The sequence below is a fragment of the Vibrio intestinalis genome (assembly GCF_025195085.2).
Classification (GTDB): domain Bacteria; phylum Pseudomonadota; class Gammaproteobacteria; order Enterobacterales; family Vibrionaceae; genus Vibrio; species Vibrio intestinalis.
Window position 1 is genome coordinate 57,672 of the sequence record NZ_JANAVY020000010.1, and the last position, 57,671, is coordinate 115,342.

Sequence of the window (57,671 nt, forward strand, 5' to 3'; positions counted from 1 at the left end):
TGGTTAAACCTACTCACCCATTGCTCACCTCCGTACCACTTGCCACCAGCATGCTAACGGCTCTAGGTGATATTCAACTGTTATCGCGAGTTATTGCCCGCATTGACGAGGGTAAATCAGTACCGGTATTGCTACGTCAGTACTTAGCACTCAATGGCAAGTTAGTTTGCTTTAACGTAGATCCTGCTTTTAATGATGCACTCGATGGCCTGATCGTGGTCGACTTGCGTCAAATTGAATTGAAAACGCTCGCTAGATATATGACTAACCCCCATGCAGAGCACTATCTTAGTTATCATCAGAAATAGTGTAAAACGGCAAAGTCGCAAGGCTTTGCCGTGACCAAACCAGCAGTAATCAAATTACGATCATTTACTAGTCCAATAGTACCTTCCACTTTAAATTTCATCCCTTTTACTCATATACATAGTTTCGCTGCTGGATCTTGGCTTGTGGAAAGCCATTTGTTCTATTTCCAGCTTGGAAGTAATACTCCTCCAGACTTGACGCAAGCACGTAGGCCAAGAAACCTAGCTAAGAACGTAAAGTCATAACAGGAAGTTATAACAATGAATAAGTGGATAAAACACACACTCGCAAGCCTTGCTGGGATATCCCTAGTGTTAGGTTCATTCTCAGCCCTCGCCCAAGAGAAAGTCTACCGTCTAAAACTCGCTGAAACTTGGGGGCCAAACACACCAATTCTCGGTGACGCTTCAAAGAACATGGCGAAACTCGCCGAAGAGATGTCTAACGGCCGACTGCAAATTCGCATCGATTCTGCCAACAAGCATAAAGCGCCTTTAGGTATTTTCGATATGGTTAAATCCGGTCAATACGACCTTGGCCACTCTTCGTCTTACTACTGGAAAGGTAAAGTGCCAAACACACTGTACTTCTCTGCAATGCCTTTTGGCATGATGTCGACTGAGCAATACGCTTGGTTCTACCGTGGAGGTGGCTTAGAGCTGATGCAAGAGGTCTATGCACCACACAACTTACTCTCTTTCCCCGGCGGTAACTCTGATATTCAGATGGGTGGGTGGTTTAAAAAAGAGATCAACACGATTGATGATCTAAAAGGTCTGAAAATGCGTATCCCGGGTTTCGCCGGTGAAGTGATGGCTCGCGTAGGCGCAAAGCCAACCAACATCGCACCGGGTGAGCTTTATACCTCATTAGAACGAGGCACGATTGATGCGCTTGAATGGGCAGGCCCTGCCTTTGACCTACGTATGGGATTTCACAAAATTGCCTCTTACTACTACACCGCTTGGCATGAGCCAGGTTCGGAGACTCAATTCTTAGTCAATAAGAAGACTTGGGACAAGTTACCTGCCGATCTACAAGTAATTTTGGAAACCGCCTTCCGAGTTGCCGCGTTTGATATGTACACGCAAGCCATTGATGCCAATGCAAACAGCTGGGCGTCAATGAGTGAGCAATACCCAGATATCAAAGTGCTCGACTTCCCACCAGAAGTATTGAATCACCTCAATAAAGAAAAACAGCAGTTGTTAGAAGAGTTGGCAGCGTCAGACCCACTGGCGCAGCGCATTATCGACTCACAAGTGAAATATCTATCCAAAGTGCGTGCTTGGACAGACATTTCAACCAAGGCTTATTTGAACACCAAACCTTAAGCTCTCTGTAGCGAGCAGACAATAAAAGGGCTGCGCTGGCAGCCCTTGTGTACTTAAGATTGAGTCAGGTAATCAATCTGAACCAACCACTGTTTGGCTAGCTCTTTATATTGCGTCCCTTCTAAGCGCTTAAATGCTTGCCGAGCTTGTGGCCAGCGTTTCATCTCAAACTCACTGATCGCCACAAGTAAAAACCAGTAGTGGTTACTCTTTTTCTTAGCATCTAGTCGACTAAACATCTCTACCGCTTGCTGCCATTGGCCTTGCTGATAAGCAAGAAGGCCGCGTGTGGTATAGCTATTCTTCTTGTTTGACTTCGCTAGCCACTGCGCCGCTTTCTGTTTATCCCTCGCTAACAAGTAGCTTTGAGTGAGTAATGCCGCATAATGATTATGCTTGGCTAACTCTGGGTGCGCTTCCAACACTTTTACGGCACGAATCGCCGCTTCATGGCGCAGCAATAACTGGCTATAAAGTAGAATAGATCGTTCCGGTAACCGCTTGGCTTTATAAGCACTACCTAGCACCGCCAACGCTTTCTTATCGTTATCCAATTTCAAAAAAGAGTAAGCGTATTTCTCCCAGTACTCTGATTTACCTGAATAACGCTCGACCATCTTACTCAACACCGAGTTCACTTTACGCCAGTTTTTTAACTGTTGATAGCTGCCTAACAGAAAGCGATAACGCTGCTCAGTTGCTTGATAACGAACCCCTTCCTCCATAGCGTTCGCCGCAGATTTAAACTGCTCACGATTATAAAGGCTGTATGCTTTTAGCGAATAAAGCTCGGCGTAATCCGCCACTTTCGGCTTATCTTTCGCTTCATACTTGTAGCTAAGCCATTGATCCGCCCTTTTAATTACGGTTGTGTAATCTTGAGTTTGGTAATGAAGCTGCGCTGACAAACGGGCCAGTTGCTGCTTTTTATCCGCCTGTTCAGTGAGATGAAGTAAACGCTCGACTGAACTTGCTGCGCACTGATAACGGTTCAATGCGATACAAGCTTGCACATGCAGATACGCAGCCATCTGCTGTGATGACTTATCAGCTGATGCGACTTGCTTTTCAAACAATTCAACGGCTTGCAATGTCGCTAGAGGATCTTTTTGTAACTGAGCTTGCAAGCGCTGATAAGTTTGGTAGTAGCGAGCTTCGTTTGCCGATACTGCACTCGCAAACAAAACCAGTACGAGCAGCAGGCTATTTTTCCAGTTCATAACGTATGGTTATCCTCTGCCATTGAGTGGTTTCAGGAGCAGCAAAACGCCAACGAATCACGGCACGTTTTGCAGAGCGTGCAAAAACACCTTTTGGCTGCTCATCCAACACTTGAATGTCCTCTGCTCGGCCATCTGTTGCGACTTTAATTTTCAAGGTGACATAACCTTCAATCGCATTCTGCTTCGCTTTTGTTGGGTATTGTGGCGGTACTTGAAACACTGGCTTAGCTTGTGCCAACGCACTGCTCATCACGCTACCTTCAGCTTTGCCTTTCGGGCTAAAGGTCAAACTCACTAGATTTAAGTCTGGCTTTGATTTATCTATCGGCACCTTAATATCTGGAATAGCCACTGTGGTATCCATATTAAGCGTCGAGAGATTTAACACCGTAGGAGGCGGAGGCATTGAAGTATTTTGTGGCGCTTGGCTTACCTCAAAAATCTGCTCAATTTCAGGTTCAGGCGCATCTGCTTGGCGTGGCTGAAAAACCGCAGCCAGGCTGACAGTCTTTCTTGCCTCAACTTTATGTTTGCCGATCGTCAGCCAATACATCAAGCTAACAAGGACTATATTCACAATCAGTGCAGACAACCAAAATAGAGCCTGTTTAGACAAGCTCAATCGTGCGTTAGGATTCGGTAGCAACAGCGACATTGTTCACTCCCGCAATTCTCACTTTATCGATCACTTGGATCAAACGACCGCTGTCTACCGACTTATCGACATCAATCACTACTGAAACATTGTTCGCTTGAGAAGCTTTTTGCTTCACCCGTGCAGTTAGCATCGACACTTCGACATTCTGATTGTCTAACCAGACTTGGCCTTGATCATCAATCGTCACCATCACCGACACACTCGAAATGGCGTCAGTCACTTGGCTATTTGGTCGCTCGACTTTAATTTGATTCTGCTGCTGAAAAGATGCCGACAAAATAAAGAAGATCAATAAGATAAACACCACATCAATCAGCGGGGTCATATCAACATTGGCTTGTTCACCACCATCACCACTATGACGATAACGCATGGTTCACCTCCAATTGAGCACGCAGTTGAGCCAAATGACGCAACTTACGCTGATTCAAGTTATGCACGAAATATAGACCCGATAAAGCAGTAACTAAGCCACACAAAGTTGTCAGCAATGCTTGAGAAATACCTCCAGACAGCTGACGCTGAATGTCTAGCTGATCTAACTGACGAAAGCTGTCAATCATGCCATCTACAGTTCCTAGCAAGCCAAGTAACGGAAGAATTTTTACCATCACCGAGATCCAAACTAAACCTTGATTTAACTGTTGATCGGCTTGGTTTAGCCATGTTGTGCAAACTTGCTGGTAAGCTTTATGGGATAAATTCGCGGCACACTGTTTGTACTGACCTACAGCAAGATCAAACTGCTGGCGGCTATGATTTTGATTGGCGTAGGAGCGAACGATCAACCACCACATGATGGTAGACAAACCAATAATGCCCCAAACCAAAGGACCCGCTCGTAAAATAAAATCGAACATTACGAGTCCTTTTGAGCCTGTTGTTGACGCAGTACGATAAGACCAGCACTTTGCTGTTCAAGCACTTCAATCAACTGGTTGCTTTGCGCTTTCAAACCGCAATGCAGCAGCAGAAGCGGTACTGCAACCATCAGACCGAGCTCGGTAGTCAATAGTGCCTGAGAAATACCACCAGATAGCAACTGGCTGTCAGCGCTGCCATGCTCGGTGATCACGCGGAATGTTTCAATCATGCCGCCTACAGTACCCAGTAGACCAAGCAGTGGCGGGATGCTCGCAAACACAGCTAAACTACCAACGCCAAACTTTAACTTCGGCACTTCTTTGAGGACAGCTTCATCAATCACCGCATCAAGCTGCTCTAAAGAGCTCTTTTCGGTTGCAAGAATCACTCGACCTAAAGCGTTATCGTCACTAGCTTCTCTCTGATTCATTTGCTGCTTAATGGCCTGTTTTTCTTTACGTAATACAAGGCCACGCCCTAGCGCAATCACAACACCAGTAAGGCCAACTAAACCAATAAGAATGCCAACAACACCTGCCGGTGCTAGACGTTCAAACCAAGTGGGAGCAACCGCTTCTTGTGCCAATAAAGCGCCAAAGCTTGGGTCAATTACACTCTGCTGTGAAGAAATTTCACGGCTTGGCTGCGGGGTCATTTGCGCCCACATCTGCTCACTCGGTAAATACGTTAGCCATTGATATTGATCCGAAGTTGTAGAGTAAGCGGTAAAAGGGCCAAATTGAGTAACGTTTGATTGCTGTGGTAAACCATCAGGTAATACAACCGTTTGTTCACTTTGCAGCACTTTACCCGACAGGACAATTTGCTCAGTTAGTGCCAACCAAAGCGACTTAATTTGAGCAATATCCACGGATTGTTCATCAAGGGTTTTAAATCCGGACTGGTCATGTTGCCAAAGGCCGTGGGGCATAGTGCGCTGCAACATCAAATCGCCATGTTCCACCACATGTTTAAATACGCTAGCCATCGCATCACGCTGAGTTTGATACTGGCTACGGCGCTGTTTGAGCTTTTCCTGCAAGGCCAAGATCTTATCTTCCAAGGCAATATTGGCTTGGTTAGTGGCTGCCAATTTTTGCGTGGCTTGTTTGAGGTCTTTTTCTACTTGCTTAAGTTCAACGCGAGCATGATTAACAGCCTGCTGCGCCTGTTGCTTTTCAATCACACTACCCTGTCGCACTTGCTGAAGCACTTGCTCCATAGACGAGTTTGCAATAGCAAATTGACTGCTCACTAAAGTAAGGGCTAATACTGTAATACGCTTCATTATTTCGCCTCCACGATAGGTTGAGACATCATTGGAGGAAGGATAAGAACTTGAGGCAAGGCTTTACCCATAGCCATTGAGCTGGCTTGTTCTAGATGAGGAATCCAATCCGCTGATAGCGCTTGCCATTGACCTTGCAGCCCCTCTTGACTCGCTTGCCACTGAGCCGCTTGTTGACCATCTGTCGTAACGTAGTAAAAACCTAAACGTCCAATACGAACATAATTGACCAATCGCTGGTCTAGCTTTCCCTGCCAGCTTTCTGTGGTGTAACCGTAGCTAAGCTCAACTTGGTAAGCGTCCAAAATAGCGAGCATTTTATCGCCTTCGGTCAAACTTGAATCCGCCACCAAATGATGAAGGTTTTCCAAGCGTGCTTTTCGCTCATCAACTAAAAATGGCGCGTCGGCAGAGAGGATGTTTTCTAGTGCAGCAACCATATCCTCCATTAAAGGCGCTAGTGTCATACGAGTATTACGCAGCTGTGCTTGCTTCGATTCAATATCAAGCAAAGCACTTTCTAACGAAGCCACTTGCTTCATCAGTAATTGATTATATTTTTCGGCTAACTGCTGCTCTCGAAGAGTTTGACGATATTGCGCAATTAATGCCTGAGTTTTGTCATCCAATGACTCAATTTTAATTTGTGCAGACTGACTCGCATTTACGCCTTTCGTATCTTCACTCAATACTGAATTTAATTTTTGCGCAAACGTTTCACTAGAAAATATGAGTAAAACAGACAGGCTTAATAACAGAGCAGAATATCCAGCCCTATTTTTATAGGTTAAAAACAAAATGTAATCTCCGACATCACTATTATTCAATACATACAATTAACAACTAAAGTCGATTATTTTTAACCAATTTACCCAGTCTATTGTTCTGTATATTTAATTCTATGAATTTTATCATTTAGTCGAAATGATAACAATTGCCATTAAGATTTACATTATGATATCGTGCCGCGAAATAGTGGATAGACCTATAAAAAGCCACCCAATCAGAACATAAGTTAACTATTACAAACATAGACAGAATGATATGAAACAAGCAATAGCTCTCCTGTTAGGCTTGTTCAGTACAGTAAACAGTTATGCTGAACAACCTAATGAACAAGAAGTGGTGGTGAAAGATAAAGTTGAAGCCCCTCTCACAAATAAACAAACTCTTAACTCAGACGATATAAATAAACGCCCTACGGGTGATGGCAACATCACCGACTTATTGAAAACTAATCCAGGCGTGCAATTTTCTAATAGCGCAAACAATGGCATGACTCAGGGCGAAATTAAGCCCGGTGATATTTCCATTCACGGCTCTACTTCGTACCAAAACTCTTTTACCTTGGATGGTATGAGCATCAATAACGATATTGATCCAGCAGACAATAAATTAGGCGTCACTAACAGCAACCTGTCATCTGATGAACAAGGTTTTTATTTAGATAGTCGCTTGATCGATAGCGTGACGGTTTATGACGCAAACATCCCAGCTGAATTTGGCGGTTTTACCGGCGGTGTTGTCGAAACGAAAAGCCGCAGTTGGCAAGGCGGTACATCAGCGAACGTTTACTACCGACAAACAGATTCTGATTGGAATAAAACTCACGTAGACGACAAGCTTGAGTTTGATACTAAAAACAATGACATGAGCAACCCTGCTCGCTTCCAACCGGACTACATAAAACGCAGCTATGGCGTAAGCTTTGAAACCGGTATTACCGATGACCTTGGCTTGGTCGCATCTATCTCCCGCAGAACATCCTCTATACCGATGGCGCGAGTAGGAGGTAAGAGTGTGGTATTGGAAGGAACCAAACTCACTGGGTTTGAATATCAAGACTCTGTCGAAGATCAGACTCGCGTCTCTGATAACTTCTTCACTAAACTGACGTGGTACGCGACGCCAAGAACAACAGCAAATCTAAGTGTTGCTATTTCTCAGTATGAGTCAGAGCTATTTATGAATGGCGTTGCGAATTCAGATTACATCGATGAGCACGATGGCATTTCGACTAATCTACAAATCGCACATATGTTTGATTCAGGTACTTTAGATATCAATCTTGGCCATCAAGATATGCGTGACAAACGTACCAGCGAACAAAATTACTTCGTACAGCTAGAAGATTTCACTGATTGGCAAAATCCAGTCACTTACGCTTCTGGCGGTCCTGGTAACTTGCTTACAGAACAGGCGAACTCTACCTTTAAAGGCAAATTTGCATTCAACCCTATCGCTTTAGGTGAAGTGACAAATCAAATCAATATCGGCGGAGAAGTAACCCATACAAAAGCGAGTTTCATTCGAGATGAGACTTACTTCCGCAATGGCTATCGTGGTATGTGGGATATGATGGATTACATCAACTATGCCGACCAAGTTGATGCATTCTTCGCGGGTACTTACACCACTAAATACACTAATACCTCGCTGTTTGCTGAAGACATCATTAAGTATCAAAACTTAACCTTACGACCAGGTATCCGTATCGATCGCGACGACTTCGTTAGAAATACCAATATAGCCCCTCGAATGACGGCAAGCTTAGATATCAACAACGATGGCGCAACGGTTGTGACTGCGGGCATGAACCGTTACTACGGTCGTTCAATGCTGACTTACGCTTTGTATGAAGGGCAAAACGCTGGCTTAAAACACTGTTATATGATGTGTAACCCTAATAGTGAAGAGCAAGATGCTTGGATTGCTACGCAAGACTACGAAGGCATGGATCAACTTGATACACCATACAATGACGAATTCACCATCGGTCTTCAACAAATGTGGCGCAATAGTATTTGGTCGTTGAATTACGTATACCGTGAAGGTCACGATGAAGTGCGCAGCCGTCCTAAATACCCAGGTACGACTGATGGTGATCTAGCACGAATCAAAACGTTTGATAACGGCGGCGAAACCGTTCACAACAGCGTATCCCTTACTGTACGCAACCGTCTACCAGTCGAAATCATCCAAACTCAGAATACACTAAGTGCCTCTTTAGTTTGGCAAGATACGCAAAGTAATACACCAAGTGATATGGGTTATGCCGCTTATGATCCAAACATTAACCTTGATTACGACAAAGTAATGTATGACGGCAATATTATCAGTGCTGCCGATCTGCCAAGTACCGATTTCAATGCCCCTTGGCGTGCAAACTTCGAGTTGATTACTCAACTTCCTCAATATGGCATGACCGTTTACAACCTTTGGCAATGGCAAGAAGGTAGAGACCAAGCCACACGTCACGACAATGACTACGCGATTGATCCTTCAACGGGTAAGCAGGTTCGCGAATACCAAAAAGTTGAGTTCTCAGACACCTTCCGTTGGGACTTAAAAGCCGAATGGAAACCTAGCTTTGCCAAGGGAGCAGCTGTCTCTGCTGAGATCACTAACTTACTCAATAACAAGAACGCGACTGACTCATTCGTTTCCGGTGGTGAAGTGTACCGTACCTACGAAGCGGGTCGTCAGTTCTGGTTACAGGCAAGCTACGACTACTAAACTAAACAATCCTTAGATGGGCAGGATCTCCTGCCCTTTCCTGATCGTGGTGTTGGCATAACTCACTACGTTCAAACAACACTGAAGCAATAATAACTATGAAGCAACTCTCCCAATACTGGCGACTCGTAAAGCCATTTTGGCTTTCAAAGCAACGCTTGTCCTCGCTCGGATTACTTATCGTCATTATTAGTATGACTTTTGGCTCAGTTTGGTTAAGCGTACAGTTCAACCAATGGAATGGTGATTTTTATAATGCCTTACAGCAATTAGACGGCAGCAAGATCTACGCTCTACTGGGGCAATTTGCCATATTGATCAGTGCCATGATCCTCGTTTCGGTATACAGCAGCTTTTTACAGAAAAAGTTATTAATTGACTGGCGCACATGGATGACCGAGCAACTTGCAAGTCACTGGCTATCGGATCAACAGCACCACTATCACCTAAAGCTTGCTCAACAAGAGCCAGACAACCCAGATCAGCGTATTGCCGAAGATATCTATCTACTGATCGACCTTTCTTTGGATCTATTGCTGTCATTCTTACGTTCCATTCTGACTCTTGGCTCATTCATAGCCATTCTATGGAGCTTGTCTGGTGAAATGACATTCAATATTGGCGGGGAAGAATGGCATATTCCGGGCTACATGGTTTGGACTTGTATTGGCTACACCATTCTTGGTACGGCAATTACACACTGGATCGGTAAGCCACTACAGCGACTCAACTTTAATCAACAAAAACGCGAAGCTGATTTCCGCTCCGCATTGATTGAACGACGTGAACACAGTGAAATGATCGCTGGCCAAAAGGGTGAATCCGTAGAACGAACAGAGTTAAGCAACAGCTTCACCCATGTTGCTCACAACTGGTACAAGCTAATGGTCAAAGAGAGAAACCTAGGTTTCTTCACCGTTGGTTATTCACAAATTTCAGGAATTGCGCCGATCTTCTTTGCCTTGCCTCAGTTCCTGTCCGGAGCGATTCAGCTTGGCGGTCTAATGCAAATCAGAATGGCCTTTAGACAAGTCTCTGGATCGCTAAGTTGGTTTATTTACTCATACCGTGATCTTGCCAAGCTCAGTGCTACTGTCGAACGTTTGACAACCTTTATCGATAAACTTGAGCAGATTTCTCCTTCTGACGTACCTCAAAAGCCAACGGAAAATCTAGCGGTAAACGCCAACTTAAGTTTGCTACAGCGTGATCTAACACCACTGTTTACTCTGGGTAACTTTGAGGTGAACCAAGGCGAATTTACGTTGATTAAAGGACGCTCAGGGTTAGGTAAATCGACATTATTAAGAACACTTAGTGGCTTTTGGCCTCACTACCAAGGTGAATATCAGCGTATCGATAGTTTATGGATTCCGCAGAAACTGTACCTGACCACTGCAAGCCTAAAATCACTTCTTTGCTACCCACAATCAGCAGACAAGTTCAGTGATGAACAGTGCCTAAACGTACTTGAACAAGTTGGTTTAGACCAATTAAGTCCTCAACTTGATGCTAGCGAACCATGGTCAACTCGCCTTTCTGGTGGCGAACAACAACGCCTGATGATCGCACGAGTGATGTTAAATCGCCCTAGCTTAGTGATGCTTGATGAGACCACCTCATCACTTGATAAAGATGCCTCGATTTCTTTAGTGAAGACACTGCGTCAAACACTACCTAACACAGCCATCGTAATGGTAAGCCACCAAAGTGAACTTTGGCCGCTTGCAGATCAATTGATCGACCTTGATCAACCTAGTCATGCATTAACGCCAAATTCTATGGAAGCCTAATTATGAAGATTCTAAAACCGACTTTAATCACTATTGCTATCGCAGCAACTATCGGCTTAGTTGGATGCCAAACCACATCAGCACCCACAGCTAACACGGCACAATCAACCCAATATCAGCCACTACCAGTAAGACAAGACATCTTCCAATATTGGTTAGACAATGGCATGCAAGTCATCCTTCAACCGAGGAAAATTCCAGGCGTAGAAATGCGTCTATTGGTGCACTCTGGCTCTCTTCAAGAAACCGACCAGCAGCGTGGCCTCGCCCACTTTGTTGAGCATATGGCATTCAAAGGCACGACCAACTTCCCAAATAGCCAAAGCTTTAAAACGCTAGAAGCACAAGGGATTAACCTAGGTTCGCATGTGAATGCGGTGACAAGTTACAACAGCACTACCTACAAATTATCTCTGCCCCATTCAAACCCAAAAACCACTCACCTTGGATTGAACATTTTGTCTGATTGGGCAAGTGAGATTAGCTTCAACCCTGAAGATTTTAACCGTGAGCGTGAAGTCATCGTTGAAGAGTGGCGCTTGAGACAAGGTGTTGGTGCTCGCATTAACGAACAACTAGAGTCACTACGTTATGAAGGCAGTCGACTGGCTGAGCGTAACGCCATCGGTACGATAGACGTAATTCGCAATGCACCTGTTGAAGAAGCTGTGGCTTACTACAAAAAATGGTACCAGCCACAACGTATGACTTTAGTTGTATCTGGCATGTTCGACAACTTCGAGGTTCGTCGTTCAATTGAAACTCTTTTTGCCAATAAAGCCAGAGGTGATACACCTGTAGATCCACTGCAATGGCAAGAGTTCACCTCTCACTCACAGCTAAAAACGGCAACCGTATTTGACCCAGAAAATAGCCGTCGTTTCATGCAGCTTATCCTGCAAAGAGATATAGACGTACCACTGAACACGGTTGAAGGACAATGGCAAGAAACCCTTGATACGCTTTGGTTATCAGTGCTTAACCAGCGCTTAGCGATTCTGGTTGCCAACGGGAAATTAAAGTCAGCACAGGCAATTAAGCAAAGCCATCTACTAAGCAAAACTCGCCTGCAATACTTGATCGTTGCTCATCCATTTAATGATCAATACCAAGCAACATTCGAACAAGTATCGACTGAACTACAGCGATTAGCTAAGCAACCCATCAGCTCTGAGGAGTTGGCGACGGCTAAAGAGCAAATGCACGGCAAAATTGAGCAACAAGCGAAATATCACACTCGTTATGGCAATCAATATCTAGCAGACCAATTAGTACAAGCAGACAACTATGGTCTACCAATGATGGATAAGCCGCAGCAATTGGCACTGACAGAGGCCTTCTTGGCGTCGCTGACTACGCAAGATATACAACAAGCGGTAGCGACAAGAATCAACGTCGCTTCACCAAAACTGGCCTTGGTAGGCCCAGATAGTGATGCTAAATCTGTCGATATCAATCAGTTCATCACAAAGTGGCAAGAGATCCGTCATTCAGCGCCACCAGCTTTCACGCTCACTGAACCAAAAATCTCAATTGATATTAAGCCTGCGGTAAAAGGAAAAATCGTTTCTAGTGCTTCAATTGATTCATCTAGCGAGCAAGACATTAACGAGTATCAGCTTTCTAACGGCATGAAAGTCGTGGTGATGAGCCAACAAGGATTAAAAGGCGGTACTCAAATAAACCTAAGACTAAAAGGCGGTCGCTCACTCGAACCGAATAACGAATTGGGTGTAGTGGATTGGGCAGGTAAACTCGCTCAACAGTGTGGCTATGGTGATCTCACCTCGCATCAAGTGAACCAATGGAGCAAGCAGCATCAAGTGTTTGCCTCTCCATACAGTGAGTTACTCCACCATGGATTCACGGCATCAGCGGAAGCCGAACAATTTGATCAAGCACTAAGCTTATTGTATTTCAAACTCACTCAAGCGAATGCCTGCCAAGACAAATTAGCTGAAATGAAGAAAGCCACTTTGCAAGGGCTAACCAAAGTGCCTGCGGAACGTATTTTCATGGATCAAATCAGCCAATCAGCTTTTGAGCACAGCGAGCGTTTAATTGCAGACAAAAACGGCCCATGGCAGCAGTTCACCGTTGAGCAACTCACTCAGTGGCGCGAGCGTTTATATAGCGACCCATCACAAATGATCACCACCATTGTGACCAACAGCGATAGTAAGACACTGCTACCAAGTATTGAGAAATGGTTGGGTGGTATTGAGCCTAACGTACAACCTCAACTGAAAGCGGTGGATCGTGGCGTTCGCCCAGTAGCGAAACAAGAAACTAAACGGTTTGATATTGGATCAAGTAATAAAGCCATGGTGCAAATTCAATACAGTAATAGCCACGACTGGTCGCTAGAAGATCAAAGTGCACTACAGTTATTAGAGCAAATTACCAACATGAGACTACGTGAAACGGTGCGCGTTAAAGCATCTGGCGTTTACGTGATTAATATGTCGCAGATGCTTGCTCGTGATCCTGCCCCTTACTACTTAGCAAGGTTGAACTTTACAACCGCTCCGCAACGGGCTGAAGGTTTAGTGAAACTCGCCAATGCAGTTGTGCAGCATGTTCGTACAAACGGAGTTACACAGCAAGAGTTAAACCAAGCGAAAAAAGCGTGGCTAGTGAATCAAGAACAGCAGGAGATATACAGTGACTATTGGTCTGCTTCTCTTAGCCAAGATAGCTTTAGTGAGCAGCCGTATAAAAATACCTTAGAAGCGAAAGCCTATATTGAAGATGTAGAACTTAGCCATGTAAACCAACTGGCTGCATCTTTGTTAGGACAGAATCAAAAAACCTACCTACTGATGCCGAAAAAATAAAAGCGAGCGTAGAAAGCGCGGTAATCACTGTTGCAGCGCTTTCTACCACTTTCGTACTACATAATTATTATGAACTGGCAAGACAAAAAGTGTCTTAAAACTACAAAACAAACCGAAAATCGACACAGATCACATCAACACCGATACCACCGACAACACCAAGTGAGACTCAGATCACCTTTACTGATAATTCGAAGATCAAATTAAGCCATAGAGAGATCTAGATCACTTAACTGATGCATTTCAAATTAAGCAAAATAAGATCTTGATCGACAAATAATTATTGACTTTTAGCTATTGAAGGATTTGTTATTAAATTACACGCCATATTAGTGAAGAAGATCACGAAGAATTGAACAAATAGGATGAATTTTTTGGCGTTGGTCACGAAAAACCCGTCGTCAGTTCTAAACTGAATTTGTGTGGTAAATTGATTGGGTACTAAGCAATCACGGTTTTGGCGAACCGTTACTCAACACATAACAGCAGAACATCGAACGGGGAATCCTTATGATATCACCAGATGCTAAGATCAAGATACAAAATTTTGGTCGCTTCCTATCCAATATGGTTATGCCCAACATTGGCGCGTTTATCGCGTGGGGCTTTATTACCGCACTATTTATTCCAACTGGCTGGCTTCCGAATGAAACGCTAGCTTCTATGGTTGGCCCAATGATTACCTACTTGCTGCCACTGCTAATCGGTTACACTGGTGGTAAATTAGTTGGCGGCGATCGCGGCGCAGTCGTTGGTGCTATCACAACAATGGGTGTAATTGTCGGCACAGATATCCCGATGTTCATGGGGGCGATGATGGTGGGCCCTATGGGTGGCTGGGCAATTAAAAAATTCGACAACTACATTGATGGCAAAGTGAAAAGCGGCTTTGAGATGTTGGTAAACAACTTCTCTGCGGGCATCATCGGTATGCTTTGTGCAATTCTAGCTTTCTTCTTTATTGGCCCTTTTGTCAAAGTGCTATCCGGTGGTTTAGCCGCAGGCGTGAACTTCCTAGTTTCCGCACACCTACTACCTTTAACCTCTATTTTCGTTGAACCTGCGAAAATCCTATTCCTAAATAACGCGATTAACCACGGTATCTTCTCACCACTGGGGATTCAGCAAGCCTCTGAAATGGGCCAATCAATCTTCTTCTTGATTGAAGCGAACCCTGGTCCGGGTTTAGGTATTTTGCTTGCATACATGGTGTTTGGTAAAGGCACTGCACGTCAAACAGCAGGCGGCGCTTCAATCATCCACTTCTTTGGTGGTATCCATGAAATTTACTTCCCTTACATTCTAATGAACCCACGTCTAATTCTTGCCGCTATTGCTGGTGGTATGACAGGCGTATTCGTTCTTACCGTGTTTGATGCAGGCATCGTTTCACCAGCATCTCCAGGCTCTATCTTTGCCATTCTATTAATGACGCAGAAAGGCTCGATTGTTGGCGTACTAGCATCAATTTTAGCTGCGACAGGTGTCTCTTTCACCGTAGCTGCGCTACTTATGAAAACTCAATCTTCAACAGAAGAAGATGGCGACGAAGCTGCACTAGACAAAGCAAGTGAAAAAATGCGCGACATGAAAACAGGCGCAAAAGGCGGAGCAACCGTTACAGCAAAAGATAAAAGCGACATCAACATGGCCGACGTAAATACAATTATCGTCGCATGTGATGCAGGCATGGGATCTAGCGCTATGGGCGCAAGCATGCTGCGCAAAAAGGTACAAGACGCAGGTCTTGCTATCTCTGTAACTAACTTAGCTATTAACAACTTGCCTGAGAGTGTAGATATCGTGATTACTCATAAAGATCTTACGGATCGTGCTCGCAAGCATGCTCCAAACGCACACCACATTTCATTGACTAATTTCCTAGACAGCGAAATGTACAACCAACTTGTCACCAAACTAATTGCCGCTCAAAACCAAACAGCAGCCAATGACGATAACCTAGTAAAAGTATCGGTTCTTGCTGCCAACGATGATAGCTATGAGCCACAGCAACCAGCAGTATTCCAAATTCAACCTGAAAACATTCACGTTGGTTTACAAGCAAACAGCAAAGAAGAAGCTATTCGTTTTGCGGGTGAACAACTTGTCGCAATGGGCTACGCAGAACCAGAGTATGTTGATGCTATGTTTGAACGCGAAAAGTTAGTACCTACTTATCTGGGCGAGTCTATCGCTGTGCCACATGGCACTATTGAAGCAAAAGACAAGGTTAAGAAAACAGGCATTGTTATCTGCCAGTACCCAGCAGGCGTTCAATTTACTGAAGACAACGACGACATCGCGAAGTTGGTGATTGGTATTGCCGCTAAAAACGATGAACACATTCAAGTTATTACCACTATTACTAACGCACTTGATGAGCCAAACGCCATCGAAACGCTGACTAACACCCAAGATGTTAATCAAATCTTAAACATCTTATCGGGAACCAAAGCAGCGTAATCACAAAGCGATATAACTACCAAGCAACATAGTTATATAGCACTTGTGCTTCTGAGATTAGAGGCCAACTGTCACCCCCTATGCGGTTGGCCTCACCCAAACTTGTCGTTAGAAAATTTTAAGTAGGTAAGATTATGAAAAATGCAGTTCATTTTGGTGCAGGTAATATCGGTCGTGGTTTTATTGGCAAATTATTAGCCGACGCAAATGTCGCGGTCACTTTTGCAGATGTTGATGAGCCTTTGGTTGACCAAATTAGTCATAAACAAGAATACAAAGTAAAAGTGGTAGGCTCTGAATGCAGCGTTGATACCGTGACTCACGTGACCGCTGTTAACTCAGCGAGTCCGGCAGTGATTGAGCAAATCATCAAAACAGACTTAGTCACCACAGCAGTCGGCCCAAATGTTCTCGATATCATTGCAAAAACCATTGCACAAGGCATCGAGAAGCGCTTTGAAGCCGGTAACTTGAAACCACTTAATATCATCGCGTGTGAAAACATGGTACGTGGTACAACTCACCTAAAAGGTGAAGTCTACAAATACCTAAATCAAAAGCTTCACAACCAAGCGGATATGCTAATCGGATTCGTAGACTCAGCGGTAGACCGTATTGTGCCACCAGCCGAAGCGGCCAACGATGACCCATTAGAAGTCACTGTAGAAAGCTTCAGTGAATGGATTGTTGATGAGCAACAATTCAAAGGTGAAATTCCGCAAATTAGCGGCATGGAAAAAACAGATAACTTGATGGCATTTGTGGAGCGTAAACTATTTACCCTTAACACTGGTCACTGCATTACCGCATACCTTGGTAACCTTAAAGGCCATCAAACCATTCGTGAAGCGATTGAAGACCCTGAAATTCGCGCTGAAGTAAAACAAGCGATGAATGAAAGTGGTGAGGTTCTGATTCGTCGTTATGGCTTTGATAAAGAGTTCCACGCCGCCTACATTGAAAAGATTTTAGGTCGCTTCGCTAACCCATTCCTTGTCGATGAAGTGGATCGCGTTGGCCGCCAACCAATCCGCAAACTGGGACAAAATGATAGATTAATCAAACCATTACTCGGTACAATTGAGTATGGCGTAGAAAATAAGACTTTATTGAAAGGTATCGCAGCTGCATTGAAATACACCAATGACTCCGATCCTCAAGCAGTAGAGCTACAGCAATCTATCCAACAACAAGGGATTGCACCAACGCTAGCGCATTACACAGGCTTAGCCGCCGACAGTGCTGAAGTAAAACAAATTGAAGCGCTATTTAACCAACTATAACAACATTGGGGAGCCAAGCTCCCCACTTTTTAGATCAGTATATGGCAGACAAACTTAACGAAACCGAGATTATTGAACGACTAAACAGCGCCAGTTCTGTGCGAGGTTTCTTTGTGACCGCCGTCGATGTATTTAATGATTCCATCGATGCGTTGATGCAAAGAATCTTTCGCAAAGATAACTTCGCCGTTCAATCGGTAGTAGGCCCACTACTACAAGATTCTGGTCCTCTCGGTGACCTATCGGTAAGGTTAAAACTGCTATATGGGCTGGGTGTTATCCCCGACGATATCTATCACGATATTGAAAGCATCATTCACATCAAACATATGCTAAACAGCGGAGACTCTGAATTTAAGTTTACTGACCCTGACGTTCTTCAACCGATTAATCAGCTTAATTTGGTGAAGAAAATGAGTATGGTGCAACTTGAAGTGACAGAGCCCGATGATGATGTCGATATAGAGTTTTACCATCTTCAACTTCAAAGACAGCAACAAGTCATTCGTTCAGGGCTTTCTCTGGCTATTGTCGAAATCTGCAATACACTCGACAAAGAGAGCCCTTTCTAGCCTTAACAAGGTAGCGACTCATGATTCAAGCCGTACTATTTGACATGGACGGTCTAATATTCGACACGGAATCCATCTATAAGCGCAGTTGGCAATATGCCGCAGCAGAGCAACAGCTCAGTATCAGCGATGATTTTTATCAGCAATTCATCGGTGTTCAAGATAAAGAATGTGAGCGCTTACTAGCAGAAAAATACCAACAACGCATCGATATGGCTCAGTTCATAGCCCAAAGAGATGCTCACTTTCATCAGCAAAGACAACAAAGTATTCAGCTTAAGTCAGGCTTCGACGTACTGTTTTCAATTATAAATTCAAAAGGCCTTAAAACCGCTTTGGTAACGTCATCTCATTTAGATGACGTAGTATTTAACTTTGCGCCAACGCCCTACTTTTCACAGTTCGACGTTGTAATAACCGCCGAAGATGTAATTCACAGTAAACCTGCGCCTGATGGTTATTTGCTGGCGTGCCATGTACTAAATCTCCAACCCCATCAATGCATGGTATTAGAGGATTCGAACCAAGGTATTCGCTCTGCATTAGCAGCAGGTTGCCAAGCCGTGATGATCCCTGACCTGTTACCTCCTGACGAAAACCTGATAGGCAAGATTACCGTTAAGCCAGACCTAAATCAGGTTATTGAGCTTTTATAACCGCCAATAAAAAACCGAGGCAATTTGCCTCGGTTTTTTTGTTCTTACTTAGAGCGACTTACTCAACTGTCACCGCTTTGGCTAAGTTACGCGGTTGGTCTACGTCAGTCCCTTTGATAAGGGCTACGTAATAAGAGAGGAGCTGCATTGGCACTGTGTAGTAGATAGGCGCAGTCACTTCACTCACATGTGGCATAGTAATGATTTTCATCGTCTCATCCGCTTCAAAGTCTGCATCTGCATCGGCAAATACATACAGTAGGCCGCCACGAGCGCGTACTTCTTCAATGTTTGATTTCAGCTTCTCTAGCAAGTCATTACTTGGCGCTACCACCACTACTGGCATATCAGCATCAATTAAGGCTAATGGCCCATGTTTAAGCTCACCTGCCGCATACGCTTCCGCGTGGATGTAAGAAATTTCTTTTAACTTAAGAGACGCTTCCATCGCAATTGGATAGAACTCACCACGGCCTAGGAATAACGTATGGTGCTTATCCGCAAAATCTTCTGCTAATGCTTCAATCTCTTTTTCAAATGACAGTGCTTGGTTGATCTGGTTTGGCAATGCATGCAGCGCTTCGACAATTTGCTTTTCTTTGTCTTGGCTAATGCGGTTTTGCTGTTTACCTAGAGCAGTCACCAGCATCAGCAATGCAGAAAGCTGTGTAGTGAACGCTTTGGTTGAAGCCACGCCAATTTCTACCCCTGCACGAGTCATAAAGGCGAAATCAGATTCACGAACGAGCGAAGATCCCGCCACATTACAGATGGTCATCGCTGCCATGTAACCTTTCTCTTTTGCTAAGCGAAGAGCGGCTAACGTATCGGCGGTTTCACCCGATTGAGAAAGAGTAATCAACAAGCTATTAGGGCGAGTTACAAACTTGCGGTAACGGAATTCCGACGCGATTTCGACATCGCAGCTAACACCAGCAATATCTTCGAACCAATAACGCGCGGTCATACCGGCGTTGTAAGACGTACCACACGCTACAATCTGTACGTGTTCAACTTTGCTAAGAATTTCTGCGGCGTTAACACCAATCGCTTCAGTCACTACTGAATCTGCAGTAAGTCGACCTTCCATCGTGTTAATTAACGCGGTTGGCTGCTCATAAATTTCTTTTTGCATAAAGTGACGGTAGTTGCCTTTGTCGCCAGCATCATGTTCTGCGTTTGATTCAGCAATCTCACGCTCTACACGCTCACCCGTTACGTCATAAACCGTCACATCGCGGCGAGTAATTTCCGCCACATCACCTTCTTCTAGGTACATGAAGCGACGAGTCACATTTAATAGCGCCAATTGGTCTGATGCTAGGAAGTTTTCACCCACACCAAAGCCAATCACAATAGGACTGCCAGAGCGAGCAACTACAACGCGAGAAGGGTCATTTCGATCCATCACTACCGTACCGTAAGCGCCTTCTAGTTGCTTGGCCGTTTTCTGCAGTGCTTCTAGAAGTGAAGCGGATGTGCGCAGTTCCCAAGCCACTAAGTGAGCGATCACTTCGGTGTCGGTCTCTGATTCAAAGACATAACCACGTTCGCGCAGCGTTTCACGCAGTTCTTTATGGTTTTCGATAATACCGTTGTGTACAACCGTAATGTCACCGGAGATGTGTGGATGGGCATTCGCCTCCGATGGTTCACCGTGGGTTGCCCAACGCGTATGAGCAATACCAGTACCACCTTCAACTTGAGCGCTATCAACCGCATCTGCTAACTCTTGAACTTTACCAAGACGACGGATTCGAGTCAGATTCGACTGACTATCTACTACGGCAACCCCCGCCGAATCGTAACCTCGATACTCAAGGCGACGCAGCCCTTCTACCAAAATTTCAGCCACGTCACGCTGTGCTACGGCACCAACGATTCCACACATAATTCTCTCCAAATTGTAATTCCAGTGGGCAGCAAGCAAAGGCCCATTAAAGGAAGGTTTTAAGCTAACACCACCTTGATACCGTTCGATTCTATTTGTTGACGGTATTCTGGTGATAAATCTTTGTTCGTAACTAAAATGTCGATGGCTTCCCAGCTCAGCTCTAAATTAGGTATTTTGCGAGCGACTTTTTCTGATTCGACCATAACGATCACCTCACGGGATACTTCAGCCATCACTTTGCTCAATCCAACTAATTCATTGAATGTTGTCGTGCCGCGATCTAAATCGACACCATCAGCGCCAATAAACAATTGATCAAAGTCGTAAGAGCGCAATACCGTTTCAGCGACTTGGCCTTGGAATGACTCTGAATGCGCATCCCATGTACCACCCGTCATTAATAAATGCGGTTCGTTTTCTAGTTCATTAAGCGCATTGGCTACGTTCAATGAGTTGGTCATGACCACTAAACCACGCTTTGTATTAAGTTGCTGGATCAGCGCTGCTGTCGTGCTGCCGCTATCAACCACAATGCGGTTGTGGTCTCTAATTAATTTTGCCGCAGCTTCTGCCAGCTCAACCTTACGAATCGAAACTTCTCCGTTAATTTCTTCACTGGTAACTTCAGAAGGAAGTGCAATTGCTCCGCCATATCGGCGTAATAATTGACCATTTTTCTCTAATGAAGCGAGATCCTTTCTAATCGTTACTTCTGAAGTCTCAAACTGTTGCGAGAGTTCTTCGACACTGACTTCACCTTGTTGGTTAACAAGGTTAGATATTGCGTGTCTTCGTAGTTGAGTGTTTCGTTTCGACATTTAAATTTCAGCTTTAAGTTTCGATGTGAAACTTATTATAGTCAAGTCGAAACTTTTAAGTCCATTTATTTCGATCCAAAAAATTAATATTTAGCGATAAAACCTTGTCCTAAGACAATTCTTAAGCAGTGATATTGAACTCATTCAGTGGTAGAATTCGCAGCCGAAAAGAAAATAAATTACAGAAAAGACCGTTATTTTTTTGCAACCTTTGGCGTCTAAAGTGGCATTTGTCACATAAACACCGACGTAAAGGGCGTCAAAATGGTCATAAAATGACTAAATTTGGCAACAGACTTTCAGAACTGGAGCAGACCGAAAGGCATGACTACACTGATAGATTGCAGGCACAAAATGCATAATCATCAGTAAACGCTTCAGAAACAGAAATCATGGCTAAACATCAGCCAAGGTTTCTGAAAATAAACCGAGTTTCAAATTGTAACTATATTTACCGGAGAGTATCTTCCATGAAAAAGACCAAAATCGTATGTACGATTGGCCCTAAAACTGAATCTGTAGAGAAGCTAACTGAACTAGTAAACGCAGGCATGAACGTAATGCGTCTTAACTTCTCTCACGGTGACTACGAAGAGCACGGCACTCGTATCGCGAACTTCCGTCAAGTAATGGACAAAGTAGGCAAGCAACTTGCAATCCTTCTTGATACTAAAGGTCCAGAAATCCGCACTATTAAACTAGAAAACGGCGACGACGTTGATCTAGTAGCTGGTCAAGAATTCACTTTCACTACTGACACTTCAGTAGTTGGTAACAAAGAAACTGTAGCGGTAACTTACGCTGGTTTCGCTCAAGACCTAGCAGCTGGTAACACTATCCTAGTAGACGATGGTCTAATCGAGATGGAAGTTATCTCTACAACTGAAACTGAAGTTAAGTGTAAAGTTCTTAACAACGGTGCACTAGGCGAAAACAAAGGTGTTAACCTTCCTGGCGTTTCTGTTCAACTTCCAGCTCTATCTGAAAAAGATAAGAACGACCTTAAGTTTGGTTGTGAGCAAGGCGTTGACTTCGTTGCTGCTTCTTTCATCCGTAAAGCATCTGACGTTAAAGAAATCCGTGAAATCCTAGACGCAAACGGCGGTAGCGACATTCACATCATCTCTAAGATCGAAAACCAAGAAGGTGTTGATAACTTCGACGAGATCCTAGAGCTTTCTGACGGCATCATGGTTGCTCGTGGTGACCTAGGTGTTGAAATCCCAGCTGAAGAAGTAATCTTCGCTCAGAAGATGATGATCGAGAAGTGTAACCGTGCACGTAAGATGGTTATCACAGCAACTCAAATGCTTGATTCTATGATCAACAACCCTCGTCCAACTCGTGCAGAAGCGGGTGACGTTGCGAACGCAATCATGGACGGTACTGATGCTGTAATGCTTTCTGGTGAAACTGCGAAAGGTAAATACCCAGTTGAAGCTGTAACTATCATGGCTCAAATCGCTAACCGTACAGACGGCGCTCTTAAAGCTGAACTAGGTTCTCGCCTAGACAGCCCACGCCTACGCATCACTGAAGCAGTATGTAAAGGTGCAGTAGACACAGCTGAGAAGCTAGCTGCTCCACTAATCATCGTTGCTACAGACGGTGGTAAATCTGCACGTTCAGTACGTAAGTACTTCCCAACTGCAAACATCATTGCTCTAACAACTAACAAGAAAACGGCTGCACAACTAGTTCTAACTAAAGGTGTTCGCCCTGTTCTTGTTGAATCAATCGACAGCACTGATTCATTCTACCAAATGGGTAAAGAGTACGCTCTAAACGCTAACTTTGGTAAGAAAGGTGACATCGTAGTTATGGTTTCTGGCGCTCTAGTTGCTTCAGGTACTACTAACACTGCATCTGTACACGTTCTATAAGATTCGATGTTATAAATCGAATATATAAAAAAGAGGGCTTCGGCCCTCTTTTTTTATATATCCACTCTTGCCTCACTATTCAGTACGCTGTATTATCCACCACATAGTATTACGTACCGTTAAAGTTTGAATGGTTTTGACCAATTCAAACCACAAAATGAGGAAGCAGCAGTGTCTAGCCCAACTTTGACAGATAAAGTCGCATTAATGATTCGCAAGGACATTCTGACTGGTGAACTTCTGCCGGGTCAAAAACTGGTAGTCGCAGAACTTAAGGATAAATACAACGTCGGTGCGTCCCCTATTCGTGAAGCTCTTGTCCAACTGTCTTGGAGCAAGTACGTTTCTCTAGAGCCACAGAAAGGGTGCTGGGTAGCGCCGGTTTGTATCGAAGAATTATCTGATCTTTATGAGAGCCTACGTGTAGTCGCGAATGTACTACTGAAAAAGGCCATCAATTCAGGTGATGAAAGCTGGGAGTTAGATGTGCTGACTTCTTTCCATAAACTATCACGCATGAAAGTGATCGATGGTGAATATGATTGGACCGAGTGGGAAGAGCGTCAACAGCAGTTCCACGTATCACTACTAGAAGGGGCAAACTCTAAGCACATGTTCAGCTTCTTTAGCGACTTGATTAACCAAATTAAGCGTTACCGCTACTACGCAATCATCAATGGCTTGGACGTAAGCGCATTTGATATTGATGAATACGAAGCAATCATGAAGCTTGTGTTAGCCAAAGACAGTGAACAAGCGGCTGATAAATTTGATAGCCATCTAAATCGTTCAATGGAACAGATTCAACGCGTTATCGAAGAAACCGCCGCTTAAGCGAATGCAGAACCAATAAAAAATCGAGCCTAGGCTCGATTTTTTTATGCTATATCATCACTGCTGTGGCAGATAGAGACTCGGTTTCGGCCATGAGCTTTGGACTCATACAAAGCGATATCGGCACACTTATAACATCGAGTATTGTCACCCGTTAAGTCGGTTAAACCAATACTGATGGTGACTGGTACTTGCTCTGACATTTCGACGATGATGCGTAAGCGATTAAGCGCAATTTCCGCTTCAGCCACTGACGTTTGCGGCATGATCACAGCAAACTCTTCACCACCAATACGAGCGATAAAGTCCGTATCACGCAACGTGTCCATCATAATCGCACTGATTTGGCTGATAACTCTGTCGCCTTCATCGTGGCCAAGGTCATCGTTTACCCGTTTAAAGTAATCAATATCTAGCAGCGCTAAACAAGATGGCTGAGCTTCAGGGTAGCGTTCCAAAATTCGCGCCGTTTTTCTCAGTTCAATCTCAAATTTACGGCGATTCCATAACTGGGTCAGCTCATCTTTTTCACTCAAGATACGTAGTCTATTTTCGAGCTCTTTACGCTCGCTGATATCAACTAACGAGGTAATGTAATAACTGACTCGGCCAACTTTGGATAAAACTCTCTGAGTTCTCATCAGAGCAATCACTTGCCCATGATCTTTTCTGGTGGTGGATAAGGTCACTTCACCTTCCCACAGCTCATCATGGCTGACCGTTTCAAAGATCTCTAGCATGGTTTCAAAATGATCATCACCCATCAAAAGTTTGATGACGTTTTTCATCCTAAGCTGATCTTCGCTAAAACCGGTCAGTTGAGTGAACTCATCATTAATCATCATTGCGCGGTGGTAGCGATCTGAAATCAGTACTGCTGACATACCGCTCAAAGCCGCACGCGCTAGTTGGCTCTCAATACTGCGATTACGGTAATACAGTAGTGCCCATGTCGCAGGAACAGCGAAAGCCAATACCAAAATGAACACTAGCGTTGCTTCTTGTTTTAGAGATCGTAATTGCTCAGTCGAACGCTCAAACAATCTATGCTGGTCAAGAACAACGGTTAAGTAAAGTGTTGTATTGGGCATCAAACCCAGTTTCTTATAAGCGACAATACCGCCCTTCTCGACCACATAACCAGTATCTTGCTCGCTGGTCGTCATGGCTTGCCAAGCGGCAGGATAATAATTGGCGAGGTTATATTCCTTACGCTCTGACAGAATATGACCAAAAAGGAAATTAGGATTTTTATTGGCTAAATAGAATCCATTGTGATTGATTAATGAAGGCCGAAAATCATTATCAGGTGAGTAGTTAAGACGCGATGCTAAATACCAAACATCCACATTCAGCATCAGATAACCAAGCCTCTCTCCTTCCGAACTCACCGGAGTCATGATTCTTAGTGCGGGTGTATAGGGCTGAACATACTGGCCATTTTCCATTTCAAGATCGATGCCCCATGAACCTATTTGCTCATTTTTTAGAGTCCGGGCATAGCTAAAGTAATCTCGCTGAGATTTATCTTGTAAGGTGGTGGCTATCGTTGATATCGAATCTAAGTGAGAATGGTCAAGGCGAATCTTCTCCACGCCGTTATTGTCTAAAAATCGTAGCTGACTGTACCAACGCTGATTTTTTACCACTGACCCCCAAACTTCTTCGACGATGGCTTTATTGGATGCACTCGGTTGATTGGCATAATCAAACAAGCTGCGGCTATGTGAAAGAAGCTCAGTGACTGAGACAAATTGGTCACGTAAACTTTCGTATTCACGCTCACTGTAGATCAGCTGATGGATGGCATCTTTGGCAGTTTGTCGCACGATCGCGGACTTCATCTCGTAGTACTCTTGGACGTAGTACAGCGAGACTAAAAAAAACAGCGTCAGCGTTGTGCCGACTAAAGAAAAAAAAGTGTATTTACGTTGCATAATGCCGCAGTAGGGATTTGCGTGGTGGGTATTATATACTCAAACGTTGGAAAATTATCCGTTTGATTTAAATCTAAATTTAGTAAATTGACGACATTTATCGTAAATTTGGCCGCAAAAGCGGCCAAATAAAGAAAACTAATCTTCCATTCGGTAAATGACGTCAACTCGGTCTCGAATAACTAAGGTAGAATCTTGATACCCGTTAGATTCAGCCTTCATATCCATACTCATCGCACGCATCAATACTGGCTGAGTTTGGTGCGAATTGTAATTGATTTGCCACACGCCAACTAAATCTTTACCAAATCCTTTCGCCAAAGATTGCGCCTTTTTCTCGGCATCTTTTATCGCGGCTAAACGTGCTTGCTCATGATATTTAGCTTCGTCTTTTACTTTCAAAGTAATGTTGTCGACCTGATTGATGCCCGAGCTTAAAGCCACATCTAAAGTATGGTTAAGTTTATCTAGCTCAACCACTTTCACCGTGACTGTGCGTGTCGCTCGATAGCCTACCAACTCAGGTTTGCCCTTTTTTGGATAATGATATTGTGGGGCAATATAAAGATTGGTACTTGAGATATTCTCAGCCTCAATACCATTCTCTTTCAATAATGCAAGAAAATCACTCACCACTTTATCAACGCCTTGTTTAGCTTGCTCTGCCGTCATGGTGCTCTCTACCACTTTCACAGAAAATTCGGCCATATCAGGCGTTGCGATGACTTCACCGTAACCACTCGTGGAAAGATGAGGAAAGTCCATAGAGTTGGCGACTGCGCCAAAACTCATACCAGCAGAAAGAGCCAGTAATAGTGCAGATACCTTTTTCATACTGTAAACCTTATGAATGAAGTTGACCTTTACATCATAAGTGAATCTACCCAGCGCACCAATTCTCCACCTCAGAAATGACACAATTTTAACCAAGTTAGCTCGGTAGAATCGCTCTCGCGTGCTCGATAATTGCTTGCGAAATTGATTTGAGTAAACCACTTTCTAACTGCCAGTGGTGCCAGTAGATTCGGTGAGATAAGAAGAAATCAGGCGTAATGTTGACTAGAGTCCCTAGCTCTAATTCTTGCTCTATTTGCAGCCGAGGGATCAAACAATAAGCCACGCCGCTTAGTGCCAGTTTGACGAACGCTTCAGAGCTGCGCACCGTATGCTTGATAATACTGCCTTTGGCTAAATTGAAGTGCTGATGAACAAATCGCTCATGCATATCATCATGTTGATCAAATGCCACCGCGGGTGCGCGCTGTAGGGAATCTCGATTAACACCTTGCGGAAAATAGCGCTGACAAAAATCAGGGCTGGCAACACACAAGTAATCCACTCGGCCTAAGTAGTCAGCCTCACAACCTGCAATGGGTTGTTCTTCTAAACTAATTGCGCCTGCCACCTCACCTCTTCTTAGCCTTTCTAGCGTTCTTACTTCATCATCAACGGTTAAGTTAATTTCGACCCGAGCCTCTCGCATCAATTGAGTTAAGCTAGGCAATAACCAAGTCGCTAAACTATCTGCGTTAGTCGCCAGTGAAACCCTCAATGGTTTGCTGCTGGCTTCATTGGTCAACTCTGGTACCAGTTCACTTTCCAAAATGCGCACCCTGCGATAAAGGCCGAGTAACTTTTTACCCACTGGCGTCGGCCTAGGCGGGTGTTCTCTTACCAAAGCGGGTTGAGCAAGGAATTTTTCTAGCTGTTTAAGCCGTTGTGATACCGCCGATTGAGAGATACAGAGCTCATCCGCAGCGCGCTCAAAACTGCCCTGTTGAACAATGCAATCTAACGCTTCTATCCATTTGTAATCTAAGCCTCGCACCACAATTCCTTTTCTTTCTCTCTATCATTAGCATCACTTATACTCGATTAAAATCATTAAATATACTTATTTAACACCAAACGTTATCTTGTCGCCCATCTTAAAAATTCCATCACTTTGGAGAGAATACAGTGAGCTTTTGGGTGTTATTACAAGGGTTTGGCTTAGGCGCAACCATGATCATTCCTATTGGTGCGCAAAATGCGTATGTACTTAATCAGGGTATTAAGCGCAATCATCATCTGACAACCGCGACCATTTGTAGCCTATTAGACACCCTATTTATCTCGCTTGGCATCTTTGGCGGCGGTGCTTTGCTATCTCAAAGTGAATGGTTACTGACTTCAGTCACACTAGGTGGTATCGCGTTTCTTTCTGTTTATGGCGCGCTATCACTCAAAAGTGCGTTTCAATATCATCATCAAAAAGAGTCGCAACGAGAAGTTACCGCGCGTGGTAAGCGCACCGTCATTTTAGGCGCATTATCGGTTACGGTACTTAACCCACATTTGTATTTAGACACTGTGGTTATACTGGGCTCAATTGGAGGCCAATTTGAAGGACAAGAGCGTTTATCTTTTGCGATTGGCACCATCATGGCCTCTTTCGTTTGGTTCTACTCGCTCTCTATTGGCGCTGCAAAACTTGGCCCGACTCTATCAAAGCCTAAGGTAAAACAAGGCATTGATATTGCTGTCGCGCTGATGATGTTCACCATTGCAGGTTTACTAAGTAAAGAGCTCATTCATCAATATTGGTAACAGACATGGACAAACTAGAGCATTTATATCAAGCAAACATCGCGTTACTCAGCCAACTAAATGTCGAATACAACCAATGGCAACACGAACCGATATTAGATTTTGAAACCGATGTCATTGTGGCCAAAAGACTCGGTTGGACAGCAACCCATACTAAGAGTCTATTTTTGAAGCTCAAAGGAGGCGGTCACGCGCTGTTTCTAACCGAGAAAGACACCCGTTTAGATGGCAAAGCACTAAAAGCATTATTGGGTAAAAGGCCATCAATTTGCGATGATCAGCAGATGTCCGAAATAACAGGTTGCGTAGCAGGGGCGGTATGTCCTTTTACTCTGCCGCAAGATGTTCCCATTGTGGTCGACAGCCGCCTTCATCAAGAAGATGAAATTCTCTATACCCCAGCAAGGCCAGACATCACCTTCTCAATCAAAGGCGCTGATTTAAAAACAGTGCTAGGCAGCCTACCGAATCCAATCCATGAGCTATAAAAAAAGCGAGGCTAATGCCTCGCTTCATTCAATCTCGCTTAATCACTTTAAACAGTAATTAGCCTTCCACCTTGTTTAGGTGAACATCCATTTGTGGGAATGGAATTTCAATACCCGCTTCATCCAGCGCTTCTTTAATCGCTTGCGTTGAATCAAAGTAAACATCCCAGTAATCGGCTGTTTTACACCATGGACGAACCACAAAATTCACAGAAGAGTCAGCTAGCGCCAGTACACCAATTTGGATATCAGGGTTCTTAAGAATACGCTCATCTTTCTCTAGCGCGGCACGAATTACGTTCTTAGTCAGTTTTAAATCTGCACCGTAAGAAACGCCGATAGTCAGATCGACACGACGTGTTTCATGGCGTGAGTAGTTCGTGATTGGGCCACCAATAACACCAGAGTTTGGCACAACAACCATTTTGTTGTCTGGCGTTTTTAGAACGGTTTGGAAGATTTGAATCGCTTCAACACTACCTGCAACACCGCCAACTTCCACGTAATCGCCGGATTTGAAAGGACGGAACGCCACAATCAACACACCAGCAGCAAAGTTAGATAGAGAGCCTTGTAACGCAAGACCAACAGCTAAACCCGCGGCACCAATTACAGCAACCACAGACGCGGTTTGAACACCAATGCGGCTTAGAGCAGCAATCAGCACGATAACAAATAGCATGTAGCGCACTAGGCCATGTACAAACTCAACAACAGCTTTATCTAGTTTCTTCTTCTCTAATACTTTCGAGACGCTGTTTGCCACCATCTTAGTGATGATGTTACCGATAAACAGAATTAGAACGGCTGAAATGATGTTTACACCGTATTGAACAAGTAAGTCTGAGTTGTTTGCCAACCAGTTTTCAGCATGGGCTAAGCCATCTACTAATGGAGTTTGAATCTCCACTGATTCACCTGACATAAAAATTTCCTCTTAAAATAAACGACTTAACAAGCCGCGCTGCTTTTATAACGACAAATTCCATATTGACTTTCTTAGTGAGGGCGTCAATTTTGCGCGACGATATCCCAATTTATAGATTATGCAAAGTCAACTTTGTGCAAAGATAATCAAAAACAGTGATTTAGGGGGCTCAAGATATCGACCTGTTAAAGATTACGCATGCACTTTACATTTCGCCACATTTTTTTAGCAAAAATTGCTTATGTCTTATAACTACTCAAAAAAAGAGCAAAAAAAACCCGCTCAATGAGCGGGTTTTCAAAACGATTAATTCTGAATCAGAATTATAGTACGTCGATAGCGTTAAGGTCTTTGAACGCTTGCTCAAGACGAGTAACCATTGAAGTTTGAGCCGCACGTAGCCATACGCGTGGATCGTAGTACTTCTTGTTTGGCGCATCTTCGCCAGTTGGGTTACCGATTTGGCCTTGTAGGTAATCGCGGTTTTCAGCTTCGTACGCACGGATACCATCCCAAGTAGCCCACTGTGTATCAGTATCGATGTTCATTTTGATAACACCGTAGCCGATAGACTCTTGGATTTCTGCTTCAGTAGAACCAGAACCACCGTGGAATACGAAGTTTAGAGCGTTAGGTGCAATACCGAACTTCTCTGCACAGTATGCTTGAGAATCACGTAGGATAGTTGGAGTTAGAACAACGTTACCTGGCTTGTAAACACCGTGTACGTTACCGAAAGATGCTGCGATAGTGAAGCGGTGTGAAACAGCGTTTAGTTTCTCGTATGCGTAAGCAACGTCTTCTGGAGAAGTGTAAAGCTCAGATGCGTCCATGTGAGAGTTATCTACGCCGTCTTCTTCACCACCAGTACAACCTAGTTCGATTTCTAGAGTCATGTTCATTTTAGCCATGCGCTCTAGGTACTTAGCAGAAATTTCGATGTTCTCTTCTAGAGACTCTTCAGAAAGGTCAATCATATGAGAAGAGAATAGAGGCTTACCAGTTTGAGCGAAGAACTCTTCACCCGCGTCTAGAAGACCGTCGATCCATGGAAGAAGTTTCTTAGCAGCGTGGTCAGTGTGAAGAATTACAGGGATACCGTAAGCTTCAGCTACAGCGTGTACGTATTTTGCACCAGCTACAGCACCAAGGATTTGAGCACCTTGACCTTCAAGTTTAACACCTTTACCAGCGAAGAAGCCTGCGCCACCGTTAGAGAACTGAACGATAACTGGAGCTTTAACTTTAGCCGCTGCTTCTAGTACTGCGTTTACTGAGTCAGTACCAACACAGTTTACTGCAGGAAGAGCAAATTTGTTTTCTTTCGCTACTTCAAAAACTTTCTGAACGTCATCACCAGCGATAACACCTGGTTTTACGAAATCGAAGATCTTAGACATGGGATGTAATCCTATTAGCTGTCATTTCCAAAAAATGGTCGTTTTATTAAAAAAACGATTAAGTTTAAATTCTTGCAAACGTTTGCTCACAATGCGCGCTATTCTATCAGAGAATAATGTGACATGCAGCAAACAAGAAAGCGGGAGAATACTCCCACCTTCATTTAATTATTTTGCGCGAGCTTCTAGCATTTCTACTGCTGGAAGAACTTTACCTTCTACAAACTCAAGGAAAGCGCCGCCGCCTGTTGAGATGTAAGAAACGTCCGCTTTGATACCGAACTGGTCGATTGCTGCTAGAGTGTCACCACCGCCAGCTACAGAGAAGCCTTCAGAAGCTGCGATTGCTTCAGAGATACCTTTAGTACCCGCTTCGAAGTTCTTGAATTCGAATACGCCTACTGGACCGTTCCATAGGATAGTCTTAGCGTTTTTCAGGATTTCAGCTAGCTCAGCAGTTGAATCTGGACCTAGGTCGAAGATCATGTCGTCATCTTGAACGTCAGCAACGTTTTTGATTTCAGCTTCAGCGTTCTCGTCGAATGCTTTTGCACATGCTACGTCAGTTGCAACTGGAATCGCACACTCGTCCATTAGCTTCTTAGCAGTACCTACTAAGTCAGCTTCGTATAGAGATTTACCAACGTTGTGGCCAGCAGCAGCGATGAATGTGTTCGCGATACCACCACCAACAACTAGTTGGTCAGCGATTTTAGATAGAGACTCAAGAACAGTTAGCTTAGTAGAAACTTTTGAACCACCTACGATAGCAACCATTGGACGAGCTGGCTTGTCCATTGCTTTGCCTAGAGCTTCAAGTTCGTTAGCTAGTAGAGGACCAGCACATGCTACAGGAGCGTGCATACCAACGCCGTGAGTAGAAGCTTGTGCACGGTGAGCAGTACCGAACGCGTCCATTACGAATACGTCACATAGTGCTGCGTAAGCTTTAGATAGCTCTTCTTCGTTCTTCTTCTCGCCTTTGTTGAAGCGAACGTTTTCAAGAACAGTTAGTTCACCAGCGTTTAGCTCTAGGCCGTTTAGGTAGTCTTTCGCTAGTTTAACTTCGCAGTCTAGTGCGTCGTTTAGGTAGTTAACTACAGGTAGTAGAGAGAACTCTTCAGCGTATTCACCTTCAGTAGGACGACCTAGGTGAGAAGTAACCATTACTTTAGCGCCTGCTTCTAGACAGTGCTTAATAGTTGGTAGTGAAGCTAGGATACGTGCATCAGAAGTCACTTTGCCTTCTTTTACTGGTACGTTTAGGTCAGCACGGATGAATACACGTTTACCTGCTAGATCCAGGTCAGTCATCTTGATTACAGACATGATTTGTCCTCTCAAATAATAAATAGATAAAGTTTTTGAAAACTCGGCAACCCTGCCAAGCCTGTTAATTCTTCAAACTGTTTGGGGATATGGAGACCCTTCAAACTTATTTCAAGGGAAAAAATAATTTTATTTCCATATTCCTTTTGGGCGTATTTAATTTGCGGTTTGCATCGCTAGCGCTGTGTCTAGCATGCGGTTGGCAAAGCCCCATTCGTTATCACACCACACCAGCATTTTCACCAAGTGACCATTGCTTACGCGTGTCTGCGTTCCATCAACAATGGCGCTGTGTGGATCGTGATTGAAGTCCACCGAAACAAGCGGCGCTTCAGTATAGTCAACAATATTACGTAATGTACACTGAGATGCGTTAACAATGGTTTGATTTACGTCATTAACTTTCACATTTGTACTAATTGTGACACTTAAATCCATCGCAGTAACGTTTACTGTTGGTACGCGCACTGAAATGGCTTCAAACTTGTTAGAAAATTTCGGGAATATTCTTTCAATACCTTTATGCAATTTGGTATCAACGGGGATGATGGATTGGCTCGCCGCACGCGTACGTCGCAAGTCAGTGTGATAGGCATCAATCACTTGCTGGTCATTCATTGAAGAATGAATCGTCGTAATGGTACCGGAATCAATACCAAACGCCTCATCCAATACTTTAATGATTGGCACAATACAGTTTGTCGTGCATGAACCATTAGAGACGATACGGTGCTCTGCTTTGAGCGTCTCGTGGTTAACGCCATAGATAATGGTGTTGTCGAGATCATTGGCACCAGGGTGAGAGAATAATACTTTCTTCGCACCCGCTTCTATATGGGCAAGGCCATCAGCTCTGCAACCATACACACCGGTACAATCTAATACGATGTCGACTTCTAAATCACGCCAAGGTAATAACTCGATTTCAGTCAAATGAAGAATGCGAATTGAATCTCTATCACCACTATCAGGCTGGCAAACGTCATGGTGAACATAAAGGTGTTCTTGATCGTGGGAGATTTTTTTTGCAAAGCGACCATGGCTAGTATCGTACTGGAGTAGATGCGCCATTGCTTCAGGTTGAGCCAGCTCATTAACCGCAACCACCTTTATCTGTTGGTGCTTGCCGCTTTCGTAAATGGCTCTTAAGACATTACGACCGATTCGTCCAAAACCGTTGATCGCAACTTTCAGCATGATTCCATCGCCTTAGAAAATTTTCGTGGCACAAATATTACCCGATTGTTATGCAAAACGCATCAATAGAGTGAGATCGACCGCAAAAGCATTTTATAAAACATACAGGTGAATAATGAGTTAATGCTAAGCTAATCTCAGTGAGTCATTCCTGCGGCTATCTGAACACCTAGTTTTTCAACCAAAGGAACAGGTTATGCGATCATATCCAGCCACTCACTTTTGTACTAAGTGCAATATGGAAACTCCTCATAAAGAGATATTGGTAAGAAAGCCAAGTAGCTACGATACGGATACTTCTCTATTAGGCAGAATCCAATTACTCGCTCATATCTTTATCAATGGCGGCCATTACTACGATATGGATCGCTACGTAACCTGTAAGGTTTGTGGCACGAAAGAGCTTGATAACAAGGGTAATGAATTCGAGTAACGCAGAGTACAAACATAAAAAAACCGAGCCTAAGCTCGGTTTTTACTTTTCTACACTAAACGATTAAGCCAGTAGCTCTTGCGCCGTGTTTAATACGTTTTCTTTCGTGAAACCGAACATTTTGAATAGTTCGCCTGCTGGTGCAGATTCACCGAATGTCGTCATACCGATGATGCGACCATCGAAGCCTACATACTTGTACCAGAAGTCTGCAATGCCCGCTTCAATAGCGATACGTGCTGTTACATCTGATGGAAGTACTGCTTCGCGGTAAGCTGCGTCTTGCTTGTCGAATGCATCTGTTGATGGCATCGAAACTACGCGTACTGCTTTACCTTGTGCTGTTAGCTCTGCTGCGGCTTCTACTGCTAGCTCAACTTCAGAACCTGTCGCGATTAGGATTAGCTCTGGCTTGCCAGCGCAATCTTTCAGGATGTAACCACCTTTTGCGATGTTCGCTACTTGCTCTGCATCACGCGCTTGTTGCGCTAGGTTTTGACGAGAGAAAATAAGTGCGGTTGGTGCATCTTTACGTTCGATAGCCAGTTTCCAAGCCACTGCTGACTCAACTTGGTCACATGGACGCCATGTGCTCATGTTTGGCGTCATACGTAGAGAGGCGATCTGCTCAACCGGTTGGTGAGTAGGGCCATCTTCGCCAAGACCGATAGAATCGTGCGTGTAAACTTGGATGTTCTGAACTTTCATCAGAGCAGCCATACGCATTGCGTTACGAGCGTATTCCATGAACATTAGGAATGTTGCGCCGTAAGGAACGAAACCACCGTGTAGTGCGATACCGTTCATGATAGCTGTCATGCCGAATTCACGTACACCGTAGTGGATGTAGTTGCCCGCAAAGTCGCTAGCTTCTAGAGACTTTGAACCAGACCACATAGTCAGGTTAGAAGGTGCAAGGTCAGCAGAGCCGCCCATGAACTCAGGTAGCATTGCACCAAACGCTTCTAGTGCGTTTTGCGATGCTTTACGTGATGCGATGTCGGCTGGGTTAGCTTGAAGATCTGCAATGATTTGCGTTGCTTTCTCTTCCCACTCAGCTGGCAGGTCACCATTTAGACGACGCTTAAGCTCAGCTGCTTCCGCAGGGTAAGCCGCTGCGTAAGCGTCAAATTTAGCATTCCAAGCCGCTTCTTTATCAGCGCCAGCTGCTTTTGCATCCCACTCAGAGTAAACGTCAGCAGGAATTTCAAATGCAGGGTGTTCCCAACCTAGGAACTCACGTGCAGCTGCAATTTCTTCAGCACCTAGTGGAGCGCCGTGACAATCGTGTGAACCAGATTTGTTTGGCGAACCAAAACCGATGATGGTTTTAGTACAGATTAGCGTTGGACGAGGATCCGCTTTCGCCGCTTCAATTGCTGCATTGATTGCATCAGAATCATGGCCATCAACTGCAGGGATTACGTGCCAGCCGTATGCTTCAAAACGCTTAGGTGTATCGTCAGAGAACCAACCTTCAACGTGACCATCGATAGAGATGCCGTTGTCATCCCAGAATGCAATCAGCTTACCTAGACCAAGCGTACCCGCTAGCGAACATGCTTCGTGCGAGATACCTTCCATCAGACAGCCATCACCCATGAATACATAAGTGAAGTGGTCAACGATGTCGTGGCCTTCTTTATTGAACTGAGCCGCTAGTGCTTTTTCTGCTAACGCCATACCTACTGCGTTAGTGATACCTTGACCTAGAGGACCTGTTGTTGTCTCAACGCCTGGTGCATAACCGTACTCAGGGTGGCCTGGAGTTTTAGAATGAAGTTGACGGAAGTTTTTCAGATCATCAATAGATAGCTCGTAACCGCTTAGGTGCAGTAGCGAGTAAATCAACATAGAGCCGTGGCCGTTAGACAGAACGAAACGGTCGCGGTCTGCCCACTCTGGGTTTGCTGGGTTATGGTTTAGGTGTGAACGCCAAAGAACTTCAGCGATATCAGCCATACCCATAGGTGCGCCAGGGTGACCAGAGTTAGCTTGTTGTACGCCATCCATGCTTAGAGCGCGGATTGCATTGGCAAGGTGTTTACGAGAAGACATGTCTGCTCCTAAGTGCAATAAAGCGAAATGATTGTAGGAAATTTGAGGCGGTATTCTCTCAAAGCACCTATTTCACTGCAAACGTTTTCCAGACAAATTAACCACAAATATTCCGTTTTTATCGCCATTTTCTTTCAAGTTAATAAAATTACTCCGCAAAACACGCAAACGTTTGGTAATCAGTGAGAAGAAAAAATAGCTTGTAATTCGAGCCATCAAATTTAAAATAGACGTCTAGATGTAGATACACCTACAAACATTAACGGTATTGAGACGAAATGGTCACGTACCTTTTCGTCATAACTTAATTTTAAAGTGGAGCTCACATGGCTAAGCACCTGTTCACTTCTGAGTCTGTTTCAGAAGGCCATCCAGATAAAATCGCAGACCAAATCTCTGATGCTGTTCTTGATGCGATCCTAGAACAAGACCCAAAAGCACGTGTTGCTTGTGAAACTTACGTAAAAACCGGCATGGTGATGGTTGGTGGTGAAATCACTACTTCAGCATGGGTTGATATTGAAGAGCTAACTCGTGAGACAGTACGTGAAATTGGTTACGTACACTCAGACATGGGCTTTGATGCGAACTCTTGTGCAGTACTAAACACCATCGGTAAGCAGTCTCCAGACATCAACCAAGGTGTTGATAAAGCCGATCCTAAAGAGCAAGGCGCAGGCGACCAAGGCATCATGTTTGGTTACGCGACTAACGAAACTGACATCCTAATGCCAGCTCCAATTACTTACTCTCACCTTCTTGTTCAAAAGCAAGCAGAAGTACGTAAGAACGGCACACTACCTTGGCTACGTCCAGATGCAAAATCTCAGGTAACGTTCCAATACGACCAAGGTAAGATCGTTGGTATCGATGCTGTTGTTCTTTCAACTCAGCACTGTGATTCAATCTCTACTCCTGACCTACGTGAAGCAGTAATGGAAGAGATCATCAAGCCAGTTCTACCATCAGAGTGGATCAGCAAAGAGACTAACTTCTTCATCAACCCAACTGGCCGTTTCGTAATCGGTGGTCCAATGGGTGACTGTGGTCTAACTGGTCGTAAGATCATCGTAGATACCTACGGCGGCGCAGCTCGTCACGGTGGTGGTGCATTCTCTGGTAAAGATCCATCGAAAGTAGACCGCTCAGCAGCATACGCAGCACGTTACGTTGCGAAAAACATCGTAGCAGCTGGTATGGCTGATCGTTGTGAGATTCAACTTTCTTACGCTATCGGTGTTGCAGATCCAACATCAATCATGGTTGAAACGTTCGGTACTGAGAAAGTACCTCACGAAGTAATCATCGAAGCTGTACGTCAAAACTTCGACCTACGCCCATACGGTCTACAAGAAATGCTGAACCTACTTCAGCCTATCTACAAGAAGACTGCGGCATACGGTCACTTTGGTCGTGAAGAGTTCCCTTGGGAAGCGACTGATAAAGCTGACATCCTACGCGATTTCGCTGGCATCAAGTAATCACTGCCAACCAAATCTAAACAAGCCCTCGCCTTTTGGCGGGGGCTTTTTGTATCCACTCCTTCCCACTGCACACAGAACAAAATTTCAGCAATTATTTGTAAATTACTCCGACTCCGCCAATAGTTAAAATAATGTTAAATGTCATTAGACAAATAACTCAGCGATGCGGGCTCACGCCGGAGATGTCTTTAGCTTCACTCGATACAGTAAGTCAGACACAGTAAGCCAGACATCAAAATGCTTCGTATGAACGAAGTAAAGTGAGATAAATCAAGGAGGAGTTATGCCTCGCACGGTTCACCCGTCCGATTTGCACAGCAAAGACAAGGACAGCAAACATTCCGAATATGCACGCACCATTGAGTGTAATCAGCTCAGTGTGTCCGCCCCATTTCATTGGCTATCGCTCGCCCTGCACGACTTCATTCGCATGCCGCTGATCAGCGCCTTTTACGGCCTTTGCTTTATGGCAGCAGCGATTGGCATTGTGCTACTGATTCAATGGCAAGGTACTCACTTAGTCGTGATGCCAGCCTTGGTGGTCTACATGTTAATCGGCCCTTTTCTCGCCCTTGGCCTCTACGATGCCAGCTGGGAAAGAGAAAAAGGCCACTCAGCCAGCTTGCTGCATTCAATGAAAGCGATAGGACGAAACTCCACCTCGCAATGGGCCTTCGCCGTTTTGCTGGCGGTAAGCATGATTTTCTGGATGCGTATAGCAGCGTTACTGCACGCGCTTTACCCTTCAGTGCAAGGCGCGCCACTCACGGATTTCTTGCCCTTCCTCATCATAGGTTCGGCAGTAGGGTTTGTGTTGGCTTGCGTAGTGTTCAGTATTTCAGCTTTCTCGATTCCGTTGATGATGGAAAGACGGGTCGATGTGATGACAGCGGTGTTCACCAGTTTTAACGCAGTACGCTCTAACATCCCTGCCATGATCGTCTGGGCAGCTCTGATTTGCGGCGGTATTTTGATTGGTTTCGCGACTTACGGAATCGGCATGCTCTTTACCATGCCAATCTTGGGTTACGCCACTTGGCACGCTTACCACGAGACCATCAAAAAGAAACACACGCCCTAATGCTTAACAGCTACCATCAAGCACGTTATGATGCCCCGGCCCATTGGTTGGGGCTTTTTTTAGGATTAAACGTGGATTTCGAATTAAATTACCAAGTGAAACAAGTGATGGCAGATTGCTTGGTCAAAGCGCAGCAAGCGTTTCAACGTTCCTTCCCTCTACCGATAATCAGCTACAAATTACGTGGTAAAGCGGCAGGTAAGGCTTATCTGCAATTAAATGAAATTCGACTAAATCCAGTGCTATTTGCAGAAAACCAACACGCTTTTTTGCAAGAAGTAATTCCTCACGAGATGGCTCACCTCATCACTTATCAGGTCTATGGCCGTGTCCGTCCCCATGGCAAAGAATGGCAAGGAGTCATGGAGCAAGTGTTAGGCGTACCCGCTAAAACCACCCACAGCTTTTCAGTCAACTCGGTACAAGGCAAAACGTTTCAGTACCAATGCAGTTGTAGCACTCACCCACTGACTATTCGCCGCCACAATAAAGTAATAAGAAAGCAAGCCACTTATCGCTGTCAGCAATGCCATCAAACTTTGGTATTTACGGGTAAACAACTGAGTTAACCCTTCACTCAGCGCACTGATTCATCGGACTTAGCGACTTAAATTACCAATTGAGCTAAATATCATCATAGACCTACAAAAATGAGTGTTATGATTAATAAAGTCATACTTTCTAAACACTTTATCTATGAAAAAATTCATTTGGTTTGGCTTGGCACTAGTGACCAGTGTGGCGGTTGCTGCGCCACCTAGCTCATTCTCCAAAGCAAAAAAAGAAGCGGTAAAAATCTACCGTGATCACCCGACCAGTTTTTACTGTGGCTGTGACATCACTTGGCAAGGTAAAAAAGGCATTCCCGATTTAAACGCCTGTGGCTATAAAGTCCGTAAACAACAAAAACGCGCTTCCCGCATCGAATGGGAGCATGTTGTTCCTGCATGGCAATTTGGCCACCAGCGCCAATGTTGGCAAAACGGCGGAAGAAAGAATTGCACCAAAAAAGATAAGCAATTTCGTTTAATGGAAGCTGACCTTCATAACCTGACGCCGACCATAGGTGAGGTAAACGGTGACCGTTCCAACTACAACTTCAGTCAGTGGAATGGTATCGATGGTGTCAGCTATGGCCGCTGTGAGATGCAAGTGAACTTCAAGCAACGTAAAGTGATGCCACCCGATCGCGCCCGAGGATCTATCGCTCGAACTTACCTCTACATGAGCCAAGAGTATGGCTTTAAGTTATCGAAACAGCAGCGTAACTTGATGGCCGCCTGGAACAAACAATATCCTGTAGACTCGTGGGAATGTGAGCGCGACAAACGCATCGCCAAAGTTCAGGGCAACCATAACCCGTTTGTTTTTAAGGCTTGTCTAGCCCAGTAATTTCAAGGTTAAGTGAGTGACTCCTCATTTAAAGAGAAACTCACTTTACCCCTTGTTTTTTAGCACTAACGCATCCATGTTAGTTTTTATATCAACCACTCAGCTGGAACCTAATAACCATGCGAATTCCACGAATTTATCATCCAGAAACCATTCAACAACTTGGCCACTTAATGCTAGGTGATGATGCTGCAGGCCACATTGGCCGAGTGCTACGAATGAAAGAAGGCCAAGAAGTGCTTTTGTTTGATGGTAGTGGCGCTGAATTTCCAGCGGTAATTTCTGAAGTGACCAAAAAATCGGTACAAGTGGATGTTACCGAGCGTGTTGAGCGCAGCAGAGAGTCACCATTAGATCTGCATTTAGGTCAGGTGGTGTCGCGCGGTGATAAGATGGAATTCACTATCCAGAAATCCGTCGAGCTTGGCGTAAATACCATTACTCCGCTTATTTCAGAGCGCTGCGGTGTTAAATTAGATCAAAAGCGTTTTGAGAAAAAGCTCGCCCAATGGCAGAAGATTGCCATCAGTGCTTGTGAGCAATGTGGCCGCAATACCGTGCCAGAAATTCGCCCAATTATGGCGCTCGAAGAGTGGTGCGCTGAACAATATGATGGCCTTAAGCTCAACCTACACCCTAGAGCGAAATACTCCATCAACACATTACCGACTCCTGTAGAGAAAGTTCGTCTGCTGATTGGCCCTGAAGGCGGCCTATCTTCAGCAGAGATCGATATGACACAAGAGTATCAATTTGAAGAGACGCTGCTTGGCCCTCGCGTACTACGTACTGAGACAGCAGCCTTGACCGCAATTACCGCCCTTCAAGTTCGCTTTGGCGATCTTGGCTAACCGGAGAAGATCATGATTAAACTTGGCATCGTGATGGACCCAATTTCGTCCATCAACATCAAAAAAGACTCTAGCTTCGCCATGATGCTTGAGGCTCAGCGCCGCGGCTACGAAATCCACTACATGGAAATGAATGATCTACACTTAGATCAAGGTGTTGCGGTAGCAGATACCAAAGTCGTTGAACTTAAAGAAGATCCTAACGGTTGGTACCAATTTAAGTCAGAGCAAACCATTGAGCTGGCAGAATTAGATGCAGTACTGATGCGTAAAGATCCTCCTTTCGATACTGAATTTATTTACGCGACATACATTTTAGAGCGCGCAGAAGAGAAAGGAACGTTAATCGTAAACAAGCCACAGAGCCTACGTGACTGTAACGAGAAACTCTTTACTGCTTGGTTCCCCGAACTAACACCGACAACCATTGTGACGCGCAAAGCTGAGAAAATTAAAGACTTTCGTGAGCAACACGGTGACGTGATCTTAAAACCACTCGACGGTATGGGTGGCGCTTCTATCTTCCGTGTCAAAGAAAACGATCCAAACGTATCTGTGATCATCGAGACCTTGACTAACCACGGTCAAAACTACGCGATGGCACAAACGTTCGTTCCGGATATCAGTAACGGTGACAAACGTATTTTAGTGGTCGATGGCGAACCGATGCCTTACTGCCTTGCTCGTATCCCAGCCAAAGGTGAAACACGTGGCAACCTTGCAGCTGGCGGCACCGGTGAAGCTCGCCCACTAAGCGAAACGGATCTTAAAATTGCTCAAGCTGTTGCTCCAACGCTAAAAGAGAAAGGTTTGATCTTCGTTGGTTTAGATGTGATTGGCGACAAGCTGACTGAAATCAACGTAACAAGCCCAACCTGTATTCGTGAAATCGAAGCGGCTTTCGATATTTCGATTACAGGCAAACTGATGGATGCCATTGAGCGTCGCTTAAATAAATAAAGCCATTCGAGGCCAATACCGTGCGAGGCAGACAAAATCTGCCTCCTACAAATCCTCACTTACAGTGGCAATCAATAAGGTTGATGTGATAATGAATTTGACTAACCATTTTTTAGTCGCAATGCCTGGCATGAAAGATCCTTATTTCCAGCGCAGTGTTATCTACGTATGTGAGCACAACGAAGATGGCGCGATGGGTTTAATGATCAACTCTCCCATTGAAGTGACCATCGGCAAAATGCTGGAAAAAGTAGACGTTCAACCGGTTCATCCTCAACTGAAAACAGACAAGTTAGAGATGTCTGTGCTCAATGGTGGCCCTGTTTCAGAAGATCGCGGGTTCATTTTGCATCAACCTAAAGATCGTTATGAATCCAGCATCCAAATGACCGAGCAGATCATGGTAACCACCTCGAAGGATATTCTGAGCGTATTAGGCACTGAAGCCGAACCGAACCAGTATATCGTCGCACTGGGTTATTCAGGTTGGGAACCCGGTCAACTTGAAACTGAATTAGCCGAAAACTCATGGCTGACGATTGAAGCTGACCCAAACATCATGTTTGAAACCCCAGTCAAAGAGCGCTGGCAAAAAGCAGTGCAAATGCTGGGTATTGATGTCGCACAGCTCTCTAGCCAAATTGGTCACGCATAGTTTGTATGTGTCGTTGATGACACACGATTGTGACCTTTCAATCCAATCTCCAAGGCAGTAACTTTATGTCTCAAACAATCATGGCTTTCGATTATGGCACCAAAAGTATTGGTAGTGCGATTGGCCAAGAGATCACAGGAACCGCTTCACCACTGAAAGCGTTTAAAGCCAATGATGGCATTCCAAATTGGGATGATATCGAAAAGCAGATTAAAGAGTGGCAACCTAACTTGCTGGTGGTTGGCCTTCCAACCGACTTACACGGTAAAGATTTAGAAAGTATTACCCAACGTGCGCGTAAGTTTGCTAAACGCCTACAAGGCCGTTATGGCCTACCTGTCGAGCTACACGATGAGCGACTATCCACAACCGAAGCTCGTGCCGACTTGTTCGCGATGGGCGGCTACAAAGCCCTAACCAAAGGCAATGTCGATTGCCAGTCTGCTGTGGTGATTTTAGAAAGCTGGTTTGAAGCTCAATGGGGCGAATAGCCAAACGCTAAGTTCTATTGAAATAAAAATCCCAAGCCTAAGCTTGGGATTTTTTTAATTTGTTCGACAATTATTCGCCAGCAATCTTCATCGATTCAAGCAAGATAGAACCCGTTTGAATCTGCGATCGCGTTTCAACGTCATTACCAACGGCAACAATCTGCTGGAACATCTCTTTCAAGTTGCCTGCGATCGTCACTTCAGACACAGGGAATTGAATCTCGCCATTCTCAACCCAGAAACCCGCAGCACCGCGTGAGTAATCACCGGTTACCACATTCACGCCTTGTCCCATGGTTTCAGTCACCAATAAGCCCGTGCCTAGCTCTTTCAGCATTTGCTCGAAGCTTTGCCCTGTTGATTGCACAAACCAGTTATGAATGCCACCAGCGTGGCCTGTTGGGGTCATATTCATCTTACGCGCAGCGTATGAGGTTAGTAGGTAAGTTGCCAATACGCCGTCAGTGATGATTTCACGATCTTGAGTAAACACACCTTCGCTATCAAATGGGCTTGATGCTAAGCCACGCAGAATGTGCGGGCGCTCTGCAATGTTAAACCATGAAGGCAACACCTGCTCACCAAGCTGATCCAATAGGAAAGAAGATTTACGGTAAAGATTGCCACCGCTGATTGCCATTACTAAGTGGCCAATCAAACCTGTTGCCACATCCGCAGCAAACATCACTGGGTATTTGCCCGTTGCTAGCTTTTGCGGGTCAAGACGGCCTACCGTTTTTTCTGCTGCTTCACGGCCAACCTTCTCTGGTGTCCAAAGCTCATCTACATGCCGTGCCACCGTGTAGCTGTAGTCACGCTCCATTTCACCATTTTGGCCTTGGCCAATCACACAACAGCTCGTGCTATGACGGCTTGATGCGTAGCTTGCAAGTAGACCGTGACTGTTACCATACACTTTTAAGCCATAGTGGCTGTCGTAGCTTGCACCATCACTCTGTTTGATTTTGTCACTGTAAGACAGCGCATGACGCTCAGCTTCAATGGCGATTTTTGCTGCGTGGTCAGGATCTGGCGTATCAGGATGGAACAGATCCAAATCAGGGATCTCTTTGACCATCAACTCTTTATCAGCCGGGCCAGCGTATGGATCTTCCGACGTGTATTGCGCAATATCTAATGCCGCCAATACCGTTTGCTGAATCGCTTTTTCGCTTAAGTCAGACGTCGAAGCACTGCCTTTGCGTTGACCACGGTACACAGTGATACCCAAAGCGCCATCACTGTTGAATTCAACGTTCTCTACTTCACACATACGAGTAGAAACGCTCAAACCTGTCGACTTACTGATCGCGACTTCTGCGGCATCCGCCTTTTGCGCAGCCATTTCAAGAGCTTTTGCTACTGCGGCTTCTAGCTCAACTTGCTGTTGGGCAACTTGTTGTCTTACGTCCATATCTTCTTATGTGATGATGTTTGTTCGCTATTCGATATAGATAGGATAACAAGAATTTCGCTTTCTCCCCACGATTGTTGTTAAAATAGAGAAATAGATGTTCAAATTAGGGCAAAAGAGATGGCTCGTAAGAATCAAAAAGCGCCATGGGAACCGGAAGAAGAGATCATTTGGGTTAGTAAATCCGAAATGAAACGTGACATGGAAGAGTTACAAAAGCTAGGCGAAGAGCTTGTAGGTCTAAAACCATCAGTTCTGGAAAAATTCCCGCTAAGTGAAGACCTTGCCGAAGCAATTCATGATGCGCAGCGTTTTAAAAATGAAGCGCGTCGTCGTCAGCTTCAACGTATCGGTAAACTGATGCGTTACGAAGATCCGGAACCGATTCAAGCGGCGCTGGATAAAGTACGTAACAAACACTCGCAAAACACAGCCGTTCTGCACAAGCTTGAACAGCTACGTGATCGTGTTGTGGAAGAAGGCGATAGCGCCATTGCTGACGTACTAGAGCTATACCCAGACGCAGACCGTCAACGTCTACGTCAACTTGCTCGCCAAGCAGCAAAAGAGAAAAAAGCCGGTAAACCTGCAAAATCATACCGTGAAATTTTCCAAATCTTAAAAGGGCTTAACGACGAAGATTATTAATCTCTTCTCGGTATGAGTCGTTCAGATACGCAAAAAGCAGCCATTGGCTGCTTTTTTGTTATGGCGCTACTCAGATGTAACTACGAGCGACTTGCTTGAACGAACGCACTCAACTCTGAATTGGGATGACTGATCGATAGCGTTGCAATCTTATCGGCGACCGCCACTCTACCCTGCGCGACAAAGGCAAAATCCGAGGCAATAGCTTTGGCATCACTAAGATGGTGCGTCACCATAATCACCGTTAGATTTCGCTCTTTGGCTAAGCGTTTTACCAAGGCGAGCATCTCTTCTCGCAACACTGGGTCTAATGCAGAAAAAGGCTCATCCAGCAGCCAAATCGAGTGAGGCTGAACAAAACAACGCGCTAAGGCGACACGTTGCCGTTGCCCACCAGAAAGTTGCTCCGGTAGCCTATCCAACATTTCACTTACGCCAACTTGCTCAGCCGCTTCAATCACTTGCTGCTTTTGTGCTGCAGTCAGTTTTAAACCCGGATTAAGGCCAAGGCTAATATTCTCACGCACGGTTAAATGGGCGAACAGATTGTGCTCTTGGAACAACATCGCAAGTGGTCGTTGATGGGGCTGCTTACCCACTAGGCTGATACCATCAGCCCACAACTCACCACTTTTAGGTTCGATAAAGCCTGCCATTAATGCCAACAAGGTAGATTTACCAGCACCACTTGGCCCCATCAAAGCCAATATCGCCCCTTGCTCCACTTCTAACTCAAAGTGAAAGCCTTCGTTGTGATAGTCATAATCGACTTGTTTAACGCTGAGCATACTTTACCTCTGTATTCCTTTGTGCGTGAGTACCCGATACACGGCCAAACAGCTTTTCAATTAGGCTAAAGCAGCCCACACTTAAAATAAGTAATGTCAGAGACACCGCCGCGGCCGCTTCCATCTGATAGCTTCCGAGCAATTGGAATAAATACAGTGGAAGGGTTCTAAAATCTTGACCGCCAAATAAAGCAATCGCGCTTAAATCACCAATCGCGACCATAAAGCTGATTGAAAACGCATGTGCCATTGGCTTTGCCAAAGCACGCCACTCAATCACCTTAAATCTTTGCCAACCGCGAATACCTAAGCTCGCGCACAGGTACTGATACTGCTGTTCAATATGCAGCATCGGCTGAGATAAGGTTTTGACGATATACGGCAAACCCATCAAGGCATTAACGGCCACAACCACGAAAAATGCCAAACTAAAGATATCGCTAAATGAGCGCAGCAGTAAAAACAACCCAGTTGATATTACCAGCCCCGGCGCGACCAAAATGATGGTGCCGATTAGCTCAATTTTATCCGCCTGTTTAGCACGGCTGTTAAGTCGTAAACGCCGGCTGGTTAGCAAGATGGCAATACCGGCAGTTAATGCGATCACACTGGCGACAATCGCAACTCGAAGCGATGCGAACAGCGCTGACCAAAAACGTTCATCACCTAACACGGCCAGTGCCTGCCAATTCAAACCACTTAGCACCACCATCAGCAATGGCGGAATAACCAGTAATACAGAAAAACTAATCCAAGCCCAGTCCCAACTACGAGTCAGCTTGGTATCGTTAACCATATACGGTGTGGTTGAGCGGCTTCCCGAGGTGACAGGCATGGGTTTCGCTAAACGTTGAATGGTCAAAGCCATCACTCCGCATAGCAGCATTTGCCACATTGCCAGCAATGCTCCTGCTTGTAGGTCAAAATCAAATTTGATTGCTTGATAAATCGCCAGCTCAATAGTGGTCGATTTAGGCCCGCCGCCCAGCGCCATGACAGTGGCAAAACTGGTAAAGCAAAGCATGAAGACTAAGCCACTGACATGAGGCAATTGCTGTCGTAATCTCGGCCATTCCACCCATTTGAATTTCTGCCATTGGGACATCCCTAGATGGGCGCATAATTTATGTTGCTCTTGGGGAATAGTTTCAAGAGCTTGCAGCAACAAGCGCGTTGCATAGGGCAAATTAAAAAATAGATGGGCGAGCAAAATACCGTTTAAGCCATAAATGGAAAACGGTAATTCTTTATCTAACGCCTGCAGACCATCAGCAATTAAGCCGCTATTGCCATATATCGCTAGCAAACCAAATACCCCCACCAGCACAGGCAATACCAGCGTGGTACTAAACAGCCTTAGCATTAACGCTTTGCCTTTAAACTGGCGGCGAGATAACGCATGCGCCACTGGCAATGCGAGGCCAACACTAAGCAGGGTCGATAAGAATGACTGATAGAAGCTGAATTGAGTAACGTGGCGATAGTATGGGTCTTGCCATACATGCAGCACGTTAACGCTAGGCGCAGCATGAATTAACGCACCAAGCGCCCCAATAACAAAGGTCGCGATAAATATCGCGACCCAGAGACCTAATTTAGGTATGCGATTCACAGAGAGCTCTACTTAATCAAAGCGTTTTGCCACTCGCGAATCCATGCTTTACGTTGGCTAGCCACTTCATCTGAAGTGAAGCTTAGTCCTTTAGAAGGAACGGTTAGAGTTTCAAAACCTTTTGGTAACTCTACTGCCGTCACTGGGTACATCCAGTTGCCGGTAGGCATTTCAGATTGGAACTCGTCAGTAAGGATAAATTCTAAGAACTGATCAGCCAGTTCGCCGTTTTTCGTGCCTTTAACTTTTGCCGCAACTTCAACTTGCATGTAGTGACCTTCAGAGAAGTCTGCCGCTGCGTAGTTAGCATCTTGCTCAGCGATTAGGTGGTAAGCCGGAGAAGTCGTGTAAGACAGCACTAAATCAGATTCACCCTCAAGGAACATAGAGTAAGCTTCTGACCAACCTTTGGTTACAGTTACGGTTTTCTTAGTGAGTTGCTGCCATGCTTGCGCGGCATCATCACCATAGACAGACTTCATCCACAACATTAGGCCTTGGCCCGGAGTTGAAGTACGAGGGTCTTGGTAAATCACTTTCAGATCATCACGAGATTCCACCAGCTCTTTTAGGCTTTTCGGCGGGTTCGCTAACTTCTCTTTGTTGTACACAAATGCAAAGTAACCGTAATCGTATGGTACGAAGGTTTTGTCTGACCAACCATTAGGTAACGTCACTGAAGAGGTATCAAGATTATGCTCAGCGAGGAAGCCTGTTTTCTTCGCTTCTGCGACTAGGTTGTTATCTAACCCCAGCACAACATCGGCTTTGCTGTTGCCGTTCTCAAGACGTAGGCGATTTAGAATCGATACACCATCATCTAGAGCAACAAAATTGATGTCACAGCCACATTGCGCTTCAAAGGCTTTTTCTACTTTTGGGCCTGGGCCCCAGTCAGCAGCAAATGAATCGTAGGTGTATACCGTTAATGTTTTGTCTGCGGCAAAGGCAGAAGTCGCGGTCAAGGTTGCGATCGCAAGGGTGGTTAAGGTGGTTTTCACTGTTCGCTCTCTCCGTTTTGAGCGGCACAGGTTTGAGGTCGGCGTTTAATTATCCATATCAATTAAATCCAGACTCAATTCCTACGCCAGCATTATCTGGTTCAGGTCCACGGGTTCCGGCAGCAAAACCGATCTCAGCCATAAAAATTCGTTGGCTCCCCGATGAGTATGGGTTGGATTGTAATCATTCCGTTAACCAATAGCTAGCGGAATAAAAGCAGCAATATGGCCTAAATTTAGTGGCGAGAATCGTAACCCCAGCGAGGTACTAAACCTTGTTCAACACCGAGGTGGTCAAGAATTCGCGCTACCATAAAATCAACCAAATCTTCAATCGACTTGGGTTGATGATAAAAGCCCGGCGCAGCAGGCATAATCGTCACGCCCATTTGCGACAACTTGTGCATGTTCTCTAGGTGCAGCGTAGAGAATGGCGTTTCACGCACCACAAGTAGCAACTGGCCACGCTCTTTCATCACCACATCAGCAGCACGTTCAATCAGGTTATCCGACATGCCGTGAGCAATCGCGGCAACACTGCCTGCTGAACAAGGACATACCACCATCTGCTTAGGCGCAGCAGAACCTGAAGCGACTGGTGAGAACCAGTCATCTTTGCCGCAAACAATCAGCTTGTCTGGGTCACACTGCAGGTGCTCGACTAACGCTTTTTTGGCCGCATCTGGCCCACTAGGTAATTTAAGGCCGTGCTCGGTGGCCAGTACCACGCGAGCGGCCGATGAGATCAGCAAGTACACTTGATAATCAGCAGCTAATAAGCACTGTAATAGTCTCAACCCATACGGTGCACCAGAGGCGCCCGTAAATGCTAAGGTAATCGACTTGCTGTTTTCACTCATAAGTTATTTAGCCTTTAACTTTTCTAATAGTTTGCCGTGAATTCCTTCAAAGCCACCATTGCTCATTACCAAAATTTGATCGCCCGGTTGAGCTTGTTGGCAAATACCTTCAACAAGTTGGTCAATATCATCACTCACTTGCGCAGGCTGAACGCACTGCTTAGCGACATCTTCTACTGACCATTCAATGCTATCTGGCTGGTACAAGAACACGTGATCCGCTTGCTTTAATGAAGCTGCCAAGGTTTCTTTGTGTACGCCACGTTTCATGGTGGCGGAACGCGGCTCTAATACCGCGATGATTTTGCTGTCGCCGACCTTGTTACGTAAACCGCCAAGCGTCAGTTCAATCGCGGTTGGGTGATGGGCGAAATCATCATAAACAGTCACGCCATTCACCTCGCCTTTTAATTCTAGGCGACGCTTAGTATTAATGAACTTACGTAAGGCTTCACAAGCTAAATCCGCTGTTACACCAACATGACGCGCCGCAGCGATTGCCATTAGAGCGTTATCAACGTTGTGATCACCCACTAAGCCCCACTTCACCGTACCAACGCGCTCTCCTTTCAGATACACATGGAACTCTGAACCATCGTTGATCACTTTCTCTGCTCGCCAGTCACCTTCGTCGCCGGTGTACTCTTGCTCACTCCAACAGCCGCGCTGTAAAACATCCGCTATCGCTTGATCTTTTTGTGGCGCAAGAATGCGGCCATTCCCCGGTACAGTGCGCACCAAATGGTGGAATTGACGCTTGATCGCTTCTAGATCATCAAAGATATCGGCGTGGTCAAACTCTAGGTTATTCATTACTAAGGTGCGTGGATGGTAGTGAACAAACTTTGAACGCTTATCGAAAAAAGCACTGTCATATTCGTCGGCTTCCACCACGAAAAACATACTTTCACCCAAGCGAGCGGAAATACCAAAGTTGCCTAATACACCACCAACAAGGAAACCCGGTTGGTAACCACAGTCTTCAAGAATCCAAGACAACATGCTTGAAGTGGTGGTTTTACCATGAGTACCTGATACCGCTAACACCCAGCGATCGTGCAACAAGAATTCTTGCAACCACTGTGGCCCAGAGGTGTAACGTAGGTTGCTATCAAGCACATGCTCAACACAAGGATTGCCGCGACTCATCGCATTACCAATCACCACAAGATCAGGAGCTGGATCTAATTGAGAAGGGTCAAAACCCTCTATTATTTCAATACCTTGAGATTCAAGCATAGTGCTCATTGGCGGGTAAACATTGGCATCACTGCCCGTTACCTTATGCCCTAACTGACGTGCCAACATTGCTGCGCCACCCATAAAAGTGCCACAAATCCCCAAGATATGAATATGCATAAACCTAACCTTGTCCTACGCAAAAATGAAGCACTCATTATGGCGATAAAGGCAATAAAAGCGAACCGTTTTGATCACTCTAATTCAATTTAACCCGCTCAATTGCTGCTCATTTACCCACTCAAAACCTTGTTGAGTTTTCACCGCATTAGCAACTAAATAAATTGAGATCTCAAGCGGTTAGTTTATTACCCATAAAAAGATCTAGATCCTACAATTATCTCAACGGCTCAAAGAAGCCGCCCTTAACCTGCAGCCAATCCATTAACGGGTTCACTGTAGGCACTTAGCCCTGTGGTTTATACCCTCCTCTAACCAAAAGGAAATAACATGTCTGGAATGCGCACCCTTGGCGAGTTCATTGTAGAAAAACAAACGGACTTCCCCCACGCTAGCGGTGATCTCTCATCCCTACTTGCTTCAATTCGACTTGCAGCCAAAATCGTCAACCGTGAAATTAATAAAGCAGGCCTCGCTGATATTACTGGCGCGGTAGGTACTGAAAACGTTCAAGGTGAAGCCCAGCAGAAGCTGGATTTATACGCTAATGATAAGTTCAAAGCGGCGCTAGAAGCGCGCGATCAAGTCTGTGGCGTTGCAAGCGAAGAAGAAGACGAAGCGGTGGCGTTTAATAAAGATCTTAACAAGAACGCCAAATACGTTGTCCTGATGGACCCACTAGATGGCTCATCAAATATCGATGTGAATGTTTCCGTCGGCACTATTTTCTCCATCTACCGCCGAGTCTCTCCAATTGGCACCCCGCCAACTCAAGAAGACTTCCTCCAGCCAGGCAATAAGCAAGTTGCTGCCGGTTATGTGGTTTATGGCTCTTCTACCATGTTGGTGTACACCACAGGTAATGGCGTGAATGGCTTTACTTACGACCCTTCGATTGGCTCGTTCTGCCTATCACATGAAAACATGCTAATCCCTAAAGATGGTCAGATTTACTCAATCAACGAAGGCAACTACATTCGCTTCCCACTTGGAGTGAAAAAGTACATCAAGTATTGCCAAGAAGATCAGCCACAAGACAATCGCCCTTATACTTCACGTTACATCGGCTCGCTAGTGTCTGATTTTCACCGCAATCTACTTAAAGGTGGCATCTACTTGTACCCAAGTACGCAAAGCCACCCTAAAGGAAAACTGCGCCTACTGTATGAATGCAATCCAATGGCCTTCATCATGGAGCAAGCGGGTGGTAGCGCCTCTGACGGCGTGAATCGTATCCTTGATTTGAAACCGACCGAGCTGCATGAACGGGTACCTTTCTTTGTTGGTTCGAAGAATATGGTCTCTAAAGTGGAAGAGTTTTTAGAGCTCAACCGCGAAGACTAACCTCTCGTTTAAAAGCGCCTTTGGGCGCTTTTTTATTCAACAATTTTCACTACACTTTATTTACATTTGCGCCGTTTTGGCGATATCGTAATAGATGTTTTTTTGAACAATGATAAATAAGGATATACCCATGAGTTTGAATGACGTCCCTGCTGGCAAAGCACTACCAGATGACATTTATGTCGTGATTGAGATCCCTGCTAACGCTGACCCTATCAAGTACGAAGTGGATAAAGATTCCGGTGCCGTATTCGTTGACCGCTTTATGTCTGCACCTATGTTCTACCCATGCAACTATGGTTATGTAAATCATACCTTGTCACTCGATGGTGACCCTGTAGACGTACTTGTACCGACCCCTTACCCATTAATGCCAGGCTCTGTGATTCGCTGCCGACCAGTGGGTGTATTGAAGATGACCGATGAGTCAGGTGAAGATGCCAAAGTGGTGGCAGTACCACACAGCAAGATTTCTAAAGAGTATGAACACATTCAAGATGTCGGTGATATCCCCGAACTGCTAAAAGCGCAGATCACGCATTTCTTCGAGCGCTACAAAGAGCTGGAATCTGGCAAGTGGGTCAAAGTCGATGGCTGGGCAGATGTCGCGGCAGCGCGTGAAGAGATTCTAGAATCCTACCAACGTGCGCAAAAATAACCGCTAGCTTCTAAAAACAACATAGCCCGCACAGGCGGGCTATGAAAATATCAATTAAATGAATTACCAAAGATCGCGTCTACCGTTGTAGTAATCTTGGCGGAAAAACGGGTCTTGGTCATCACAAATGCCACGATACGCTCTACCCAATCTGCCAAGCATGTACGCGCTTTGGTCACAGTAAGTTTGCTTACCTTGTTCGTAACCTTGTAGATACGCTTGATAGAAGTCATCGTTAATGGCACTTTGAGCGTCCAATTTGGCTAACTTATCTTCCGTTTGAACGATGTAACCATCCATCGCACGCTGCTTACCGTAAGCAAGCCAATCCGACTCGCTTTGTAAAGCTGGAAGAGGTTGGGCACTACAGCCGACAAGCAAAGCTGTTAATAACATCAGAGTGTACTTCATTATTGGTCTCTCCTCGTATCGAGCTAAACCCTTTGACACCAATCCCCTGAAGAAATCATCACATCTAACTGGCTTGAATCTTGATACAGATAAATCCAAGCCTCGCCAAATGGAGTCGAGATTAACTCGCGTCGATATTCCACAGGAACATCTTCCAATTCATCAAGAGCTCGCAGAGTCGCTTCATTTACTAAGTATACTTCACCAGAAATACTTTGATGCCCTTCGACAACGGCAGGGTAAGTCCCCAAATCATAAAGTGCGTATTGTGCTGGCGTTTGATGTCCGCCAAGGTATTGAGCATCCGCAAGATAATGGGCATTAGCCTGCCCTTCTCGCAATGTGCCATAAACAAATACCAAATGCTGCATCTTGTGCCTCCTTTTACGCGCCGAGCCAATAAATGATCAATCAAACTCAAATTGATACAGAAGATCGACCGCGCTATCTAACCCTGATACGGCTTCAACATAAAGATCTTTCATTAAGCGATAACGCACCGTGAACTCACCGACGGAATCAAAAATCCCTACGCCATATTTGACCTGTAACCCAGGAAGAATATAACCACTCACCGTCACTTGGGAATCATCCCCAGTACCCGCGGTATCAAGCTGCAGATCTTGCACCCCGAAGGCTTCACCAATCTCACCAACCAAACGGCCACTCTTAGCTAAGCTTAAGCCAATTAAGGTCGTGGTCATCGAGTTACCACCCGACTCCCCATCAATATCTTGGCCACGTAGCAAGTATGACAGCGCATTAGCTTGCGGCATGGCTGGCTCTGAGAAGATAGACACTTGCGGCTCATCTGCCGAGCCTGTCACTTTAACCCCAGCAATCACTTCATCTTGAGTGTTTTCTGGATTTCGTATCGCAGAGATTTGCAGATAAGGCTGATCCGCGGGGCCATTCATTAAGATTTTACCTTCTTTGATCAATAGATCTTGGCCAAATGAAGAGTAAGAACCATCAACGATATTCACTTCACCAACAATAAATGGGCCTTTATTTTTCTGCGTTACATTCAAGTTACCCACTAGGCCACCTTCAAGGCCAAACGCCGATAACTTAAAGTCATCGCCTATCTTAATGTTGATGTTGGTTTCAACTTCAAAAGGCACTTTGCTCTCTTCATCGACCGGCTGACCATCAGCATCAACAATAACTAAGTCTTTAGACACACCAACTGCACTGGCAGGTACATCTTCAACCACTACTCGGCCCCACGGCAGGGCAATTGAACCATCAATTCGAGCGTTCTTTGGCGAAGCTGAGATAGTCATATCTGGCACGACTTTCACCTTCACCATAGGCGGAACATCGACCATTAGCTCTTCGGCAAATACTCGCACCTTACTCTGCCAGTTAGCAAGGTCTTGCCAATCAGCATTACCTTCGACATCTAACTCACCATCTGGCGTTTGTATCGCAGCATCAATCAACGCTTGGTAACCAGAGAAGTTAACCACTAGGCGGCCAGAGTCGATATCAATCGGAGAGACTTCCCCTTGCAGCAACATATCATCAACCACGAACTGACCGTTCACCTTTGGGTGCATCAGAGGGCCAGAGATATCGAGATCCGTTGATAGATTAGCATTGAGCTGGCTGTATTCTCCTAACAACACGTTGAGGAAATCGAGGTTGAAGGTCGACAATGCAAGCTTAGCCTGTAACTGCTTATCTTCTACCGTCACATCCGGGATCATCAGCTCACCAGATACATCGCCGTTATCGGTGACATCAATGAGCCAATTGGCGTTAAGTTGGTTGTTGAGCAAATCCGCGTTTAACTCAATATTCTGCCAACCAACAACTAAAGGCTCACCCACTTGCTGCGTTACTTTGCCCGGAGCAAGGGTAATTGAAGCTTTAACTTGAGGTGCTTTACTTGCGCCCCACTTGGCCGATGTGCTGGCATTTAGCGAACCTTGTAACTGAGTCTCGGCTGGTAAAAACATCGCAATCTGCTCAAAATCGAACTGATTGATCGCCAGTTGCGCTTCACCACTTTCGCCTACTTTGATGTCTTGCTGTAAACAGACCGATGCTTGATCTTGTAACCAACAATGAGCTGCGACTGAAACCTCGGTATTGGCCGAATCAAAACCAAGCGCCGTTGGTTGATTTAGCTGCCACTGACCTTGTTTTGAGTTCAGTGTCATGCGGGTTAACGAACCATCCCACTTAAGCGCAGGTTTATCTTCAAGTGCGCCAGCCAAGGCTAGGCTGGTTGACGCAATATCAGAACGGACATCAAGGGTCAGATTGTGCTGTTTCTGACTACCGTTTAACTTCAGCAGAACTTGCTCGACCAAATAATCTTGATAGCGAGCTTGGTCGACTTGTAGTGTGAGTTGGCCTTGTACTTGAGGTAGTGGCGTTACTTCACCAGTAAGTTTAACTTGTTGTAGCTTAGCTTGATCTTGCCAAGCAATATTCTCGGCCTGTAGATCAAGCTCGACTTGCGGCTGCTTCAAATCGCCTCGCAGCTTCACACCACCTCGAGCCTGACCTTGTAAATCAGGAACCGACTTCACCAAGCTTGGTAAATCTAACGCGAGATCAAGCTGCCATTGCTGAGCGAGTTCACCCTGTGCTCGAATACTGTTTGGCCCATGAGACAACACCAAGCGTGGCGTTTTTAAGAAGATTTCCCCTTTACCCGCCTCATCCAATGCTTGAAGCGAGCCTTCGATATTGAGTGGGTAGTCACGAAGTACACCATCAATATCGAGCTGAGGTAAGTTGACCTTCCAGCCACCTTTTGCAGTTAAAGCGCCATCGGTTTTCAATGTACCACTAATTTGTCCCTCAGCCTCAGGCCATTGCAGCCCCGGTTGGATGTCAGTCAGCTCAAGTTGCGCTTGCCAGTTAATCGGCGCTTGCCAATTGGCCATCACTTGGCCTTCAACCATGCCTCCTAGGGTTTGTAGCTCAAGTTGCGACAATTGAATATGGTTTAAATCACCTGCGCCTTTTAACTTGATGCCTAAATCAGGGATCGGAGTACCTTGCACTTCTGCCTGTAACGCTAACCCGTAAGCTTTCAATGAGCCTTGTCCCTTAAGCTCATCAATCGCTACTTTGTACTCTGCCTTACCTTTTAATGGCCACTGCGCATCCGCTTGAGTTAACGCCAGGTCAAACGGCAACTGTGGCTCAAGCGGCTGCAAAGTCGCCACTAAATCACCACTTGCTAAACCACTAAACAGTGCCTTTAGGTTTAACTCAGCCACCGTACCATTCGCGTTTAGCTTTATTTTTTGCCCTTTGGCAATTGGGTCATTGACCGTCGCCGCTAAGTCTAGCTCTAGCGGATAGTCACCCACCATCTCTAGCTGACCAGAGGCGGTGGCTGACACCTGCGGCATTTCAAGCTGTAAGGTATTGAGATTTAACTTTGATGATCGCGCTAATAGCTCCAAGCCAAGATGATTAACTTCAACAGGTGTCTCTTGCTGTAAAACAAAGTCATGAATGTCGAGCCGCTTTACATTCACAGAAAGAGGTAACACCACCTCCGGTAATACAATCACCTGCTCAGTATTGGGCTGATTAGCGGTATTGGCTTTCGGTTCAGGTGTTGCCTCTGCTAACGCGACATTGATCCCTGATAGCAGAGTGGTATTCAGCGTTAATCTTGAGCCTTGGAAAGAGAATCCGGTGGTAAATTGCTGCCACTGAATATGATGACCAAGCACTTTTAAATCGATGTCGTTCAGTGCAACTCGACCAACTCGAATCGGTAACGGCGACGTTATTGACGCAGAAGATGAGGTTTCCGGTGCTGGCTCTGCACTGCTTTCAGGCAGCTTAGGCATTGCGAACTCAAGTCCAGAAAGACTTAACTCATCGACACAAACACTAGGCTCTGTAAAACAGGCAGGTTTTACTGCTAGCGTTAATGCATCAACCTTGGCATCGACTCCTAACGATTCATCATTAAACGTGACGTTGTTTAAAATAAAACGAGGGAATATTGCGCCTTGGTAATCACCAACCTGTAGCTGTGGAACAAATTTCTCCGCCGTCCAAAGTGCAAGGCTCAGGCCCGGCCGAGAAAACAGCAAAA

At 45.1% G+C, this 57,671-nt stretch carries 50 protein-coding genes and 1 riboswitch (2 of these 51 cut by a window edge); of the genes, 25 read left to right on the plus strand and 25 right to left on the minus strand.

The genetic code is table 11. The features are described 5' to 3' along the window. Together MU515_RS13550 and MU515_RS13555 are read left to right on the plus strand one after the other, a co-directional pair. Window positions 1–308, plus strand: partial view of a bifunctional lysophospholipid acyltransferase family protein/GNAT family N-acetyltransferase gene (locus MU515_RS13550; protein WP_260260955.1) — the final stretch only. 1,432 nt of this gene lie to the left of the window's left edge; only the last 308 of its 1,740 coding nucleotides appear in the window; its start codon lies beyond the left edge, outside the window; it ends in the stop codon at window positions 306–308. A gap of 261 nt (window positions 309–569) precedes the next feature. Continuing rightward, window positions 570–1,643 (plus strand): TRAP transporter substrate-binding protein, encoded by a 1,074-nt coding sequence (locus MU515_RS13555; RefSeq protein ID WP_260260956.1) that lies wholly within the window; start codon window positions 570–572, stop codon window positions 1,641–1,643. Window positions 1,644–1,696: 53 nt separating this feature from the next. Here the strand turns inward: MU515_RS13555 and MU515_RS13560 are convergent, their stop codons facing one another. Genes MU515_RS13560 through MU515_RS13585 form a run of 6 tightly spaced genes read right to left on the minus strand, consistent with a single transcriptional unit; the run spans window position 1,697 to window position 6,512 of the window. Then, complete coding sequence (locus MU515_RS13560; protein WP_260260957.1) at window positions 1,697–2,863, minus strand: tetratricopeptide repeat protein; 1,167 nt, start codon at window positions 2,861–2,863, stop codon at window positions 1,697–1,699. Further along, entirely contained in the window at window positions 2,847–3,521 is a 675-nt protein-coding gene (locus MU515_RS13565) for an energy transducer TonB (RefSeq protein WP_260260958.1), read from the minus strand. Before MU515_RS13565 ends, MU515_RS13560 begins: the two co-directional genes overlap by 17 nt. Continuing rightward, window positions 3,496–3,897, minus strand: a complete 402-nt coding sequence (locus MU515_RS13570; RefSeq protein ID WP_260260959.1) for an ExbD/TolR family protein — start codon at window positions 3,895–3,897, stop codon at window positions 3,496–3,498. The genes MU515_RS13565 and MU515_RS13570 overlap by 26 nt, the downstream gene beginning before the upstream one ends. After that, window positions 3,881–4,384, minus strand: a complete 504-nt coding sequence (locus tag MU515_RS13575) for a MotA/TolQ/ExbB proton channel family protein (protein ID WP_260260960.1) — start codon at window positions 4,382–4,384, stop codon at window positions 3,881–3,883. Before MU515_RS13575 ends, MU515_RS13570 begins: the two co-directional genes overlap by 17 nt. Beyond that, entirely contained in the window at window positions 4,384–5,676 is a 1,293-nt protein-coding gene (locus MU515_RS13580; protein ID WP_260260961.1) for a MotA/TolQ/ExbB proton channel family protein, read from the minus strand. Before MU515_RS13580 ends, MU515_RS13575 begins: the two co-directional genes overlap by 1 nt. Continuing rightward, complete coding sequence (locus tag MU515_RS13585; protein ID WP_349775460.1) at window positions 5,676–6,512, minus strand: DUF3450 domain-containing protein; 837 nt, start codon at window positions 6,510–6,512, stop codon at window positions 5,676–5,678. The genes MU515_RS13580 and MU515_RS13585 overlap by 1 nt, the downstream gene beginning before the upstream one ends. Before the next feature lie 208 nt (window positions 6,513–6,720). Here MU515_RS13585 and MU515_RS13590 point away from each other — a divergent pair, with 208 nt between their 5' ends. From MU515_RS13590 to MU515_RS13620, 7 genes are all read left to right on the plus strand, one after another. Continuing rightward, complete coding sequence (locus MU515_RS13590; protein WP_260260963.1) at window positions 6,721–9,192, plus strand: TonB-dependent receptor plug domain-containing protein; 2,472 nt, start codon at window positions 6,721–6,723, stop codon at window positions 9,190–9,192. Window positions 9,193–9,290: 98 nt separating this feature from the next. Continuing rightward, window positions 9,291–10,985, plus strand: a complete 1,695-nt coding sequence (locus tag MU515_RS13595; RefSeq protein WP_260260964.1) for an ABC transporter ATP-binding protein/permease — start codon at window positions 9,291–9,293, stop codon at window positions 10,983–10,985. Window positions 10,986–10,987: 2 nt separating this feature from the next. Then, the gene (locus MU515_RS13600; RefSeq protein WP_260260965.1) at window positions 10,988–13,822 is read left to right on the plus strand and encodes a M16 family metallopeptidase; all 2,835 of its coding nucleotides are present in this window, start codon (window positions 10,988–10,990) and stop codon (window positions 13,820–13,822) included. Window positions 13,823–14,332: 510 nt separating this feature from the next. Next, window positions 14,333–16,285, plus strand: coding sequence for a PTS mannitol transporter subunit IICBA (locus tag MU515_RS13605; protein WP_260260966.1), 1,953 nt, complete (start codon window positions 14,333–14,335; stop codon window positions 16,283–16,285). A gap of 134 nt (window positions 16,286–16,419) precedes the next feature. After that, window positions 16,420–17,568, plus strand: a complete 1,149-nt coding sequence (locus MU515_RS13610; protein ID WP_260260967.1) for a mannitol-1-phosphate 5-dehydrogenase — start codon at window positions 16,420–16,422, stop codon at window positions 17,566–17,568. A 41-nt stretch (window positions 17,569–17,609) separates the two neighbouring features. Further along, window positions 17,610–18,140 (plus strand): MltR family transcriptional regulator, encoded by a 531-nt coding sequence (locus MU515_RS13615; protein WP_260260968.1) that lies wholly within the window; start codon window positions 17,610–17,612, stop codon window positions 18,138–18,140. 20 nt (window positions 18,141–18,160) lie between these two features. Further along, a complete protein-coding gene (locus MU515_RS13620; protein ID WP_260260969.1) occupies window positions 18,161–18,796 on the plus strand; it encodes an HAD family hydrolase in 636 nt (211 codons plus the stop codon). 58 nt (window positions 18,797–18,854) lie between these two features. On the opposite strand, the gene glmS is transcribed toward MU515_RS13620, so the two are convergent. Continuing rightward, window positions 18,855–20,687 carry a glutamine--fructose-6-phosphate transaminase (isomerizing) gene (gene glmS, locus MU515_RS13625; RefSeq protein ID WP_260260970.1) on the minus strand — a complete coding sequence of 611 codons (1,833 nt, stop codon included), beginning with the start codon at window positions 20,685–20,687 and terminating at the stop codon, window positions 18,855–18,857. 59 nt (window positions 20,688–20,746) lie between these two features. Then, window positions 20,747–21,508, minus strand: coding sequence for a DeoR/GlpR family DNA-binding transcription regulator (locus MU515_RS13630; protein WP_260260971.1), 762 nt, complete (start codon window positions 21,506–21,508; stop codon window positions 20,747–20,749). Window positions 21,509–21,978: 470 nt separating this feature from the next. On the opposite strand from MU515_RS13630, the gene pykF reads away from it, so the two are divergent. Both pykF and MU515_RS13640 read left to right on the plus strand, forming a co-directional pair. Next, window positions 21,979–23,391, plus strand: coding sequence for a pyruvate kinase PykF (gene pykF / locus MU515_RS13635; protein WP_260260972.1), 1,413 nt, complete (start codon window positions 21,979–21,981; stop codon window positions 23,389–23,391). Window positions 23,392–23,562: 171 nt separating this feature from the next. Beyond that, entirely contained in the window at window positions 23,563–24,225 is a 663-nt protein-coding gene (locus MU515_RS13640; RefSeq protein WP_260260973.1) for a GntR family transcriptional regulator, read from the plus strand. Window positions 24,226–24,269: 44 nt separating this feature from the next. Here the strand turns inward: MU515_RS13640 and MU515_RS13645 are convergent, their stop codons facing one another. The 3 genes from MU515_RS13645 to MU515_RS13655 form a co-directional block, all read right to left on the minus strand. Beyond that, window positions 24,270–26,162, minus strand: coding sequence for a sensor domain-containing diguanylate cyclase (locus MU515_RS13645; RefSeq protein ID WP_260260974.1), 1,893 nt, complete (start codon window positions 26,160–26,162; stop codon window positions 24,270–24,272). Window positions 26,163–26,300: 138 nt separating this feature from the next. Next, window positions 26,301–26,996, minus strand: coding sequence for an oxidative stress defense protein (locus MU515_RS13650; protein WP_260260975.1), 696 nt, complete (start codon window positions 26,994–26,996; stop codon window positions 26,301–26,303). 97 nt (window positions 26,997–27,093) lie between these two features. Continuing rightward, complete coding sequence (locus MU515_RS13655) at window positions 27,094–27,990, minus strand: LysR family transcriptional regulator ArgP (protein ID WP_260260976.1); 897 nt, start codon at window positions 27,988–27,990, stop codon at window positions 27,094–27,096. 131 nt (window positions 27,991–28,121) lie between these two features. Here MU515_RS13655 and MU515_RS13660 point away from each other — a divergent pair, with 131 nt between their 5' ends. Next, a complete protein-coding gene (locus tag MU515_RS13660; protein ID WP_260260977.1) occupies window positions 28,122–28,751 on the plus strand; it encodes a LysE/ArgO family amino acid transporter in 630 nt (209 codons plus the stop codon). A 5-nt stretch (window positions 28,752–28,756) separates the two neighbouring features. After that, complete coding sequence (locus MU515_RS13665; protein WP_260260978.1) at window positions 28,757–29,239, plus strand: YbaK/EbsC family protein; 483 nt, start codon at window positions 28,757–28,759, stop codon at window positions 29,237–29,239. A 58-nt stretch (window positions 29,240–29,297) separates the two neighbouring features. Here the strand turns inward: MU515_RS13665 and mscS are convergent, their stop codons facing one another. The 4 genes from mscS to epd all read right to left on the minus strand — a co-directional run bounded on the left by mscS (window position 29,298) and on the right by epd (window position 34,093). Further along, a complete protein-coding gene (gene mscS / locus MU515_RS13670) occupies window positions 29,298–30,164 on the minus strand; it encodes a small-conductance mechanosensitive channel MscS (RefSeq protein WP_260260979.1) in 867 nt (288 codons plus the stop codon). A gap of 326 nt (window positions 30,165–30,490) precedes the next feature. Continuing rightward, complete coding sequence (fbaA, locus tag MU515_RS13675; RefSeq protein WP_260260980.1) at window positions 30,491–31,567, minus strand: class II fructose-bisphosphate aldolase; 1,077 nt, start codon at window positions 31,565–31,567, stop codon at window positions 30,491–30,493. 168 nt (window positions 31,568–31,735) lie between these two features. After that, on the minus strand, window positions 31,736–32,896 hold the full coding sequence (locus MU515_RS13680; protein ID WP_260260981.1) for a phosphoglycerate kinase: 1,161 nt from the start codon (window positions 32,894–32,896) through the stop codon (window positions 31,736–31,738). A 156-nt stretch (window positions 32,897–33,052) separates the two neighbouring features. Next, window positions 33,053–34,093 carry an erythrose-4-phosphate dehydrogenase gene (gene epd / locus MU515_RS13685; RefSeq protein WP_260260982.1) on the minus strand — a complete coding sequence of 347 codons (1,041 nt, stop codon included), beginning with the start codon at window positions 34,091–34,093 and terminating at the stop codon, window positions 33,053–33,055. Window positions 34,094–34,289: 196 nt separating this feature from the next. Here epd and MU515_RS13690 point away from each other — a divergent pair, with 196 nt between their 5' ends. Beyond that, window positions 34,290–34,526, plus strand: coding sequence for a hypothetical protein (locus MU515_RS13690; RefSeq protein ID WP_260260983.1), 237 nt, complete (start codon window positions 34,290–34,292; stop codon window positions 34,524–34,526). 63 nt (window positions 34,527–34,589) lie between these two features. On the opposite strand, the gene tkt is transcribed toward MU515_RS13690, so the two are convergent. Further along, window positions 34,590–36,584, minus strand: coding sequence for a transketolase (gene tkt, locus MU515_RS13695; protein WP_260260984.1), 1,995 nt, complete (start codon window positions 36,582–36,584; stop codon window positions 34,590–34,592). 326 nt (window positions 36,585–36,910) lie between these two features. Here tkt and metK point away from each other — a divergent pair, with 326 nt between their 5' ends. The 8 genes from metK to ruvX all read left to right on the plus strand — a co-directional run bounded on the left by metK (window position 36,911) and on the right by ruvX (window position 43,498). After that, window positions 36,911–38,065: a methionine adenosyltransferase gene (gene metK / locus MU515_RS13700; RefSeq protein ID WP_260260985.1), complete on the plus strand. Its 1,155-nt coding sequence runs from the start codon at window positions 36,911–36,913 to the stop codon at window positions 38,063–38,065. Window positions 38,066–38,351: 286 nt separating this feature from the next. After that, the gene (locus MU515_RS13705) at window positions 38,352–39,149 is read left to right on the plus strand and encodes a DUF2189 domain-containing protein (protein ID WP_260260986.1); all 798 of its coding nucleotides are present in this window, start codon (window positions 38,352–38,354) and stop codon (window positions 39,147–39,149) included. Between the two features lie 71 nt (window positions 39,150–39,220). Further along, the gene (locus MU515_RS13710; RefSeq protein WP_260260987.1) at window positions 39,221–39,718 is read left to right on the plus strand and encodes a SprT family zinc-dependent metalloprotease; all 498 of its coding nucleotides are present in this window, start codon (window positions 39,221–39,223) and stop codon (window positions 39,716–39,718) included. A 127-nt stretch (window positions 39,719–39,845) separates the two neighbouring features. Further along, entirely contained in the window at window positions 39,846–40,541 is a 696-nt protein-coding gene (locus MU515_RS13715) for an endonuclease (RefSeq protein WP_260260988.1), read from the plus strand. Between the two features lie 119 nt (window positions 40,542–40,660). Further along, complete coding sequence (gene rsmE, locus MU515_RS13720; protein WP_260260989.1) at window positions 40,661–41,392, plus strand: 16S rRNA (uracil(1498)-N(3))-methyltransferase; 732 nt, start codon at window positions 40,661–40,663, stop codon at window positions 41,390–41,392. Between the two features lie 12 nt (window positions 41,393–41,404). Then, a complete protein-coding gene (gshB, locus tag MU515_RS13725) occupies window positions 41,405–42,352 on the plus strand; it encodes a glutathione synthase (RefSeq protein ID WP_260260990.1) in 948 nt (315 codons plus the stop codon). 91 nt (window positions 42,353–42,443) lie between these two features. Next, window positions 42,444–43,007, plus strand: coding sequence for a YqgE/AlgH family protein (locus MU515_RS13730; protein ID WP_260260991.1), 564 nt, complete (start codon window positions 42,444–42,446; stop codon window positions 43,005–43,007). Window positions 43,008–43,072: 65 nt separating this feature from the next. Next, on the plus strand, window positions 43,073–43,498 hold the full coding sequence (ruvX, locus tag MU515_RS13735; protein ID WP_260260992.1) for a Holliday junction resolvase RuvX: 426 nt from the start codon (window positions 43,073–43,075) through the stop codon (window positions 43,496–43,498). Between the two features lie 70 nt (window positions 43,499–43,568). On the opposite strand, the gene pmbA is transcribed toward ruvX, so the two are convergent. Then, window positions 43,569–44,912 carry a metalloprotease PmbA gene (pmbA, locus tag MU515_RS13740; RefSeq protein ID WP_260260993.1) on the minus strand — a complete coding sequence of 448 codons (1,344 nt, stop codon included), beginning with the start codon at window positions 44,910–44,912 and terminating at the stop codon, window positions 43,569–43,571. A 120-nt stretch (window positions 44,913–45,032) separates the two neighbouring features. Here pmbA and yjgA point away from each other — a divergent pair, with 120 nt between their 5' ends. After that, window positions 45,033–45,560 carry a ribosome biogenesis factor YjgA gene (gene yjgA, locus MU515_RS13745; RefSeq protein ID WP_260260994.1) on the plus strand — a complete coding sequence of 176 codons (528 nt, stop codon included), beginning with the start codon at window positions 45,033–45,035 and terminating at the stop codon, window positions 45,558–45,560. 80 nt (window positions 45,561–45,640) lie between these two features. Here yjgA and thiQ read toward each other — a convergent pair whose 3' ends face one another. The 5 genes from thiQ to mpl form a co-directional block, all read right to left on the minus strand. Then, entirely contained in the window at window positions 45,641–46,348 is a 708-nt protein-coding gene (gene thiQ, locus MU515_RS13750) for a thiamine ABC transporter ATP-binding protein (protein ID WP_260260995.1), read from the minus strand. Further along, window positions 46,335–47,960, minus strand: a complete 1,626-nt coding sequence (gene thiP, locus MU515_RS13755) for a thiamine/thiamine pyrophosphate ABC transporter permease ThiP (protein ID WP_260260996.1) — start codon at window positions 47,958–47,960, stop codon at window positions 46,335–46,337. The genes thiQ and thiP overlap by 14 nt, the downstream gene beginning before the upstream one ends. Window positions 47,961–47,968: 8 nt before the next feature. Next, entirely contained in the window at window positions 47,969–48,961 is a 993-nt protein-coding gene (gene thiB, locus MU515_RS13760; RefSeq protein ID WP_260260997.1) for a thiamine ABC transporter substrate binding subunit, read from the minus strand. A 61-nt stretch (window positions 48,962–49,022) separates the two neighbouring features. Further along, a riboswitch (TPP riboswitch) is annotated at window positions 49,023–49,133 on the minus strand. Window positions 49,134–49,197: 64 nt separating this feature from the next. Continuing rightward, window positions 49,198–49,821 (minus strand): flavin prenyltransferase UbiX, encoded by a 624-nt coding sequence (locus MU515_RS13765; RefSeq protein ID WP_260260998.1) that lies wholly within the window; start codon window positions 49,819–49,821, stop codon window positions 49,198–49,200. A gap of 3 nt (window positions 49,822–49,824) precedes the next feature. Beyond that, window positions 49,825–51,180 carry a UDP-N-acetylmuramate:L-alanyl-gamma-D-glutamyl-meso-diaminopimelate ligase gene (mpl, locus tag MU515_RS13770; RefSeq protein ID WP_260260999.1) on the minus strand — a complete coding sequence of 452 codons (1,356 nt, stop codon included), beginning with the start codon at window positions 51,178–51,180 and terminating at the stop codon, window positions 49,825–49,827. A gap of 330 nt (window positions 51,181–51,510) precedes the next feature. Here mpl and fbp point away from each other — a divergent pair, with 330 nt between their 5' ends. Beyond that, window positions 51,511–52,524, plus strand: a complete 1,014-nt coding sequence (gene fbp, locus MU515_RS13775; protein WP_260261000.1) for a class 1 fructose-bisphosphatase — start codon at window positions 51,511–51,513, stop codon at window positions 52,522–52,524. A gap of 130 nt (window positions 52,525–52,654) precedes the next feature. Continuing rightward, entirely contained in the window at window positions 52,655–53,182 is a 528-nt protein-coding gene (gene ppa / locus MU515_RS13780; RefSeq protein WP_260261001.1) for an inorganic diphosphatase, read from the plus strand. A gap of 63 nt (window positions 53,183–53,245) precedes the next feature. Here ppa and MU515_RS13785 read toward each other — a convergent pair whose 3' ends face one another. The 3 genes in view from MU515_RS13785 to tamB are tightly spaced (at most 36 nt apart) and all read right to left on the minus strand, a layout consistent with a single transcriptional unit that may run on beyond the window. Then, a complete protein-coding gene (locus tag MU515_RS13785; RefSeq protein ID WP_260261002.1) occupies window positions 53,246–53,593 on the minus strand; it encodes a DUF2799 domain-containing protein in 348 nt (115 codons plus the stop codon). A 23-nt stretch (window positions 53,594–53,616) separates the two neighbouring features. After that, the gene (locus MU515_RS13790) at window positions 53,617–53,964 is read right to left on the minus strand and encodes a gamma-glutamylcyclotransferase family protein (protein WP_260261003.1); all 348 of its coding nucleotides are present in this window, start codon (window positions 53,962–53,964) and stop codon (window positions 53,617–53,619) included. 36 nt (window positions 53,965–54,000) lie between these two features. Next, window positions 54,001–57,671 carry the 3' portion of an autotransporter assembly complex protein TamB gene (gene tamB, locus MU515_RS13795; protein ID WP_260261004.1) on the minus strand. 85 nt of this gene lie beyond the right edge of the window, so only the last 3,671 of its 3,756 coding nucleotides appear in the window; its start codon lies off the right edge, out of view; the stop codon is at window positions 54,001–54,003.

Bases quoted from the DNA above. Each gene is read 5' to 3' on its own strand.
- MU515_RS13555 (WP_260260956.1), top strand. From the start codon at position 570: ATGAATAAGTGGATAAAACACACACTCGCAAGCCTTGCTGGGATATCC.
- MU515_RS13560 (WP_260260957.1), bottom strand. From the start codon at position 2,863: ATGAACTGGAAAAATAGCCTGCTGCTCGTACTGGTTTTGTTTGCGAGT.
- MU515_RS13565 (WP_260260958.1), bottom strand. From the start codon at position 3,521: ATGTCGCTGTTGCTACCGAATCCTAACGCACGATTGAGCTTGTCTAAA.
- MU515_RS13570 (WP_260260959.1), bottom strand. From the start codon at position 3,897: ATGCGTTATCGTCATAGTGGTGATGGTGGTGAACAAGCCAATGTTGAT.
- MU515_RS13575 (WP_260260960.1), bottom strand. From the start codon at position 4,384: ATGTTCGATTTTATTTTACGAGCGGGTCCTTTGGTTTGGGGCATTATT.
- MU515_RS13580 (WP_260260961.1), bottom strand. From the start codon at position 5,676: ATGAAGCGTATTACAGTATTAGCCCTTACTTTAGTGAGCAGTCAATTT.
- MU515_RS13590 (WP_260260963.1), top strand. From the start codon at position 6,721: ATGAAACAAGCAATAGCTCTCCTGTTAGGCTTGTTCAGTACAGTAAAC.
- MU515_RS13595 (WP_260260964.1), top strand. From the start codon at position 9,291: ATGAAGCAACTCTCCCAATACTGGCGACTCGTAAAGCCATTTTGGCTT.
- MU515_RS13600 (WP_260260965.1), top strand. From the start codon at position 10,988: ATGAAGATTCTAAAACCGACTTTAATCACTATTGCTATCGCAGCAACT.
- MU515_RS13605 (WP_260260966.1), top strand. From the start codon at position 14,333: ATGATATCACCAGATGCTAAGATCAAGATACAAAATTTTGGTCGCTTC.
- MU515_RS13610 (WP_260260967.1), top strand. From the start codon at position 16,420: ATGAAAAATGCAGTTCATTTTGGTGCAGGTAATATCGGTCGTGGTTTT.
- MU515_RS13615 (WP_260260968.1), top strand. From the start codon at position 17,610: ATGGCAGACAAACTTAACGAAACCGAGATTATTGAACGACTAAACAGC.
- MU515_RS13620 (WP_260260969.1), top strand. From the start codon at position 18,161: ATGATTCAAGCCGTACTATTTGACATGGACGGTCTAATATTCGACACG.
- glmS (WP_260260970.1), bottom strand. From the start codon at position 20,687: ATGTGTGGAATCGTTGGTGCCGTAGCACAGCGTGACGTGGCTGAAATT.
- MU515_RS13630 (WP_260260971.1), bottom strand. From the start codon at position 21,508: ATGTCGAAACGAAACACTCAACTACGAAGACACGCAATATCTAACCTT.
- pykF (WP_260260972.1), top strand. From the start codon at position 21,979: ATGAAAAAGACCAAAATCGTATGTACGATTGGCCCTAAAACTGAATCT.
- MU515_RS13645 (WP_260260974.1), bottom strand. From the start codon at position 26,162: ATGCAACGTAAATACACTTTTTTTTCTTTAGTCGGCACAACGCTGACG.
- MU515_RS13650 (WP_260260975.1), bottom strand. From the start codon at position 26,996: ATGAAAAAGGTATCTGCACTATTACTGGCTCTTTCTGCTGGTATGAGT.
- MU515_RS13665 (WP_260260978.1), top strand. From the start codon at position 28,757: ATGGACAAACTAGAGCATTTATATCAAGCAAACATCGCGTTACTCAGC.
- mscS (WP_260260979.1), bottom strand. From the start codon at position 30,164: ATGTCAGGTGAATCAGTGGAGATTCAAACTCCATTAGTAGATGGCTTA.
- fbaA (WP_260260980.1), bottom strand. From the start codon at position 31,567: ATGTCTAAGATCTTCGATTTCGTAAAACCAGGTGTTATCGCTGGTGAT.
- MU515_RS13680 (WP_260260981.1), bottom strand. From the start codon at position 32,896: ATGTCTGTAATCAAGATGACTGACCTGGATCTAGCAGGTAAACGTGTA.
- epd (WP_260260982.1), bottom strand. From the start codon at position 34,093: ATGCTGAAAGTTGCGATCAACGGTTTTGGACGAATCGGTCGTAATGTC.
- MU515_RS13690 (WP_260260983.1), top strand. From the start codon at position 34,290: ATGCGATCATATCCAGCCACTCACTTTTGTACTAAGTGCAATATGGAA.
- tkt (WP_260260984.1), bottom strand. From the start codon at position 36,584: ATGTCTTCTCGTAAACACCTTGCCAATGCAATCCGCGCTCTAAGCATG.
- metK (WP_260260985.1), top strand. From the start codon at position 36,911: ATGGCTAAGCACCTGTTCACTTCTGAGTCTGTTTCAGAAGGCCATCCA.
- MU515_RS13705 (WP_260260986.1), top strand. From the start codon at position 38,352: ATGCCTCGCACGGTTCACCCGTCCGATTTGCACAGCAAAGACAAGGAC.
- MU515_RS13715 (WP_260260988.1), top strand. From the start codon at position 39,846: ATGAAAAAATTCATTTGGTTTGGCTTGGCACTAGTGACCAGTGTGGCG.
- rsmE (WP_260260989.1), top strand. From the start codon at position 40,661: ATGCGAATTCCACGAATTTATCATCCAGAAACCATTCAACAACTTGGC.
- gshB (WP_260260990.1), top strand. From the start codon at position 41,405: ATGATTAAACTTGGCATCGTGATGGACCCAATTTCGTCCATCAACATC.
- MU515_RS13730 (WP_260260991.1), top strand. From the start codon at position 42,444: ATGAATTTGACTAACCATTTTTTAGTCGCAATGCCTGGCATGAAAGAT.
- ruvX (WP_260260992.1), top strand. From the start codon at position 43,073: ATGTCTCAAACAATCATGGCTTTCGATTATGGCACCAAAAGTATTGGT.
- pmbA (WP_260260993.1), bottom strand. From the start codon at position 44,912: ATGGACGTAAGACAACAAGTTGCCCAACAGCAAGTTGAGCTAGAAGCC.
- yjgA (WP_260260994.1), top strand. From the start codon at position 45,033: ATGGCTCGTAAGAATCAAAAAGCGCCATGGGAACCGGAAGAAGAGATC.
- thiQ (WP_260260995.1), bottom strand. From the start codon at position 46,348: ATGCTCAGCGTTAAACAAGTCGATTATGACTATCACAACGAAGGCTTT.
- MU515_RS13765 (WP_260260998.1), bottom strand. From the start codon at position 49,821: ATGAGTGAAAACAGCAAGTCGATTACCTTAGCATTTACGGGCGCCTCT.
- mpl (WP_260260999.1), bottom strand. From the start codon at position 51,180: ATGCATATTCATATCTTGGGGATTTGTGGCACTTTTATGGGTGGCGCA.
- fbp (WP_260261000.1), top strand. From the start codon at position 51,511: ATGTCTGGAATGCGCACCCTTGGCGAGTTCATTGTAGAAAAACAAACG.
- ppa (WP_260261001.1), top strand. From the start codon at position 52,655: ATGAGTTTGAATGACGTCCCTGCTGGCAAAGCACTACCAGATGACATT.
- MU515_RS13785 (WP_260261002.1), bottom strand. From the start codon at position 53,593: ATGAAGTACACTCTGATGTTATTAACAGCTTTGCTTGTCGGCTGTAGT.
- MU515_RS13790 (WP_260261003.1), bottom strand. From the start codon at position 53,964: ATGCAGCATTTGGTATTTGTTTATGGCACATTGCGAGAAGGGCAGGCT.